The 56,536-nt window shown below is 65.8% G+C and carries 56 protein-coding genes and 1 riboswitch (1 of these 57 cut by a window edge); of the genes, 28 read left to right on the top strand and 28 right to left on the bottom strand.

From position 1 onward, the window contains the following. Positions 1–51: 51 nt before the first annotated feature. Complete coding sequence (locus JO236_RS14915) at positions 52–1,428, top strand: adenylate/guanylate cyclase domain-containing protein (protein WP_293331706.1); 1,377 nt, start codon at positions 52–54, stop codon at positions 1,426–1,428. Between the two features lie 4 nt (positions 1,429–1,432). Here the strand turns inward: JO236_RS14915 and JO236_RS14910 are convergent, their stop codons facing one another. The 3 genes from JO236_RS14910 to glpX form a co-directional block, all read right to left on the bottom strand. Continuing rightward, the gene (locus tag JO236_RS14910; RefSeq protein WP_293331544.1) at positions 1,433–2,416 is read right to left on the bottom strand and encodes a hypothetical protein; all 984 of its coding nucleotides are present in this window, start codon (positions 2,414–2,416) and stop codon (positions 1,433–1,435) included. Between the two features lie 114 nt (positions 2,417–2,530). After that, on the bottom strand, positions 2,531–3,931 hold the full coding sequence (locus tag JO236_RS14905; RefSeq protein ID WP_293331541.1) for a class II fumarate hydratase: 1,401 nt from the start codon (positions 3,929–3,931) through the stop codon (positions 2,531–2,533). Between the two features lie 37 nt (positions 3,932–3,968). Then, positions 3,969–5,054, bottom strand: coding sequence for a class II fructose-bisphosphatase (glpX, locus tag JO236_RS14900; protein WP_293331538.1), 1,086 nt, complete (start codon positions 5,052–5,054; stop codon positions 3,969–3,971). 55 nt (positions 5,055–5,109) lie between these two features. Between glpX and JO236_RS14895 the strand changes: the two genes are divergently transcribed. Together JO236_RS14895 and JO236_RS14890 are read left to right on the top strand one after the other, a co-directional pair. After that, entirely contained in the window at positions 5,110–5,805 is a 696-nt protein-coding gene (locus tag JO236_RS14895) for a DUF4245 domain-containing protein (protein ID WP_416362246.1), read from the top strand. Between the two features lie 14 nt (positions 5,806–5,819). Next, positions 5,820–6,617, top strand: coding sequence for a dienelactone hydrolase family protein (locus JO236_RS14890; RefSeq protein ID WP_293331535.1), 798 nt, complete (start codon positions 5,820–5,822; stop codon positions 6,615–6,617). 10 nt (positions 6,618–6,627) lie between these two features. On the opposite strand, the gene JO236_RS14885 is transcribed toward JO236_RS14890, so the two are convergent. The 4 genes from JO236_RS14885 to JO236_RS14870 all read right to left on the bottom strand — a co-directional run bounded on the left by JO236_RS14885 (position 6,628) and on the right by JO236_RS14870 (position 9,883). Continuing rightward, positions 6,628–7,731 (bottom strand): NAD-dependent epimerase/dehydratase family protein, encoded by a 1,104-nt coding sequence (locus JO236_RS14885; protein WP_293331532.1) that lies wholly within the window; start codon positions 7,729–7,731, stop codon positions 6,628–6,630. A gap of 64 nt (positions 7,732–7,795) precedes the next feature. After that, a complete protein-coding gene (locus JO236_RS14880; protein WP_293331529.1) occupies positions 7,796–8,035 on the bottom strand; it encodes an exodeoxyribonuclease VII small subunit in 240 nt (79 codons plus the stop codon). After that, a complete protein-coding gene (xseA, locus tag JO236_RS14875; protein WP_293331526.1) occupies positions 8,025–9,290 on the bottom strand; it encodes an exodeoxyribonuclease VII large subunit in 1,266 nt (421 codons plus the stop codon). The genes JO236_RS14880 and xseA overlap by 11 nt, the downstream gene beginning before the upstream one ends. Then, complete coding sequence (locus JO236_RS14870; protein ID WP_293331523.1) at positions 9,287–9,883, bottom strand: lipid droplet-associated protein; 597 nt, start codon at positions 9,881–9,883, stop codon at positions 9,287–9,289. The genes xseA and JO236_RS14870 overlap by 4 nt, the downstream gene beginning before the upstream one ends. 88 nt (positions 9,884–9,971) lie before the next feature. On the opposite strand from JO236_RS14870, the gene JO236_RS14865 reads away from it, so the two are divergent. Next, positions 9,972–10,979 carry a 4-hydroxy-3-methylbut-2-enyl diphosphate reductase gene (locus JO236_RS14865; protein WP_293331520.1) on the top strand — a complete coding sequence of 336 codons (1,008 nt, stop codon included), beginning with the start codon at positions 9,972–9,974 and terminating at the stop codon, positions 10,977–10,979. 6 nt (positions 10,980–10,985) lie between these two features. Here the strand turns inward: JO236_RS14865 and JO236_RS14860 are convergent, their stop codons facing one another. Next, positions 10,986–12,200 carry a DUF6542 domain-containing protein gene (locus tag JO236_RS14860; protein WP_293331517.1) on the bottom strand — a complete coding sequence of 405 codons (1,215 nt, stop codon included), beginning with the start codon at positions 12,198–12,200 and terminating at the stop codon, positions 10,986–10,988. A 91-nt stretch (positions 12,201–12,291) separates the two neighbouring features. Here JO236_RS14860 and ychF point away from each other — a divergent pair, with 91 nt between their 5' ends. The 4 genes from ychF (at position 12,292) to JO236_RS14840 (ending at position 15,669) form a co-directional block, all read left to right on the top strand. Then, positions 12,292–13,383: a redox-regulated ATPase YchF gene (gene ychF, locus JO236_RS14855; protein WP_293331514.1), complete on the top strand. Its 1,092-nt coding sequence runs from the start codon at positions 12,292–12,294 to the stop codon at positions 13,381–13,383. Between the two features lie 810 nt (positions 13,384–14,193). Further along, entirely contained in the window at positions 14,194–14,493 is a 300-nt protein-coding gene (locus tag JO236_RS14850; RefSeq protein WP_293331511.1) for a hypothetical protein, read from the top strand. Between the two features lie 319 nt (positions 14,494–14,812). Further along, the gene (locus tag JO236_RS14845; protein ID WP_293331508.1) at positions 14,813–15,211 is read left to right on the top strand and encodes a VOC family protein; all 399 of its coding nucleotides are present in this window, start codon (positions 14,813–14,815) and stop codon (positions 15,209–15,211) included. A 23-nt stretch (positions 15,212–15,234) separates the two neighbouring features. After that, positions 15,235–15,669, top strand: a complete 435-nt coding sequence (locus tag JO236_RS14840) for a limonene-1,2-epoxide hydrolase family protein (protein WP_293331505.1) — start codon at positions 15,235–15,237, stop codon at positions 15,667–15,669. 154 nt (positions 15,670–15,823) lie between these two features. Here JO236_RS14840 and JO236_RS14835 read toward each other — a convergent pair whose 3' ends face one another. Then, positions 15,824–16,237 (bottom strand): DUF732 domain-containing protein, encoded by a 414-nt coding sequence (locus tag JO236_RS14835; RefSeq protein WP_293331502.1) that lies wholly within the window; start codon positions 16,235–16,237, stop codon positions 15,824–15,826. A gap of 323 nt (positions 16,238–16,560) precedes the next feature. Beyond that, on the bottom strand, positions 16,561–17,055 hold the full coding sequence (locus JO236_RS14830; RefSeq protein ID WP_293331499.1) for a nitroreductase/quinone reductase family protein: 495 nt from the start codon (positions 17,053–17,055) through the stop codon (positions 16,561–16,563). 289 nt (positions 17,056–17,344) lie between these two features. Between JO236_RS14830 and JO236_RS14825 the strand changes: the two genes are divergently transcribed. Together JO236_RS14825 and JO236_RS14820 are read left to right on the top strand one after the other, a co-directional pair. Then, complete coding sequence (locus JO236_RS14825) at positions 17,345–17,863, top strand: peptidoglycan endopeptidase (RefSeq protein WP_416362245.1); 519 nt, start codon at positions 17,345–17,347, stop codon at positions 17,861–17,863. Positions 17,864–18,090: 227 nt separating this feature from the next. Further along, on the top strand, positions 18,091–18,414 hold the full coding sequence (locus JO236_RS14820) for a putative quinol monooxygenase (RefSeq protein WP_293331496.1): 324 nt from the start codon (positions 18,091–18,093) through the stop codon (positions 18,412–18,414). On the opposite strand, the gene JO236_RS14815 is transcribed toward JO236_RS14820, so the two are convergent. The 3 genes from JO236_RS14815 to JO236_RS14805 are packed head-to-tail and all read right to left on the bottom strand — an operon-like array spanning position 18,411 to position 20,275. After that, positions 18,411–19,091, bottom strand: coding sequence for a guanylate cyclase (locus tag JO236_RS14815; protein ID WP_293331493.1), 681 nt, complete (start codon positions 19,089–19,091; stop codon positions 18,411–18,413). The two genes, JO236_RS14820 and JO236_RS14815, sit on opposite strands and share 4 nt — an antisense overlap. A gap of 7 nt (positions 19,092–19,098) precedes the next feature. After that, positions 19,099–19,470, bottom strand: coding sequence for a carboxymuconolactone decarboxylase family protein (locus JO236_RS14810; RefSeq protein WP_293331490.1), 372 nt, complete (start codon positions 19,468–19,470; stop codon positions 19,099–19,101). After that, a complete protein-coding gene (locus JO236_RS14805) occupies positions 19,463–20,275 on the bottom strand; it encodes an SDR family oxidoreductase (protein ID WP_293331487.1) in 813 nt (270 codons plus the stop codon). The genes JO236_RS14810 and JO236_RS14805 overlap by 8 nt, the downstream gene beginning before the upstream one ends. 20 nt (positions 20,276–20,295) lie before the next feature. On the opposite strand from JO236_RS14805, the gene JO236_RS14800 reads away from it, so the two are divergent. Further along, positions 20,296–20,478: a hypothetical protein gene (locus JO236_RS14800; protein ID WP_293331484.1), complete on the top strand. Its 183-nt coding sequence runs from the start codon at positions 20,296–20,298 to the stop codon at positions 20,476–20,478. Here JO236_RS14800 and JO236_RS14795 read toward each other — a convergent pair. Further along, a complete protein-coding gene (locus JO236_RS14795; protein ID WP_293331700.1) occupies positions 20,424–21,272 on the bottom strand; it encodes an adenylate/guanylate cyclase domain-containing protein in 849 nt (282 codons plus the stop codon). The two genes, JO236_RS14800 and JO236_RS14795, sit on opposite strands and share 55 nt — an antisense overlap. A gap of 134 nt (positions 21,273–21,406) precedes the next feature. Between JO236_RS14795 and JO236_RS14790 the strand changes: the two genes are divergently transcribed. Together JO236_RS14790 and gnd are read left to right on the top strand one after the other, a co-directional pair. Then, entirely contained in the window at positions 21,407–22,816 is a 1,410-nt protein-coding gene (locus JO236_RS14790; RefSeq protein WP_293331482.1) for a glucose-6-phosphate dehydrogenase, read from the top strand. 15 nt (positions 22,817–22,831) lie between these two features. Beyond that, complete coding sequence (gnd, locus tag JO236_RS14785) at positions 22,832–23,854, top strand: phosphogluconate dehydrogenase (NAD(+)-dependent, decarboxylating) (RefSeq protein ID WP_293331480.1); 1,023 nt, start codon at positions 22,832–22,834, stop codon at positions 23,852–23,854. Positions 23,855–23,858: 4 nt separating this feature from the next. Here the strand turns inward: gnd and JO236_RS14780 are convergent, their stop codons facing one another. Beyond that, positions 23,859–24,734 (bottom strand): alpha/beta fold hydrolase, encoded by an 876-nt coding sequence (locus JO236_RS14780; RefSeq protein WP_293331478.1) that lies wholly within the window; start codon positions 24,732–24,734, stop codon positions 23,859–23,861. A 147-nt stretch (positions 24,735–24,881) separates the two neighbouring features. Between JO236_RS14780 and JO236_RS14775 the strand changes: the two genes are divergently transcribed. Both JO236_RS14775 and JO236_RS14770 read left to right on the top strand, forming a co-directional pair. Further along, entirely contained in the window at positions 24,882–25,787 is a 906-nt protein-coding gene (locus JO236_RS14775) for an alpha/beta fold hydrolase (RefSeq protein WP_293331475.1), read from the top strand. A 4-nt stretch (positions 25,788–25,791) separates the two neighbouring features. Next, entirely contained in the window at positions 25,792–27,033 is a 1,242-nt protein-coding gene (locus tag JO236_RS14770) for a wax ester/triacylglycerol synthase domain-containing protein (RefSeq protein ID WP_293331472.1), read from the top strand. A 1-nt stretch (position 27,034) separates the two neighbouring features. Here JO236_RS14770 and JO236_RS14765 read toward each other — a convergent pair whose 3' ends face one another. Beyond that, positions 27,035–27,634: a MarR family transcriptional regulator gene (locus JO236_RS14765; protein WP_293331469.1), complete on the bottom strand. Its 600-nt coding sequence runs from the start codon at positions 27,632–27,634 to the stop codon at positions 27,035–27,037. Next, positions 27,627–29,114 carry a pyruvate, phosphate dikinase gene (locus tag JO236_RS14760; protein ID WP_416362244.1) on the bottom strand — a complete coding sequence of 496 codons (1,488 nt, stop codon included), beginning with the start codon at positions 29,112–29,114 and terminating at the stop codon, positions 27,627–27,629. The genes JO236_RS14765 and JO236_RS14760 overlap by 8 nt, the downstream gene beginning before the upstream one ends. A 167-nt stretch (positions 29,115–29,281) precedes the next feature. Between JO236_RS14760 and JO236_RS14755 the strand changes: the two genes are divergently transcribed. Together JO236_RS14755 and JO236_RS14750 are read left to right on the top strand one after the other, a co-directional pair. Continuing rightward, positions 29,282–29,794 carry a DoxX family protein gene (locus JO236_RS14755; protein ID WP_293331466.1) on the top strand — a complete coding sequence of 171 codons (513 nt, stop codon included), beginning with the start codon at positions 29,282–29,284 and terminating at the stop codon, positions 29,792–29,794. A 252-nt stretch (positions 29,795–30,046) separates the two neighbouring features. Next, entirely contained in the window at positions 30,047–31,768 is a 1,722-nt protein-coding gene (locus JO236_RS14750) for a DUF3556 domain-containing protein (protein ID WP_293331463.1), read from the top strand. Between the two features lie 120 nt (positions 31,769–31,888). On the opposite strand, the gene metE is transcribed toward JO236_RS14750, so the two are convergent. The 7 genes from metE to JO236_RS14715 form a co-directional block, all read right to left on the bottom strand. Then, positions 31,889–34,171 carry a 5-methyltetrahydropteroyltriglutamate--homocysteine S-methyltransferase gene (gene metE, locus JO236_RS14745; RefSeq protein WP_293331460.1) on the bottom strand — a complete coding sequence of 761 codons (2,283 nt, stop codon included), beginning with the start codon at positions 34,169–34,171 and terminating at the stop codon, positions 31,889–31,891. Positions 34,172–34,312: 141 nt separating this feature from the next. Next, positions 34,313–34,517: riboswitch (cobalamin riboswitch) on the bottom strand. A gap of 122 nt (positions 34,518–34,639) precedes the next feature. After that, positions 34,640–35,479: an SDR family oxidoreductase gene (locus tag JO236_RS14740; protein WP_293331457.1), complete on the bottom strand. Its 840-nt coding sequence runs from the start codon at positions 35,477–35,479 to the stop codon at positions 34,640–34,642. Positions 35,480–35,567: 88 nt separating this feature from the next. Then, positions 35,568–36,839 (bottom strand): TetR/AcrR family transcriptional regulator, encoded by a 1,272-nt coding sequence (locus JO236_RS14735; RefSeq protein WP_293331454.1) that lies wholly within the window; start codon positions 36,837–36,839, stop codon positions 35,568–35,570. Positions 36,840–36,918: 79 nt separating this feature from the next. Beyond that, the gene (locus JO236_RS14730) at positions 36,919–37,566 is read right to left on the bottom strand and encodes a nitroreductase family protein (RefSeq protein ID WP_293331694.1); all 648 of its coding nucleotides are present in this window, start codon (positions 37,564–37,566) and stop codon (positions 36,919–36,921) included. A gap of 103 nt (positions 37,567–37,669) precedes the next feature. After that, positions 37,670–38,779, bottom strand: a complete 1,110-nt coding sequence (locus JO236_RS14725) for an acyl-CoA dehydrogenase family protein (protein ID WP_293331451.1) — start codon at positions 38,777–38,779, stop codon at positions 37,670–37,672. Beyond that, positions 38,776–39,939 (bottom strand): acyl-CoA dehydrogenase family protein, encoded by a 1,164-nt coding sequence (locus JO236_RS14720; RefSeq protein WP_293331448.1) that lies wholly within the window; start codon positions 39,937–39,939, stop codon positions 38,776–38,778. Before JO236_RS14720 ends, JO236_RS14725 begins: the two co-directional genes overlap by 4 nt. 77 nt (positions 39,940–40,016) lie before the next feature. Next, positions 40,017–40,997 carry an SDR family NAD(P)-dependent oxidoreductase gene (locus tag JO236_RS14715; RefSeq protein WP_293331445.1) on the bottom strand — a complete coding sequence of 327 codons (981 nt, stop codon included), beginning with the start codon at positions 40,995–40,997 and terminating at the stop codon, positions 40,017–40,019. A gap of 165 nt (positions 40,998–41,162) precedes the next feature. Between JO236_RS14715 and JO236_RS14710 the strand changes: the two genes are divergently transcribed. The 7 genes from JO236_RS14710 (at position 41,163) to JO236_RS14680 (ending at position 50,062) form a co-directional block, all read left to right on the top strand. Beyond that, positions 41,163–42,902, top strand: a complete 1,740-nt coding sequence (locus tag JO236_RS14710) for a nitric oxide reductase activation protein NorD (protein ID WP_293331691.1) — start codon at positions 41,163–41,165, stop codon at positions 42,900–42,902. 91 nt (positions 42,903–42,993) lie between these two features. Beyond that, entirely contained in the window at positions 42,994–43,836 is an 843-nt protein-coding gene (locus JO236_RS14705; protein WP_293331442.1) for a CbbQ/NirQ/NorQ/GpvN family protein, read from the top strand. Between the two features lie 77 nt (positions 43,837–43,913). Then, a complete protein-coding gene (locus tag JO236_RS14700) occupies positions 43,914–45,032 on the top strand; it encodes an ABC transporter substrate-binding protein (protein WP_293331439.1) in 1,119 nt (372 codons plus the stop codon). A gap of 3 nt (positions 45,033–45,035) precedes the next feature. Beyond that, positions 45,036–46,163, top strand: coding sequence for a spirocyclase AveC family protein (locus tag JO236_RS14695; protein WP_293331436.1), 1,128 nt, complete (start codon positions 45,036–45,038; stop codon positions 46,161–46,163). Then, complete coding sequence (locus JO236_RS14690) at positions 46,156–47,157, top strand: SDR family NAD(P)-dependent oxidoreductase (protein ID WP_293331433.1); 1,002 nt, start codon at positions 46,156–46,158, stop codon at positions 47,155–47,157. The genes JO236_RS14695 and JO236_RS14690 overlap by 8 nt, the downstream gene beginning before the upstream one ends. 10 nt (positions 47,158–47,167) lie before the next feature. Further along, positions 47,168–48,385, top strand: a complete 1,218-nt coding sequence (locus JO236_RS14685; RefSeq protein ID WP_293331430.1) for a cytochrome P450 — start codon at positions 47,168–47,170, stop codon at positions 48,383–48,385. Positions 48,386–48,577: 192 nt separating this feature from the next. Then, the gene (locus JO236_RS14680; RefSeq protein WP_293331428.1) at positions 48,578–50,062 is read left to right on the top strand and encodes an aldehyde dehydrogenase family protein; all 1,485 of its coding nucleotides are present in this window, start codon (positions 48,578–48,580) and stop codon (positions 50,060–50,062) included. Between the two features lie 80 nt (positions 50,063–50,142). Here JO236_RS14680 and JO236_RS14675 read toward each other — a convergent pair whose 3' ends face one another. Beyond that, a complete protein-coding gene (locus JO236_RS14675; protein WP_293331426.1) occupies positions 50,143–50,433 on the bottom strand; it encodes a hypothetical protein in 291 nt (96 codons plus the stop codon). A gap of 218 nt (positions 50,434–50,651) precedes the next feature. Between JO236_RS14675 and JO236_RS14670 the strand changes: the two genes are divergently transcribed. Together JO236_RS14670 and JO236_RS14665 are read left to right on the top strand one after the other, a co-directional pair. Beyond that, positions 50,652–51,800, top strand: a complete 1,149-nt coding sequence (locus tag JO236_RS14670) for a thiolase family protein (protein ID WP_293331423.1) — start codon at positions 50,652–50,654, stop codon at positions 51,798–51,800. Beyond that, entirely contained in the window at positions 51,797–52,600 is an 804-nt protein-coding gene (locus JO236_RS14665) for a crotonase/enoyl-CoA hydratase family protein (protein WP_293331420.1), read from the top strand. The genes JO236_RS14670 and JO236_RS14665 overlap by 4 nt, the downstream gene beginning before the upstream one ends. A 63-nt stretch (positions 52,601–52,663) precedes the next feature. Here the strand turns inward: JO236_RS14665 and JO236_RS14660 are convergent, their stop codons facing one another. The 3 genes from JO236_RS14660 to JO236_RS14650 are packed head-to-tail and all read right to left on the bottom strand — an operon-like array spanning position 52,664 to position 55,279. Further along, complete coding sequence (locus JO236_RS14660; protein WP_293331417.1) at positions 52,664–53,680, bottom strand: NAD(P)/FAD-dependent oxidoreductase; 1,017 nt, start codon at positions 53,678–53,680, stop codon at positions 52,664–52,666. Further along, on the bottom strand, positions 53,677–54,195 hold the full coding sequence (locus JO236_RS14655) for an isoprenylcysteine carboxyl methyltransferase family protein (protein ID WP_293331414.1): 519 nt from the start codon (positions 54,193–54,195) through the stop codon (positions 53,677–53,679). The genes JO236_RS14660 and JO236_RS14655 overlap by 4 nt, the downstream gene beginning before the upstream one ends. Positions 54,196–54,202: 7 nt before the next feature. Beyond that, positions 54,203–55,279, bottom strand: coding sequence for a type III polyketide synthase (locus JO236_RS14650; RefSeq protein ID WP_293331411.1), 1,077 nt, complete (start codon positions 55,277–55,279; stop codon positions 54,203–54,205). A 59-nt stretch (positions 55,280–55,338) separates the two neighbouring features. Here JO236_RS14650 and JO236_RS14645 point away from each other — a divergent pair, with 59 nt between their 5' ends. Beyond that, positions 55,339–56,478 (top strand): NAD(P)H-binding protein, encoded by a 1,140-nt coding sequence (locus JO236_RS14645; RefSeq protein ID WP_293331408.1) that lies wholly within the window; start codon positions 55,339–55,341, stop codon positions 56,476–56,478. Further along, positions 56,475–56,536, top strand: the 5' portion of a protein-coding gene (locus tag JO236_RS14640; RefSeq protein ID WP_293331405.1) for a CPBP family intramembrane glutamic endopeptidase. Its footprint extends 661 nt past the window's final position; 62 of the gene's 723 nt are visible here — the first part of the coding sequence; the start codon lies at positions 56,475–56,477; its stop codon lies off the right edge, out of view. The genes JO236_RS14645 and JO236_RS14640 overlap by 4 nt, the downstream gene beginning before the upstream one ends.

The raw sequence follows: 56,536 nt of genomic DNA, 5'->3' as shown, positions 1-56,536 counted from the left end.
ACCGACCTTGCCGTGGCCTATATCCTGGCGGTCATCGACGTGGCCGCGATTATGATCCCGCTGCGGGGTAACACGTCCATCGACTTTGCCGAGAAGAACACCGCAGTGGTGACGCTGCTCGTTGTGCTTGGCATTTGCGGGGTTGCGTTAGCGGGTGTAGTGAGCATCGCCCCCACGTTGCGCTGGTTTCTCGCCGGAGACGAACCGACGACTGAACAACGGGACGCGGCGATCAAGCTGAGTGCCCGGCAGTCGGCAATCCTGCTGGCCGCATGGGGCCTGAGCGGCGGAATCCTGATCCTGCTCGATCGGTCTGGCGGGGCTTCGCTGCTGCTGCCCATGTTGCTCGGCGTGCTGCTCGGCGGACCGGCCGCCGCCGGCACCGGCCTGTTGATCGCGCAGCACAGCCTGCGCCCCCTCATGATCGCCGCCACCCAGGGCGCCAAGCCGCGCCTGGCGGCGCCCGGGGTATTCGCGCGTCTGGTCCTCATGTGGTTCCTGTGCAGCGCGGTGCCCATCGCCGTGATCGCGACCTTTGTCGTCCTGCGGTCCTACGGCTGGCTCATCCAGAGGTCGGCATCGCTGGATGCGCCCGTACTGGTGGTGTCGCTGGCGGCGCTGATTCTCGGGTTGCCCACGATGATTCTGACGTCGCGATCCATCGCGGATCCGGTCGGCGAGGTCGTCGACGCGATGGCCGAGGTCGAACACGGCGACCTGGAAACCTACGTCGGCGCCTATGAACGCTCCCAAATCGGGCGCCTGCAAACGGGATTCAACCGGATGGTCGCCGGGCTCGCCGAACGTGACCGGCTGCGCGATCTGTTCGGCCGTTACGTCGGGGCGGATGTGGCCCGTCGCGCCATCGAAGAGGGTGCCGAGCTGTCCGGCGATGTGGTCGAGGCCGCCGTCTTGTACATCGACCTGGTGGGTTCCACACAACTTGCGGAAAGCCGTCCGCCACAAGAGGTTGCCGAGATCCTCAACGATTTCTTCCGGATAGTCGTCGGGGCCGTCGACGAGCAGCAGGGACTGATCAACAAATTCCAGGGCGACGCGGCGCTGGCCATCTTCGGTGCCCCGTTGCGCATGGACCAACCGGCGTCGGCGGCGTTGGCGACGGCCCGCGCCCTGGCTGCCGCGCTACGCCAGCTACCCGTGGTCGACTTCGGCATCGGCGTCTCCGCCGGACGGGTCTTCGCGGGCAACATCGGCGCCGAAAACCGTTACGAATACACGGTTATCGGCGATGCCGTCAACGAAGCGGCGCGCCTGGCCGACGTCGCCAAGACCTCGGATCGGCGGATCTTGTGTTCGGCGGCAGCCATCGAGCGCGCCGGCGAGGCCGAGCGTGACCGGTGGGCGGAATGCTATTCGACCGTGTTGCGCGGTCGCTCGGAAGCAACGCGGGTGTCGACGCCGTCCTAGCTGACTACTTGGCGACCTTCAGGGCCGCGATGACCTGGTTGATGATGCCCGCCGAGGCGGTGTCACCAATGGGCGTAGCACCCATGAAGATCGTGACGGGCTTGGTGTCGACCGCGATGATTACCACCGTGTCGCCTTTCACGCCTTTGGTGGTGTCTGCGATCGAGACATCGGCGTCAACGCGGGCGGCCTTGATCCCGTCGACCGTGATCGACGATGTCTTGACGGGCCCCAGGGTGGGCTGCGCGTTCGAGTAGCCCGGCCCGGCGGCCACGCACGCCATCAACTTCGACGCCTGCGCCCCGACATCCATGCTGGGTACGAAATTGGTGATGGCGACCTCGGCCTGCATCATCCACTGGGTGCCCGACCCCACCTCTTGGGCTACACCCGCCGCGTCGATGAGGTTCGGCGATTGGTCGTCGGAGATGACCTGCCATCCGGGCGCCGCGCTGCTCGGGAACGACAGCTTGCCCGCGCTGATCGAGGTGCCGGTCGGCTTCTCACCGCCAGAGACATTGGGGGTGCAGTCGGTCGCGGTCTGCGCGCCACTCGGCTGTGGTGACGCCGCGCTGGTGGCGGTCGAGGTGGCGGCGGGGTTTGACTTGTTGCCGCTGGTAAGGCCGATTGCCAGGAACACCACGAGCCCGATGACGCCGAGCAGCGCGATGCCGCCCACGATCAGCCAGGGCAGCTTCGAGCCCGAGCCCTTCGGGCCGCCCGGCGGCGGCCCACCCGGGTAGGGTCCGGGCTGCCACCCGGGCGGCGCCTGCTGGCCCGGCTGAGGATATTGCTGGGGCGGATAGGCGCCCGCGGCATAGGGATCCGCCGGGCTCTGCGGGTTGGTGTACGGACCGCCCGGCGGGTACTGGTAGGGGCCGCCTTGCGGCTGCCCACCCTGCGGCTGCCCGCCCCAATAGGGGTCCTGGCCGTACGGATTCGATCCGTAGGGATTCTGACCATAGGGGCCCCCGGGAGGAACCGTCATTGCTCAACCACGCTCTCTGTCAAAGACCTCATGCACCGCGTCCCCCAAAGGTAGCCGCGCAACGCAGTATGACGGTCGGACCTGGACTTGGACCACTTGCCCTTTGCCTGGCCGTCACGTGGGCCTGACGCGAGCCATTGCCAACACGTCGAGGCGACGGTCCAGTTCTTCTTCGGACAGCTTGTCGCCGATCAACCCGCGGTCGATCACGGTCTGGCGGATCGTCTTGCGTTCCTTGAGGGCCTGCTTGGCCACCGCCGCGGCCTCCTCGTAGCCGATGGCCGAGTTCAACGGTGTCACGATGGACGGCGACGACTCCGCCAGCTCGCGCAGATGCTCGACGTTGGCCTTCAGCCCGACGATGCAACGCTCCGCGAACAGCTTCGACACGTTTGTCAGCAGCTTGAACGACTCCAGGATGTTGCGGGCCATCATCGGGATGTAGACGTTCAGCTCGAAGGCGCCGCTCGCGCCGCCCCAGGCCACCGCGGCGTCGTTGCCGATCACCTGCGCGGCCACCTGCGTAACGGCTTCGGGCAGAACGGGGTTCACCTTGCCCGGCATGATCGAGCTGCCGGGCTGCAGGTCCGGAAGCTGGATCTCGGCCAGCCCGGTCAGCGGGCCGGAGCCCATCCAGCGGATGTCGTTGGCAATCTTGGTCAGCGACACCGCGATGGTGCGCAACGCGCCCGATGCCTCGACCAACCCGTCACGGGCCGCCTGGGCTTCGAAAGAATTTGTGGCCGTGCGTAATTCGTTCAGTCCGGTCTCTGCGACCAGCGTCTCGACCACCTTGGTCCCGAAGCCGTCGGGCGCGTTGAGGCCGGTGCCGACGGCGGTGCCGCCGATGGCCAGTTCACCCAACCGTGGCAGCGTCGCCCGCACCCGCTCGATACCGGCCTCGATCTGGCGGGCGTACCCACTGAATTCCTGGCCCAGCGTGACGGGCACGGCGTCCATCAGGTGCGTACGGCCCGACTTCACCACGGTGCGCCACTCGTCGGCCTTGGCGGCCAGCGCACCGTGCAGTTCCTCTAGCGCCGGGATGAGATGGCGCACCGCGGCCTCGGTGGCCGCGATGTGGGTGGCGGTGGGGAAGGTGTCGTTGGACGACTGCGACATGTTGACGTCGTCGTTGGGGTGCACTTTTACCCCGTTGGCGGCCGCGATGCTGGCAATCACCTCATTGGTGTTCATGTTGGAACTGGTGCCCGAACCGGTCTGGAAGACGTCGATGGGAAACTGGTCGTCGTGCTTGCCGTCGGCAATCTCGGCGGCCGCGGCGATGATCGCATCGGCCTTCTCCGGCGCCAGCAAGCCCAGGTCCTTGTTGACGTGCGCGCAGGCCCCCTTCAGCAGGCCCAACGCGCGGATCTGGGTGCGCTCCAGGCCACGGCCAGAGATCGGGAAGTTCTCCACCGCACGCTGGGTTTGCGCGCGCCACAACGCTTTTGCCGGCACCCGGACCTCGCCCATGGTGTCGTGCTCGATGCGGTATTCGGCGCTGTCGGCCATGAATCGGGTTCCTCTTCGCTAGGTGTGTACGGCCTGCTCAAGGCAGGGGATAAGCCGCGGTGCTGTCACCGGTGAAGTCGATGGCGGAGTACTCGTTGAGCTTTGAAAGCCGGTGGTAGGCCTCGATCATCCGCACGGTGCCCGACTTCGACCGCATCACGATCGACTGCGTGGTGCAGCCACCGGGTTGGTACCGCACGCCCTTGAGCAGGTCGCCATCGGTGACCCCGGTGGCGCAGAAGAAGACGTTCTCGCCGGAGACCAGGTCCTCCGTCGTCAGAATCTGGTCGAGGTCGTAGCCCGCGTCCAACGCCTTGCGGCGCTCAGCCTCGTCCTTGGGAGCCAGCTGCGCCTGAATCGCGCCGCCCATGCACCGGATGGCCGCGGCGGCGATGATCCCCTCGGGAGTGCCGCCGATGCCGGCCAGCATGTCGGTGCCCGACTGCGGTCGGCAGGCCGAGATCGCGCCCGCGACGTCGCCGTCGGTGATCAGCCGGATCCGGGCCCCGGTGGTCCGGACATCTTCGATCAATTGAGCGTGCCGCGGCCGGTCCAGGATGCACACCGTCATGTCCCGTACCGACAGCTCCTTGACCCTGGCGACGGCCCGGACGTTGTCCGCGATCGGCGCGGTGATATCCAGCACGTGCGCGGCGTCGGGCCCGACGGCGATCTTGTTCATGTAGAACACCGCCGACGGATCGAACATGGCGCCGCGATCCGCCACCGCCAGCACCGAGATGGCGTTGGGCATGCCCTTGCTCATCAGCGTGGTGCCGTCGATCGGGTCGACGGCGAAGTCGCAATCCGGGCCGTCGCCGTTACCGACTTCCTCGCCGTTGTAGAGCATCGGCGCTTCGTCTTTCTCACCCTCGCCGATGACCACGACGCCGCGCATCGAGACCGAGTTCACCAATTCGCGTATCGCGTCGACCGCGGCGCCGTCCCCGCCCTCCTTGTCGCCGCGGCCTACCCAGCGGCCCGCCGCCATGGCGCCGGCCTCGGTAACCCGCACCAGTTCCAGGGCAAGGTTGCGGTCCGGGGCTTCTCCGCGCGGCCGGGCCTGCCTCGATTCGTGCCGCGCGACGGCGGTCGGGCACGAACCGGATCCCTCAGCTGTCATGGTTGCCGATTCTCCCAGAAGCAGTTCAATGGTGTAGAGCTGGGATACTGGCGGGGTGACCACCGAGCCGCAGCCGAAACGGGGGCCAGTTGCGGGCCCTGTTACGGGGGCTGTTGCGGGACCTGTTGCTAAGCCGCCCAAACCGCGCTTGCTGCAGGACGGCCGAGACATGTTCTGGTCCCTGGCGCCGCTGGTCCTTGGCTGCATCGTGCTGGCGGGCATGGTCGGGATGTGTTCGTTAGCGCCGGGGGGGACGACTAGGGGCACCATCCCGTCCTACGACGCCGCGGCGGCCCTGCGTGCGGACGCCGCGACACTGGGATTTCCGATCCGGCTACCCCAGCTGCCCGTTGGCTGGAAACCCAACTCCGGCAGCCGGGGCGGCATCGAAAACGGACGAACCGATGCCTCGACCGGCCAGCGACTCAATGCGGCCACCTCGACCGTCGGATACATCACCCCGACGGGGATGTATGTGAGCCTGACACAGAGCAATGCTGACGAGGACAAGCTGGTTGGTTCGATCCATCCCGGCATGTATCCGACCGGCACGGTCGACGTTTCCGGCTTCAACTGGATCGTCTATCAGGGTGCTGACCAAAACGGTGCCGCCGCCGAGCCGGTATGGACTACCAGGTTGCCCAGTCCGGTCGGCCCCACGCAGATCGCGGTTACCGGTGCCGGCAGCACCGACCAGTTCCGTACCCTGGCGACGGCGACGCAATCGCAGTCGCCATTACCAAGTCGATAGAAGGGACGTAGCGCGTGACTGCACCCGAGGCAGACCTTTCCGGTTGGTCGGCGGCACCGTTCACCGGTGCCGGCTACACCCACGACGTGTATCGCAAGGGCACAGGTCCGGGCGTGGTGTTGATCCCCGAGTTACCCGGGATCCATCCCGGTGTGTTGGCCCTGGGAAATCATCTGGTGGACAACGGTTTCACGGTGGCCATACCGTCGTTGTTCGGTGAGCCGGGCAGGACCGTGACGGCCGGCTATGCGGCGTCGACGATTGCGCGGGCCTGTGTGGCAAAGGAATTCGCGGCGTTTGCGACCAACAAGCAGCGGCCGGTGTCGCTGTTCCTGCGCGCATTGGCTCGGGACCTCAACGCGTCGACGCCGGGCAAGGGCGTCGGCGTGATCGGCCAATGCTTCACCGGCGGCTTCGCGCTGGCCGCCGCGGTCGACGACAGCGTGCTGGCGCCGGTACTGAGCCAGCCTTCGGTGCCGTTCCCGGTGACACCTGCGCAGCGTCGCGATCCCGGGCTGAGTGAGTCCGAGCTGGCAACGGTCGCCGACCGGTGCGCCAACGACGGGCTGTGCGCTATCGGTTTACGGTTCAGCGAGGACAAGACGTCGCCCGGCGCACGGTTCAGCACGCTCAAACAGCGACTGGGTGACGCGTTCGAGGTGATCGAGATCGACTCCGGCCCAGGCAACCAGCACGGCTTCGGCAAAATGGCGCACTCCGTGCTTACCAACGAGCTCCGCGAGGTCGACGGCCAGCCGGCCTACGAGGCCCGCAAACGGGTGGTCGAGTTCCTCACCGAGCGGCTGGCCTAGCCAGCCCGACCTATCGGCTGGCCTTCGCTTTCGAAGCCTTCGCTTTCGAGGCCTCCGCTTTCATCTGGTTGAACAGGTCGACGTAGTAGGGCAGGCATTCTTTCATCGCCTGCTCGGTGTCGAACAGTGGCTCGTAACCGAGGTCGCGTCGGGCCTTGGCAACCGAGAAATAGTTGTCCAGGTAGACCCGTTCTACCGCGTTAGGTTCGAGCAATGGTGCGGGGAAGCCGAAGCGGAAGTGCAGCCGCTGCCAGCCCGTCATCGCCCAGTGCACCGCGGGACCGGAAATCCTTATCCGCGGCCACTTTTCCCCACACGCTTCCACCACCGGCCGCGCGAACTCGAACATATTGATGGGCTCGGCGTCGTTGATGAAGTAGGCCTGACCGGGTGCGGTGCCGCCGGGCACCAGATGCTCGGCGGCCAGGATGAAGCCGTGAATCAGGTTGTGCACGTAAGAGTTATCCAGCCGCGCCGACTTGCGTCCGATCAGCACCTTGACGTGGCCCTTGATGACGCTCTCAAACAACTTGCGGAACATCGTCTGGTCGCCGTTTCCCCAGATGCCACTGGGCCGGATCGAGCAGGTAAGCATGCCGTCAACACCGTTCTGCGACAACACATATCGTTCGGCGGCGACTTTGGTCTCGGTGTACAGGTCATGGAAGCGGTCGGTGTAGGGTAGGGACTCGTCACCGTTGGCGATGTTCTTGCCGCCCATTACCACGCTGTTGGATGCCGTGTAGACGAACCGCTTGACGCCGGCCTTCTGCCCGGCCTGCACCAGATTCTCGGTGCCGCCGACGTTGACAGAAAAACTGCGCTGTCGGTATTCCTCGGTCGCCGACGCGCCGCCCATCAACTCGATGATCGCCGCGGTGTGGAAGACGGTGTCGATGTTGTCCACCGCGGCGGCGCAGACCCCTGCGTCGGTGATGTCACCCTGCAGCACTTCCAGTTGCGGGTGCTGCGGCAGGGGCGACGGCGCGCGGTCGAAAGACCGCACCCGGTGTCCGCGATCGAGCAAGGTGGTCACCAGATTGGCGCCGACGAAGCCGGATCCGCCGGTGACCAGAACGCTGCCGAGTTCGGTTGTCAGTGCCGCATCGCCCATGGGCGAAGCATACTGAAACGTGTTCCAGTCTGACAAAGAATTTGCTTATCGGGACCTGCCTGGGTCAATTTTCGTCGGCGTGGCCAGAGGCCAGGGCATCGGTCACCCGCTGGCGCGCGCCAGCTAAGTGTTCCTCACATCTTTTGGCGAGTTGTTCGCCCCTTTCCCAGAGCCTCAGCGACGCATCCAAATTCAGTCCGCCCTGTTCGAGAAGTCGTACGACTTCGATCAGCTCGTCTCGGCAGGCTTCATAGCCCAGCTTACTAATAGGTGTAATGAATCCGTTCTCGTCTTTATCGCTCATCGTGGTCTTTTTCATCCATCACTGCGCCCCCACTCACCGCGCTCACGGCGCCGTCGCCCACACGTACCCGAAGCCTGGTGCCCGCCGGAGCGTCGCGCACCGATCTGAGCACCTCCGGAGGTCCACCCGAGGCCGGGGCCGCCTGCACCACCGCGTAGCCGCGGGCGAGCGTCGCGGCCGGACCCAGTGTCGCCAGCCGCGCGGCCAGGTGACCCACCCGTTCGGTCTCTGCGGCGACCAGCCGGGTGATGTCACGACGAACCGCTGATCGCGCACGGTGGATCTCGTCGGCGCGCGCGGTCAGCGCCGTCAGCGGATCGGCGAGCACCGGACGGCTGCGCAACTGGGCCAACGCGCGCTGCTCGCGTGAGACCCAATTGCGCAGGGCCTGCGCGCTGCGGCCACGCAACTCGTCGATCAGTCGCTGCTCGGCGGCGGTATCCGGGACCGCTTTCTTGGCCGCGTCGGTGGGCGTGGCAGCACGCAGATCGGCGACCAGGTCGCACAGCGGATTGTCGGGTTCGTGGCCGACGGCGCTAATCACCGGCGTGCGGCACGCCGAGATCGCCCGACACAGCGTCTCGTCGGAAAACGGCAACAGGTCCTCGACGCTGCCGCCGCCGCGGGCCAGCACGATCACGTCGACGTCAGAGTCCCGGTCCAGTTCGTCCAGCGCCTCCACGATTTGCGCAACGGCGTTAGGGCCCTGCACGGCGGTGTTGCGGATGGCGAAACGCACCGCGGGCCAACGTGCGGCGGCCACGGTTGTCACGTCGTGTTCGGCATGACTCGCCCGTCCGGTGATCAGCCCAATAGTGCTGGGCAGGAACGGAATCGGCCGCTTGCGCCGCGGGTCGAACAGCCCCTCGGCGTCCAGCAGCCGACGCAGCCGGTCGATGCGCGCCAACAGCTCGCCGACGCCGACGGCGCGAATCTCGCTGAGCCGCAACGAAAATGTGCCCCGCCCAGTGTAAAAAGAGGGCTTGCCGCAGACGACGACCTGAGTGCCCTCGGCCAATTTCACCGGCGCTGACAACACCAGGTCGCGCGAACAGGTCACGGTCAGTGACATGTCGGCGGCAGGGTCGCGCAACACCATGAAGACCGTGCTGGCGTGGGGCCGCATGGTGACCTGAGCCAGTTGTCCCTCGACCCATACCGTGCCCAGCTTGTCGATCCAGCCCGCGACCCGGATGGCCACCGCGCGCACCGGGAACGGATTCTCGGCGGAATTGCCTTCCGGACCCCGGTTCACTTCGCGGATGCGCGGGTGATCCTGTTGGCGAGCAGCGTCTGGAACGGAGCGCGGGCCTTGGTGGCTTGCTCGTAGGCCAGCAGGGCCTCCAGTTCCGTAACGTCCAGTGATTGCAACCGGGCGCGCAGCTGCGCCAGCGTCAGCGCCGGGTAGTCGAGTTCGGCCGCCACCTCGGGCGCCGGAACCGTCTTTTCGGCGGCGGTCTTCTTCGACTTGCTGGGCGCCGGCGTGGCCGCGCGGGCGGGTGTGGGGGCCTCGGGTACCGAATAGAGCGCGAAGCGTCCCTCGGCCCGGCGATCGGCTTCGATGCCGTCCGCGTCGGGCGGCAGCCCTTCGACACTTTGGGACAGATCCTCGTCGAACGTCGCCCATTCCGGCTGCTCGTCCTTGGATGGAAATATCGATTCCAGCGTGGTGTCGCCCTTGATCACCAGGTCGGCCAGGTTTTGTTGGAAGCGCATCACCAGGTGCGCCGCCTGACTGGCAAGCGTCATCGGGTACATCAGAATCGTCTTCGGCAGCTTCATCGTCTCCTCGACGGCGACTGTCGCCGCGCCGACAAGTAGCCGAACCCCGTACGGTGCAGTAGCCATGGGTCCAAGACTGCCTCAAGCGGCGGCTAAGTCCAAGTGGACCCCGTGAGCTGGCAGTCGCGAGTCGGCAGAACGTACCCTGGGTGACATGCCGCCGACGATCGATATGGGGATTCCCGGTGCTTCGAAATCGGTTGCCGACGACCCAACCCGCAAGCGAGTCCTGCTCGCGGAGCCGCGGGGCTACTGCGCGGGGGTGGACCGGGCCATCGAGACCGTCGAACGTGCGCTGGAGAAGCACGGTGCTCCCGTCTACGTTCGGCACGAGATCGTGCACAACCGGCACGTGGTGGACACCCTGGTCAAGGCCGGTGCGGTGTTCGTCGAGGAGACCGACGAGGTCCCCGAGGGGGCCATCGTGGTGTTCTCGGCGCACGGGGTCGCGCCGACGGTGTACGCGGCCGCGGCCGAACGCAATCTGCGGACCATCGACGCCACCTGCCCGCTGGTCACCAAGGTGCACAACGAGGCCAGACGCTTCGCCCGGGACGACTACGACATTCTGCTGATCGGTCATCAGGGACACGAAGAGGTGATCGGCACGGCCGGCGAGGCGCCCGATCACGTGCAGCTGGTCGACGGGGTCGAGGCCGTGGAGCACGTGACGGTTCGCGACGAGGACAAGGTGGTCTGGCTGTCGCAGACCACGCTGTCCGTCGACGAGACCATGGAGATCGTCGACCGGCTACGGCAGCGCTTCCCGAAACTGCAGGATCCGCCCAGCGACGACATCTGCTACGCCACGCAGAATCGGCAGGTCGCCGTCAAGGCGATGGCACCCGAGTGCGAGCTGGTGATCGTGGTCGGTTCGCGCAACTCGTCGAACTCGGTGCGGTTGGTCGAAGTGGCTTTGGGCGGCGGTTCCCGGGCCGCTCATCTGGTCGATTGGGCTGACGACATCGACCCCGTGTGGCTGAAGGACGTCACCACGGTTGGGGTCACCTCTGGCGCGTCGGTTCCGGAGGTTCTGGTGCGGGGCGTGCTGGAGCGATTGTCGGAGTTCGGCTACGACGTGGTCCAACCGGTGACGACGGCCCAAGAGACGTTGGTGTTCGCCCTGCCACGCGAGATCCGCTCGCTTCTCAAAAACGGCTAGGCCTGATCAGGCGTCGTATTCCCAGGATCCGGCCGGGGGACGGGGCGCACGTGATCGGCGCCGGCGGTCCGCCTCGGGCGGCTCGCGTAGCTGGTCCCGGGAGGTTTCGCCGCGGTAGCGGACTTGCGAGATCGGGTGGTGCGTCCGGTTGGAGCCGTTCGATCCGGTCGGCGTAGCACGGCGGCGTGGCTGCTCCGAGGAGCCATACGGGTCATAGGAGTCATAGGAGTCATAGCCCTCGTAGGGGCCGGAGTGTCTGGACGGGGGCTCCGGCGGGCGCTCGTACCGGTCATACGGGTCGAAGCGGCTGGTGCGAGGCGTGGGCCGCTCGTACGGATTACGGCGGGCCTGCGGGTCTCGACGTGGCTCCCGCTGCGCACGCAGGTCCTGATCGGCCGGCGGCCTCGGGCGCCGGCGTGGTCGCGGGGACGGGGACGGGTCGCCGGCTCCGGCCTCGTAGCCCCGGGGCTGGGCTCTGCGAGCCGGGCGTCGCGGACGCTCGAGCCCTTGTTCCTGCACGTCGTCCGGCGACGGACGGGCATGCCGGGAACGGGTCCGGCTGGCGCGCTCGGTTGATCGGCTGCTGCGTGTCGCCCTGCCCGTTCTCGCGCTGCTTCGACGCGCGTGATTGACGGCGGGCGCCCGCTGGGGGTCTGCGGTCGCGGCGTCGTCCGACTCGAGGTCGGGATCGGCGCTGAAAAGCGATCTCAGTTTCGTCGCGATCGTTCTGATGGCCGACGGCCGCTCGACGGCGGCGGCGGTGTCCTCGGTGCCGGCGGTCGCCACCGAGCGGTGCGACATCCCGAAATACCACCGGATCAGGCCGATCAGCAGCACCCCACCGGCGGTTCCCAGCATCAGCGGGAAGCGTTCGATGAGCGGGTAGCCGCAGTTGATCAGCAGGTCCTTGAGGTTGCCGACCTTGCGATCGTGGAACATCCAGTAGGCGGCCGGAACCGTGCCGAAAAGCAGCAGCGGCGGCTGGATGACGGCAGTGAAGACTCCGGACTGTCGGACGGCCAGCATTGCGGCCACACAACCGGCGATATAGCAGCCGGCAAAGACGTGCGAGAGGTCCTTGTGGCCGGCGTCGATCACCCAACCGACCATCGTCGCTGTGGCGGCGATAAGCACCGCGCCCCACCAGGGCACGCCCGCGATGCTGGGGACGATCGAGCGGTGATCCGCCGCCACCGCCGACCTCGCGCGCTGTGCTGACACAAGTAGACCGTACCGGCTGCGGGCCCAAAGGCCCGTATTACCTAGCCAGCGACCGCGGCGCGTTGACGGCGACCCCTAGACTTGGGTCCCTGTGAGCCTGAGCCTGGGAATCGTGGGTCTGCCCAACGTGGGCAAGTCGACCCTGTTCAACGCGCTGACCCGGAACAACGTGGTGGCGGCCAACTACCCATTCGCCACGATCGAACCCAACGAGGGCGTCGTTTCCCTTCCGGACCCGCGATTGGCCAAACTGGCCGAGATGTTTCACTCCGAGCGCATCGTCGCGGCGCCGGTGACCTTTGTCGACATCGCGGGCTTGGTCAAGGGGGCCTCGGAGGGCGCCGGGCTGGGCAACAAATTCCTGGCACACATCCGTGAATGCGACGCGATCTGTCAGGTGGTGCGGGTTTTCGCCGACGCCGACGTGACCCACGTCTCCGGCCAGGTAGATCCGCAGTCCGATATCGAGGTCGTCGAAACCGAGTTGCTCCTGGCCGACCTGCAGACCCTGGAACGCGCGTTGCCGAGGCTGGAGAAGGAAGCCCGCAACAGCAAGGAGCGCAGGCCCATCTACGACGCGGCGATCAGCGCCCAGGAGGTGCTCGATGGCGGCAAGACATTGTTCGCTGCCGCTGTGGACAGCAGCGTGCTGCGCGAGCTGAACCTGTTGACCACCAAGCCATTTCTGTATGTCTTCAACGCCGACGAGGGCGTGCTGACCGACGCCGCGCGGGTGGCCGAGTTGCGTGAACTGGTCAGGCCCGCCGATGCCGTCTTCCTCGATGCGGCAATCGAGTCCGAGCTGGTAGAGCTGGATGACGAATCGGCCGCGGAGCTTTTGGAATCGATCGGGCAGACGGAACGAGGACTAGATGCGTTGGCGCGCGCGGGTTTTCACACCCTGAAGCTGCAGACCTTCCTGACCGCGGGGCCCAAGGAGGCCCGAGCCTGGACCATTCATCAGGGCGACACCGCGCCCAAGGCCGCCGGGGTGATCCACACCGACTTCGAGAAGGGCTTCATCAAAGCCGAGATCGTGTCGTACGACGATCTGATCTCCGCCGGATCGATGGCTGCCGCCAAGGCCGCGGGCAAGGTGCGCATTGAGGGCAAGGACTACGTCATGGCCGACGGCGACGTCGTCGAATTCCGGTTTCAAGCAACGTCTGGGAGCAAAGGTTAGGCGATGCCGAAGAGCGTCGATCCCGCCCGCCCGCAGGAAGCGCTGGACCGGCGGGTGGGCATGGCGATGGCGCGCTGACACTTGAGCATCCTGGGACGCTGGATCGATGAGTGGGACCTCGTGAGTTTGGGAGGGCTGAAGGTCAAGATCGCGGAGTTCCGACTAAGGACGTCTGACGCAAAGTTGCCAACCGGTGAGGCAGTTAGTCAGCTCCAGTCGTGCTGTCGATCGTGAGTCAAGTGTGCGGTTGTACGAATTGGCTAGTAGCTCAGAAAGAAAACCGTCCCCCGCCCGAGCTGGGCGAGGGACGGGACGGCCACAGGTCGTCGAAATCTAGTCCTCGATTTCCTCTTCGTCATACCTGAACACTTGTGGTTCTCCTTTCCACATGCTCCTAGTCTAACGGGCAACGCAAACACGATGTTCCCTCATACGATGTGCGAAACCGTAGCAGGAGGTGGTTAAGAACATATGCCGACATGGCTACAAGGTTTTCTTGGCGGTGTTGGTGCGTCCCTGCTAGCTTCGGGGATCTTCCTGGGCATTTCGGCTCGCCTCCGACCGCGTATCGCGATATCTGAGTTCATCGCCAAGCGTCGGAACCCGGAGGATGGCAAAACCGAGTACCTCGTCAAGTTCGTCAACCTGTCGCGCAGGGCGTGTGTAGACCTGCAGCTCCACGCATACATCGCTACCGATTCGGAACTTCCTGCCAACGCGACGGGGACCGAAACGGCCCCTAACCGAACCATGAAGGTTATCGAGCTCGCCAAACGAGGGCCGTTTGTTCACGGACGCCGGAAGGATCGAGTGGACGCACCACATGCCCAACGGGTCCGGATTAAGACTGAGCACATCGACGAGTGGCAGCGCTCCGGCCAGCGGAAATACATCATGGTGCGGATTGTCGCCAAAGACGGCGTATCGGGCTTCCCGGCAGTGTTTGAACGCAGGTATGTCCTTGCGAATTGCATCCAGGAGGGAACCTTCATCACCGGCGACAGCCTTGACATTGCGCGATGGGAAGACCCTGCCGTCGATCCCTCGAATCTCGAGACGCCGCGAAGCGGCCAAGCGCTCCCGTCGCCTGACGCTGGTACCAGCGGGTGACAGACGGTAAGCGACGTGGTCGAGTTCCGGCTCAACATCTTAGTCGACCGAAGGTGAATGATATTAGCTGGCAACAATTCTCGTGAACGCTGACAACGTCGCCCGGGCGGAGCGATTCCGCCCGCGTGTGTTCGGCAATACTGGCCGACTCTGCAGTATGGAACGACGTCATCCGCCTCGACAGGCCTCGTGCGCACATCCTCGATGATGGTTGGGCCCCAGTCGACGTGCTCTCATTGTCGGTGGTGGTGCTTAGTCTGTGTTGCGCAAGACGCTGCCCGTCCGGGGGGAGCACCGCGACAGCCCATAGGGAGGCTTCATGAAGTTCCTATCGACCCGCCTCATCACGGCTGACGTCAATCGGCTCGCTGCTTTCTACGAGATGGTCACAGAGACCCCCGCGGTATGGGGCAATCAACTGTTCGCCGAGATACCGACGCCAGTCGGCACGCTGGCCCTCGGCAGCGACAAGACCGTGCCCCTGTTCGGAGAAGGATCGGCCGAGCCGGCCGCCAACCGGAGCGCGATTGTGGAATTCCTCGTCGACGACGTGGACGCCGAATTCGAGCGGCTCCGCGGGCGTCTCGCTGAAGTCGTGACCAAGCCGACAACCATGCCTTGGGGTAACCGCGCGCTTTTGTTCCGCGATCCAGATGGAAACCTCGTCAACCTGTTCACCCCTGTTACGGACGATGCCCGTGCCAAGTTCGGAGTCTGACTATTCGGACGCAGAGTCCGATCGTGAACGGTCCGGTCAAAGCGCGGGTACGTCATGGCGGCTCGACGTATCTTGAGCAGCGGACGGTCATTGATGCGTATGGAGGCGCGGTGCAGCCCGAGGACGTAGTTCGTGCGGAATTGAATGCGTGGCATGGTCTCGATGTCGACGAGATCGTGAGCCACTTCCATCCCGATGCCGTCTGGGACAACGTCGCGCTGGGTGTGCACCGGGGGCACGACGAGATTCGCCAGGCTGTCGACGGCTATGTCCGGCGCATGGAATCCGCCGAGCTGGAGCTTTTGAACATCGCGGTAAATGGCAACGTCGTGTTGACGGAGCGCGTCGATCACTTCGTATACGACGGAAGCAAAGTCGCCGCACGCTGTATGGGCGCTTTCGAGGTGACCGGCGACAAAATCACCGCCTGGCGCGACTACTTTGACGTCCCGCGCTAGGCTCCGGGCTGGTCTGCTGCAGGCGACGTCGTGGTCTGACCGGTGCCCCGTGGTTTGAGTGGTCATGCTCGAACGCCGGGCCCACCTCGCGCTGGAATTGTGCACAGCACTCGTGGACGAAACGGTCAAACCGCCGTGACGCTGGTCGGGATGGCTACTGCGGGTTCATTTTTCGCAGCGACGCCGTTTGAACTGATGGCGTTGGGGTGGGCGATGGAGCCGTGCTGGGGGTAGAAGGAACTTGGCTGGGGACCGTTGGGGCAGTGAGGGAGCCGTATTGGGGACAGTAGGCTTGGATCGCAGCTCCGGTGAAGTAGGCAGCATTGAGCGGTGGCCAGTTGGTGGCGTTGGTGACCTTGGCAACCAGATCCGCGTTGCTGGTGTTGGGGTTCTTGTTGAGGGTGGCGCAGACGACGGTTTTCGCGACCTCGATCGCTCTCTCCGGTGGGCCGTAACTCATTCCTGAGGTATTCAGGTTGGTTATGAACGCGTCGTCGGTGGAGTCCGCATGGGCCGGCACGGCCAATGCTACGGAAAGAACCATCAACGCTATGGCTCTCGCTACCATGACATCCACCTTCTAGTTGAATTTGACGCCGTCCGGTGACCTGGGTGGGCCCAAGGGCGTTCCACCGTATTTTAACTAGCACCGGCCGCGCGGCTACTGCCGTCGCTGGTCGTGGACGCCGCCGACGCCGGCCCGCGCCAGGCGGCGCTAGTTCGAAGGCCTCCGTGTACCGGTCTGGCGGGTCTGCTCGAACCGCTTCGGCACCGAGCCGAACGGCCAAATGGGTTACGGCATAGTCACTTCAACGTGGGACGACGACGAAGATTGCGCTCGCGTCGGCCGCAGCGATCATCGCAAAGGCGCTGCAGCACTGAAGCTTTGGACTACCGGGGCCTGAGTCGAAAGATGGGAATCTGGCGGCCGACCGGCGCTGTCTTGGCCTGGTAGTCGCCGTAACCCGGGTACACCCGCTGTGCGAGAGCCCACAGGCGGGCGTACTCATCGGGATCGGTGACCTCGCTTCCCACGAAACTCTCGCCGCCGAAATCGCACTCGGGATGCGCCCTGAGGTTGTAATACCACTGCGGGTGTTTTTGTCCGCCGTAGTTAGAGGCCATCACGATGGGATCGGAGCCATCGTGGAAGTAGGTGAGCTGAGTCACCCGCGGCTGACCCGACTTCGCGCCCGTGGTCGTCAGTGGCGCGTTGATGATCAGTCCCATGTTCGCGCGTCCGCCGGATATTCGGTGCAGCCACGGGTCCACGCGGGGCGCAAGGTGGCGGGCGAGGAACTGTCCGGCGCGGGAACGCCCGAAGCGCGCGTTGGCTTTGTACACACGACCGCGTTTGCGGTAAGGATCCACGTAGCGCAGCGCCATGCGCGAAACCCTACCGTTGTTCAGGTCGACCGCTCAACGACGGCAGCAACATCGACAACATTTGCCGAAAAGTGCGGATGGTCCGCAATCGCGCAGTTCGACGGCTAGATAAATACCTATAAGCAATTCTTTGTGATTTGCTGATACGTGTAGAGACAGTTCTGTTTCGACACCGTCGTAGTTATGCGACATTGTTTCTGTACATATGGCCTGCGCAATTCATCAATTGCTAAGTGATGAGTACCACAAATTTTGGTTTTCTAAATAAGCCATTGCTAGCGTCCTGCTCATGTTTACTATTGCGACGTTGTTGGCGCTTGTTAATCAGGTTTCAGGGACGCCCTATGTTGTTGGCGGAGATTCTCCCGCCGGCACGGACTGTTCAGGCCTGGCTTCGTGGGTGTCGAATGCAGCCACCGACCGGCCGGTGTTCGGCAGCCGGTTCAACACCGGGAACGAGGAAGCCGCCTTGTTGCAGCGCGGCTTCGAATACGGGACCGCTCCCAATGCCCTGGTGATCGGGTGGAATGGTCGCCACACCGCGGTCACGTTGCCCGACGGCACGTCCGTGTCCAGCGGTGAAGGCGGTGGAGTCCACGTCGGCGGCGCCGGTGCCTACCAGCCACAATTCACGCACCACATGTTCCTGCCAATGCCGGCCGAGGACGGCGGAGTCCTTCCCCCTGCGCCCGACGCCCCGCCCGCGCCCGACGCGCTGCCCCCGCCGCCACCGCCACCACCTGTGGTCCTGGTCGACGCTCCGGCCCCGGCGCCTGATATGCCCGCTCCCGAAACTGCGAATACGTAACAATTCGATTCAAGTTGTGATCTGGCCAACAAATCGGCCGGCGAATGGCGCTTTTATAACGGGCGCCATACCACCGGCCGATTTGTGGTTTATATCACCGCGAAAATTGGTTCACGCCGACAACGCGGCTAACCTCAACGCCGAGCACGTTCGGCGCCCGGCCGCGGATCTGACCGGAAACGCCGCTTCGGCCCCGGTGCGCCCAGAACTCGGGCGATGATGTCCCCATGATCTTCATCGTCGTCAAGTTCGAAACCAAGCCCGACTGGACGCAACGCTGGCCCGGTTTGGTCGCGTCGTTCACCGCCGCCACTCGCGCCGAACCGGGCAACCTGTGGTTCGAATGGTCGCGCAGTCTCGACAACCCGGCAGAGTATGTGTTGGTCGAAGCATTCCGGGACGGCGACGCGGGTGGTGAGCACGTCAACAGCGAGCACTTCAAACAGGCCATGCGCGAACTGCCCGAGGCGCTGACGTCCACGCCCAAGATCATCAGCCAGACGATCGACGCAACGGAGTGGTCGGAAATGGGCGAAATGTCGGTGGATTAGCCTACGGCAACGGCAATTTCGTCGCCCAGCCGATAACCCGGCGCCAGTGGCAACACATCACCGCTCCAGAACTTGCCCGGGTCGAACCAGTTTGTGTCCTTGTCGGTGACGAGCAGTCCCATTTCCTCATAGGTGATTGCCACTGTCTCGGCGCAGTAGGCCGTGGCCAGGCTCATCTTGCGTTCTTCCCGATGCCGCCGGGTCTGTTCGCGAACTTTTCTGTCCACGACGGGAATGCCCCGCACCCAGTCGTTGAGGGTCGGCAGGCGGCCGCGTAACCAGCGACCGGTCAGCCGTGCGCTGGCGGGGAACGCGGTGCCGTCCATCCGCGCGATGACACGCAGCAACGCGTTCTCCTGCTCGCGGGTGGCGTACGGCGTCAACTGACGCAGCCAGCACTTCTGGTGGTAGCGCTGGGTCCACTGCAGCACGGCTTCCCGCAGGTCGTTGAGTTGTACGCCGCGGTGGTTGGTCCCGGTCCACATGTCGGCGAGCTTGTCACCCAGTTCGGCGTGCCAGATCAACGGTGGCAAGTCGTCGATGGCCACCGTCATGCCGACGTGGTTCACCGGGGCGTTCGTCAACGTCTGGATGGCACGGTCGGGCCGCGAACCGCCGCGAAACAACCACAGATCGCCCGTCCGCGTCTCGTTCAGCGCCTCGTCGAGGGTAAGCATCGTAGGGCTACGAACCGGCCAGAACTTCGCGCGCGACATTGCTCGCGGTGGTCGCCGCGGGATAGCCGGCGTAGCCGGTCATGTGGTAGATCACCTCTTCGATCTCTTCGATGGTCAGCCCGTTGCGCAGCGCGATCGGGAAGTGAACCTTCAGTTCCTCCGTGGCCCGCAGGGCGATGAGCGCGCCGAGGGTGACCAGACTGCGGGAGCGGCGATCCAGCCCCGGCCGGGTCCACAGCGCACCGAAAACATGCTCGAGGCTCAGTTCGCCGAGTTCCCCGGCGAACCCTCCACCGCGCAGGCTGGTGACGTCACCCGGGATCAGGCCCGGAAGCATCTCCTTGAGCACCTCGAGACCCCTGGTGCGTGTATCAGCCATTCTGTGCGCCTTTCTGTGTCGGTTGAAGCCGAGGTTCGCGGGAGATCTGATAGTCGATGTAGGCGTCCCAGTCCGCGACGCGGCGGCCCAACTCCTCGACGACGTGCGGGTGGGTGGGCACGAAGAATCGGTTGCGCAGGATCGCATCTGCCACCAGTGCGCCCACGGCCGCGGGGTCGAGCAGTTCGAACTGCTCGCCGGGAATCCGTATCGCTGCCCCCTCGCCGAATCTCGGGACGGCAGCGGCGATGTTGGTCAGCACCGGCCCCGGACATAACAAGGTGACACCGATGTTCCTGGGCCGCAGGTAAATTGCCAGGCCCTCGCTGATCTGCACGATGGCGGCCTTAGTGGCGGCATAGGGCAACCGGTCGTAGGAATAGGTGAAAAGCCCGGCGAAGGATGCGGTGTTGACCAGATGCCCGCTGCCCTGATCGAGCAGCAGGGGCAGAAACGCGGCATTGCTGCGCACGACCGACATCAAATTGATGTCGAGGATGCGTTGCCATTCGGCAATCGGAATGTCCTGCGGCAGGCCGTTTGTCAGAACGCCGACGTTGTTGACCACGATATCGATTCGGCCGAAGCGGCCCAGTGCTGCATCCCGAATATCTTCGAAGCCAACGGGATCCGCGACGTCGGCGTAGTGCGGCAGGACGCGATCGGTCGCGGCGCCGAGACCGTCGGTGTTGACGTCCACGGCAACTACTCGGGCACCCCGGCCCACAAGTGCGTGGGCTATGGCGCGACCTATGCCGCTGGCCGCTCCGGTGACGACGGCGACCTTGTCGCGAAGGGTGTCCATGCGGTAATAGCCTGTCAACCATGCGCAGCATTTGGAAGTGGATCGGGCTGGCGGGTGTCGCCGGCGTCGTCGCCGGCGGCGCGCTGGTAGTGCGCGACCAACGGAAGCGCCGCGCCTACACCGCCGACGAGATCCGCGCCCGGCTGCATCAGCGGCTGGACGAATCCGATGCCGCGTTGGCGCCCACCGAGAACAACCGATAGGTGCCCGAAAAGCCTTTCAACTCCGCGTCACGGCCATCGTCGAAGTCGATGTCCTGACAATCCGAGCAGTCGCGCAACGCGTCCCGCACCGACTCGCTGACCAGGATCTCGCCACCGGCGGCTTGCGCGGCGACCCGCGCAGCCATGGCGACGTTGCGCCCGAACAGGTCGTCGCCGCGGCGCACCGAACGGCCCATGTGAATGCCGATCCGTACCCGAATTTCCTCGTGCCGCTTGCGTTTTGCGTCCTTGTGCAAAGCGTCCTGAACGTCGATGCCGCATCGCACGGCCTGTTCGGCGCGGGAGAACGCGATCATAAATCCGTCGCCCTGACTTTTCACCACGTGTCCCCCGCGCTTCTGCGCCAGGCCGTGCACCAGCTTGTCGTGCGCGGCGATCAGCTTGACCCACGCGCGGTCGCCGATCCGCTCGTTGAGGGCGGTCGACTCCTCGATGTCGGAAAACAGAATCACGACCCGGCCGTCGGGAGTGACCCTGGCCAGATCGGGCCGCTCCACCTCGGCCCAGTCGGCAAGGTCCTCGATCGAGCTGCGCACGGCCGCGCCCAAGCCCTCCTTGCGCACGATGTTGGCGGTGTTCCAGACCGTCTTGACGGCCTCGCGACCACCTGACAGCAGCCAACTACGGGTATCGACGCGGTGCCGCAACTCGTCGGCATCCTGGCGCGCTCCGATGAGCAGTCGCCACAACAGAAACAGCGCGCCGGCTTCGACCGCGGCGACGGCCGCCAGCGCGTAGACAGCGATATGCAGCATGTCACCCACGTCACGCATCCTGCCAAACACCCGCAGAACCTTCGATGCCTCCCGGTTGTCGGGCCCACCCGGCAGTGTTTAGGGTTGAGTGCGAACGCCCCGGGTAGTGCATCTCAAGTGAGCCGATCAGCTGACTTTTGGGAGGTTCGGTCTTGGCCGACGACGGCGGTAGTTCGTCAAACCTGCTGGTGATCTTCGGGATCACCGGTGATCTGGCCCGCAAGATGACATTCCGCGCGCTGTACCGGCTGGAGCGCCGCGGCCAGCTGGACTGCCCGATTCTCGGCGTGGCCAGCGACGACATCGCCATCGACGAGTTGATCAAGCGCGCCCGCGAAGCGATCGGCGACGCGGGCGAGTCGATCGACGACGCGGTATTCGACCGGCTAGCCAGCCGGCTGTCCTACCAGCGGGGTGATGTCACCGACGGGCAGCTCTACGCCTCGCTCGCCGACTCGATCGGCTCGGACTACCGGCCGCTGTACTACCTGGAGATGCCGCCGTCGTTGTTCGCGCCGATCGTGGAGAACCTCGCGAAGGTCGAGCTGCTCGAGCGGGCCCGCGTTGCGGTGGAAAAGCCGTTCGGGCACGACCTGGACTCCGCGACGGAGCTCAACGCCCGGCTGCGCGCGGTCCTCGACGAGGACCAAATCCTGCGGGTGGACCACTTCCTCGGCAAGCAGCCGGTACTCGAGCTGGAATATCTGCGGTTCGCCAATCTTGGTCTCGCCCAGGTATGGGACCGGCACAGCATCTCCGAGATCCACATCACCATGGCGGAGAACTTCGGCGTCGAGGACCGCGGCAAGTTCTACGACGCCGTGGGCACTTTGCGCGATGTGGTGCAGAACCACCTGTTACAGGTGCTTGCCCTGGTGGCGATGGAGCCCCCGGTCGGCCCGAACGCCGATGACCTGAACGACAAGAAGGCCGAGGTGTTCCGGTCGATGCCGGCGCTGAACTCCGACCGTTGTGTGCGCGGCCAGTACCGGGGCTACACCGACGTCGCCGGAGTGGCGAAGAACTCGCAGACCGAGACCTTTATCGCCGTGCGGATGGAGATCGACAACTGGCGTTGGGCCGGTGTGCCGATCTTCCTGCGCGCGGGAAAAGCGTTGCCGGAGAGGGTCACTGAGGTCCGGCTCTTTCTACGGAAAGTTCCCGCACTGGCTTTCCTGCCCCACCGCCGGCCCGCGGAGCCAAACCAGATCGTGCTGCGCATCGATCCCGATCCCGGGCTGCGTCTGCAGCTGTCCGCTCAAGTCGGCGACGAGTGGCAGGCCGTCCACCTGGACTCCGCGTTCGCCGAGGATCTCGGCGAGCCGATCCAGCCCTACGAACGACTCCTGCACGCCGGGCTGGTGGGTGATCGCCAATTGTTCGCCCGCGAAGACAGCATCGAAGAGACCTGGCGGATCGTGCAGCCGCTGCTGGACGACCCGGGCGAAGTCCATCCATACGACCCAGGCTCGTGGGGACCCGAGCCCGCGCAGTCACTGCTGCGGGGTCACCGCAGTTGGCAAGAACCTTGGCTCCCTGGCAAAAAGACCGCAACTAAATAAGGAGACTTCGAAAGCATGCAACTTGGGATGATCGGCCTCGGCCGGATGGGCGCGAACATCGCACGCCGGGTGTGCAGCGCCGGCCACGAATGTGTGGCTTATGACCACGACTCCGATGCGGTCAAGGCGATGGCGGGAGAGGAAAACACCACCGGGGCCTCGTCGCTGGCCGAACTGCGGGACAAGATGGCCGCTCCGCGCGTCGTCTGGGTCATGGTGCCCGCCGGTGACATCACCAGCGGGGTGATCGCGGAACTGGCGCAGACGCTGGAATCCGGCGACATCGTGATCGACGGTGGCAATTCCTACTACCGCGACGACGTGCAGCACGCAAAGCTGTTGTCCGAGAAAGGTATTCACCTACTCGACTGCGGCACCAGCGGCGGGGTATGGGGAAAGGACCGCGGCTACTGCCTGATGATCGGCGGCGACGACTACGCCTTCGAGCACGCGGAGCCGATCTTCGCCACCATCGCGCCGGGCGTGGATGCCGCGGCACGGACGCCCGGCCGGGACGGCGAGGTTGTCGACGCCGAAAAGGGTTACCTGCATTGCGGTCCGACGGGGGCCGGGCACTTCGTCAAGATGGTGCACAACGGCATCGAGTACGGCATGATGGCCTCGCTCGCCGAGGGCCTGAACATTCTGCGCAACGCCGATATCGGCACTCGGGTGGAAAAGGGTGACGCCGAAACCGCGCCACTGTCGAATCCCGAGTACTACCGGTACAACTTCGACATCCCTGACATCGCCGAGGTATGGCGCCGCGGCAGCGTCATCGGTTCCTGGCTGTTGGACCTGACCGCCAGCGCCCTACACCAATCGCCGAACCTGAAGGAGTTCTCCGGACGGGTCTCGGACTCGGGGGAGGGCCGCTGGACCGCCATCGCCGCGATCGACGAGGGAGTTCCCGCTCCGGTGTTGACGACGGCGCTACAGTCCCGCTTCGCTTCGCGCAGCCTCGACGACTTCGCCAACCAGGCGCTGTCGGCGATGCGCAAGCAGTTCGGTGGCCACGCGGAGAAACCGGCCAACTGACCGGTCAGGCGGGCGGGGCGGTCCGCCTGACGAAGTCGACGACGACCTCGCTGAACGCGTCGTTGTCGTCGCCGGCCGCGGTGTGGCCGGCATTGGACAGTTCCACGAACTCCGCGCGCGGCACCGTGGCCAGGAAATGGCGAACCCCTTCGGGGCTGACCACGTCGGAGAGCTTGCCGCGGATCAGCAGAATCGGGATATGCAGGTCCATGGCGGCTTCCTCGAACATCTCCGTGCGCAACTCGGGGTCGTCACCCGGTGCCGTCATGAATGCCGGATCCCAATGCCAGTACCAGCGCCCGTCGCGCAGCCGCAGGTTCTTCCTCAGTCCTTCGGGGCTGCGCGGCTTCTCACGATGCGGCAGGTATGCGGCGACGGCATCGGCCGCCTCTTCCAGCGAACCGAAACCCTTGATGTTGGTCAGCATGAAGTCCCGGATCCGGGCGCTGCCAGTCTTCTCGTAGCGTGGCACCACGTCGACCAGGACGAGGCCGATCACCTTGTCGGCGCCGGCGCTGTGGGCGACGAGGATGCCGGTCAGGCCGCCCATGCTGGCTCCGATAACCACCACCGGGCGACCGATCGCGTCCAGCACGCGCAGCATGTCGGCGGTCAGCGTTTCAACGGCGTAGTCGGCGCCGGGCGCACGGTCACTGTCACCGTGTCCCCGGCTGTCGATCGCGACGACGTGATAGCCCTCGTCCGCCAGGATCTGGCCGGTGTTCTTCCATGAGAAGCGGTTCTGGCCGCCCCCGTGCAGCATCAGGATCGTCGGTCGGTCCGTCGCTTCGGCACCCCGATTCCATTCGTCGGCGATCAGGTTGATCCCGTCGACGCCGGAAAACTCGACCGTCTCGGGGTTGCTGCTCATGGCGCTCACGCGTCCTGACGTTACTCAGCCCGCGCGGGGAGCGGCGCATCGGGAACAACTCCGGGATGCGTCTTTCGGGTCGGCGGTCCAGGCTCGGTTGCACGCAAGACCCGAGGACAGGAGCTCGACGGGTCCGCACGCGTTAGGTTGGTGGGCATGGCCGAGCCCCGCTGGATTGACGTGCCTGGCCCGGCCGTGGACCTGAAGGCTCTAACCTGGGGACAACCCGGCGCACCCATTGCTCTGTGCCTGCACGGCTTCCCCGACACCGCCTACGGCTGGCGCAAGTTCGCGCCCCGGTTGGTCGAGTCCGGCTGGCGCGTCGTCGCCCCTTTCATGCGCGGGTACGCGCCCTCGGCGATCCCGTCCGACGGCAGTTTCCACGTCGGCGCGCTGATGGATGACGCGCTGCGGGTGCGTTCCGCCGCGGGCGGCACCGAGCGCGACGTGGTGATCGGTCACGACTGGGGCGCGATAGCCGCCACGGGCCTGGCCGCGATGCCCGACAGCCCGTTCGTGAAGGCGGTGATCATGTCGGTGCCGGTGTCCGCGGCGTTTCGGCCGCTGAGCCAGGTGGCCGACCGGGGCCGACTGCTCCGCGAGGGCGCCCGCCAGGCGCTGCGCAGCTGGTACCTGATGTACTTCCAATTACCTTGGCTCCCTGAGCGTTCCGCTTCCTGGATAGTGCCGCTGCTGTGGCGGCGCTGGTCGCCGGGCTATCACGCCGAAGAGGATCTGCGCCACGTCGACGCCGCGATTGGCGCACCGCAGAGTTGGCGGGCGGCGCTGGCCCCCTACCGCGCCACGCTCCGCGGCACCCGGGCGTCCGCGGAATATGCCGAACTGGAACGGATGTGGACCGAACCGCCCTTGCTGCCGAGCATGTACCTGCACGGTCTCGACGATGGTTGCATGACACCGGCTTTCACGCCGTGGGTGGAAAGGGTGCTGCCCCCAGGCAGCGAGGCGACCGTCGTCGACCACGCCGGACATTTCCTCCAGCTCGAACAACCGGACGAGGTCGCCAAGTTGGTGCTGGAATTCATCGGCCCAGCGGGCTGAGACCGTGCCGGCACAGCGGATGGCGGCCGTCGACGCGCAGTTCTATTGGATGTCAGCCAAAATCCCCAACGACCAGTTCCTGCTGTATGCGTTCGACGGCGAGCCCGCGGACATGGATGGCGCCATCGAGCAGGTCCGGCGGCGGGCGGACGCTTGTGCCGAACTGAGGATGCGGCCGCGTGACGGCAGCGTCCTGACATACCCGCAGTGGGTCCCAACGCGCGTCGATCCCGCGCAGGTGTTCCGCCACGACCTGGCCGATCCGAGCTGGGACGGCTGCCTGGCGGCGCTGGCCGCGCTCGCCGACACCCAGTTGGACATTCGCCGAACACCTTGGCGGCTACATATATTCGCACCCGTTCGTGGCATTCCGGGGGCCAGCGGTCGCGGCGCTGTTGTCGTCCTGCAGGTCCCACACGCTCTGGGCGACGGTGCTCGCGCTTCGGCGATGGCGGCGTGGCTTTTGGGTCGCGCGAACCCGGTACCGCAGGTGGTGGCGCAACGGCCCGGTTTACTGCCCTGGCGTGCCGTCGAAGCGGCGCGCATGCACCGCCGACTGGTTCGCGACACCCGCGCCGGCCTGCTGGCATCCGGGGTCGGGTTGCGGCCGCTGTTGTCCACGAACGCCCGCCCGGACGGCCTTCGCTCGGTACGCACGTTGGTCCGGCGGCGTCGGCAACTGTCCGGTCCTACGGTCACCGTCAGGGTGCTGGCAGCGATTTCCACGGCGCTGACTGGCCTTCTCGGTGACGACGCCGAGTCGTTGGGTGCCGAGGTGCCGATGGCCAAACCCGGTGTACCACAGGCGCATAACCACTTCGGAAACGTCGTTGTCGGGCTGTATCCGGCGCTGGGCCCGGATGCGCGGATGCGCCGGATCGCCGCCGACCTGGCCAATGGCCGCCGCCGTTTCGCGCATCCGGCCACGCGGGCGGCCGACCGCGCCTTCGCCGCGGTGCCCGCGACGTTGCTGCGCTGGGGCGTCGCCCAGGCCGACCCCGACGCGCGCCCCGCTCAGGTGGCCGGAAACACGGTCGTGTCCAGCGTCCACCGCGGCCCCGCCGACCTGAGCTTCGGCGCCGCCCCGGTGGTGCTGACGGCCGGATACCCGGCCCTGTCCCCCGTGATGGGCCTGACCCACGGCGTGCATGGCATCGGCGATACGATCGCGATCAGTGTGCACTCGGCGGCCACGGCCGTGCCCGACGTCGACGCCTACCTCGAGCTTCTGGACGCTGCGCTGTAAGTCATTGGGCGTCACCGAGTTTCGCTGCTTGCTCGCGGGACAAGCCGACCGCCCCGATCAGCTCCTCGTGCAGCTCAAACCACACCGTGTGATACGAGTCGATGAGCGGCCTCGTCAGCCAGGCGACTTCGCCGGTCTTTACCCTCTCGAGCGCCGACTGCAACTTCGTCTGGTACGCACCCAGGCGTGGTAGCTCCGTCGCTGCGGTCTCGATGATCGGCCGCAACCGGTGGTGCGTCTCGTCGAGTCGGGCCAACACCGCGGCGTCGTAGTCGGGATCCTCGTGGGTGTTGGGTGCGCCGTCCTTGAGCTGCCAGTCGGTGACCAACGCCTTGAAATCGGCGTTGACCGAACGGAATTCGTCGTACGCGGCGCCCAGCACGGCCGGGTTGAGACCGGCGCGTTCTTCGGTCAGCAATTCGCTAAGCCTGCTGCGACCGGCGGGGCTCAGCCGCAGCGTCGCGCCGTCGACCAGCAGACCCGACGCGATTAGTCGCTCGACGGTATCCGTGACGCCGTCTTCATTCAGCGTGGCGGCCAGGTCTGCGGGGCTCACCCGGCCTTTGAGCCGGACGGCCTGCAGCACCGTCAATTCACTCACGGGCCCGCAGCGCCTTCAACATGGTGATCAGTGGCGTGCCGCCAGTGTCGTGCGCTCGGACTGGACTGATCTTTCGCGCGATGTCGGCCAGCTCGCGCAGCTCCGGCGTGTCGTCTTCGGACCATGCCGACAGCGTCAGATCCCCTTCTCGCACTTCGCCTTCGTAACCGTCGACGGTGATCTGCTTGCCGGCCAGCGAGGCCGCGATCCCGGGCCCGCAGCCCACCACGGCCACGCGGCCGAGCTCGCGGCTGACCACGGCCGCGTGGCTGGCCGCGCCGCCAACCTCGGTCACGATGCCCTGCGCGGCGAGCATGCCCGACACGTCCTCCGGTTTGGTGTGGTCGCGCACCAGGATGACCCGCTCGCCCCGGTCGACGGCCTCGAGCGCCTCGTCCACGTCGGTGTATGCCCGGCCGGATGCCACGCCCGGACATGCGGGCAGCCCCTTCGCCAAAAGTGTTGCTGCGAAACGTGTTTCCGGTTGCAGCGCCGGCAACAGCAACGTCTCCACATCGTTCGGGCTGACCCGGCGCAGCGTCTCGGCGTCGTCGATGAGGCCCTCGTGGCGCAGTTGTAACGCCAGGCGAACGGCCGCCTGCGCCGACCGTTCGGCCGCCCGGGTCTGCAGCAGCCACAACTTGCCGTCCTCGACGGTGAACTCGATCTCCTGGATGTCGGACTCGAGCCGTTCCAGCCTGCGCGCGGCGGCCATGAGCTCGTCGTAGACGGCCGGTTGCTCGTCACGCAGCGCGGTGATCGGTTCGACGTCGACGAGACCCGAGACCACATCGTCGCCTTGGCCGCCGGGCAGCCATTCGCCGAACGGTTCGTTGACGCCGGTGATCGGATTGCGCGACGACAACACTCCCGTGCCGGAATTCTTCGCCTGGTTGCCGAAGACCATGGCCTGCACTATCACCGCGGTCCCGCCCTGGTCGCCGAGCCCGTAATGGGCGCGATAGGCGACGGCGCGGGGGGAGTTCCACGAGGCGAAGACGGCCTCGATGCCCGCGCGCAACTGCGCGTACGGGTCGTCGGGTATAGCTGCCTGGTCGCCGACGACGATGCGCCGATACATCCGGGTGAATCGCCCTCGGGTGTCGCGGGCGAACTCCGCGGTGTTCAGCGTGGCGAGGGCCTGTTCGACGGCGTCGCTCATGCCAACATCCAGGACCGTGTCCATCATGCCGGGCATCGACAGGGTGGCCCCTGAGCGGATGCTGACCAGCAACGGGCGCGGGCCCCTTCCGAACGTGCGTGAGGTCTCGGCTTCCAGCCAACCCATCCGATCCAGGACCTCGTCCCAGATCGCGTCGATCGTCTGCTTGGCCTCGGCCAGGTACCTGACACCCACTTTGGTGGTAAGGCAGAACGCGGGGGGCACCGGCAGTTTGTGCCGACGCATCGCGTCGATGCCGTGGCCCTTGTTGCCCAAGATCTCGCGAGGCAGGCTTGCGTCCCCGTCCAACAACACCACGAGGGCACCGTCTGGGGTGTCTTGCGGGACATTGAAGCCTCGTGCGATGCGAGTCGTGGTGCACCCCCTCGTGCTCTTCGAGCTTGTACTAGTCGGGCCGGAACGCCCGCTATGTTCGCACACAGGTGACCGCGATGATCCAAACCCGATGATCTAGGTTTGCACTTATGACTCCGTATGACGTCGGGTTGCTGATCTTGCGCCTGGTACTCGGTCTGACCCTGGCAGCGCACGGCTTGAATAAGTTCTTCGGCGGCGGCCGGATACCGGGCACCGCCCGCTGGTTCGAGAGCATCGGGATGAAGCCCGGAAAGTTTCACGCCACCGTGGCCGCCTGTACCGAGACGGCAGCCGGGCTGGGACTGGCGGCCGGTCTGCTCACACCCATCCCCGCGGCAGGCTTCGTCTCGCTGATGATCGTCGCGGCCTGGACCGTGCACCGGGCCAACGGCTTCTTCATCGTTAAGGAGGGTTGGGAGTACAACCTAGTGCTCGCGACCAGCGCCGTCGTCGTCGCCACGCTTGGCCCGGGCAAGCTCAGCCTGGACCGGCTGATCTTCGGGGACAACTTTTGGCTCCGCGGCTGGCAAGGTTTGGCCCTCTCATTAGGGCTTGGTCTCGCCGGAGCCATCGGCCAGTTGGTGATCTTCTACCGCCCGCCGGTCAAGCAGGCTGGCTAGCGGCGCGAAATCGCGGCGCACGCACCGCGCGCCTCTTCGGCCACGCAATGGCAAATACGTAAGAACAGCCATCTGCCGATGACGCTGGTGCTGAATTGCGTTCGGCTGCCGCGAAATCCAGTCCCAAGCCCGATCCGGGTCGCCGTTCTGTCAGACCAGGCAACCGTATCCAGTCGACGTCGTGCTGCGCCACGTCGCGCGCCTTCGATGGTCGCGTGCAAACGCGTAGAACACGTTCTAGTCTGTCAAACCATGGGATTTCTGCAGCCCGTGCTGCCGCAGATCGACGTGGCCGAGTGGAGCAACGGCACCCGCAGCGAGAAGATCCGGCCGATGGCCCGGCACTGGGCCGAAGTGGGCTTTGGAACGCCGGTGGTAATGCACCTGTTCTACGTCGTCAAAATTCTGCTCTACATCCTGGGGGCGTGGCTATTCGCGCTGACCACCAAGGGCATCAACGGCTTCGCCGGCGTCGCGTCGTGGTGGTCGGAACCGATCGTCTTCGAAAAGGTCGTGCTCTACACGATGCTGTTCGAGGTGATCGGCCTGGGCTGCGGCTTCGGACCATTGAACAACCGCTTCTTCCCGCCGATGGGCTCGATTCTGTACTGGATGCGGTTCGGCACGATTCGGCTGCCCCCGTGGCCGAATCGCCTCGGCTGGACGCAAGGCACCAAGCGCACCCCCATTGATGTCGGGCTGTATGCGCTGCTGCTGGTACTGACTTTGGGGGCGTTGATCTCTGATGGCGTCGGCCCGATTCCTGAACTCGGCACCACGGTCGGGTTGCTGCCGAAATGGGAGATCGTGCTGGTCCTCGTGACGCTGGGCATTCTGGGGCTGCGGGACAAGGTGATCTTCCTGGCCGCGCGCGGCGAGGTCTACGCGACGCTGGCGGTGACCTTCCTGTTCAGCGGCGTCGACGTCATCGTCGCTTCGAAGTTGGTGTTCCTGGTGATCTGGATCGGCGCGGCGACGTCGAAGCTCAACCGGCACTTCCCATTCGTCATCTCGACGATGATGTCCAACAGCCCATTGGTCCGACCCCGGTTCATCAAGCGGTTGTTTTTCGAGAAGTTTCCCGACGACCTGCGGCCCGGACGTTTGTCGCGGATGTTCGCCCACATCTCGACCCTCATCGAGGGGTGTGTGCCCATCGTGCTGTTCGTCGCCCACGGGGGAATGGTGACGACGGTGGCGGCCACGGTCATGGTCATCTTCCACCTGGGGATCCTGACCGCGATTCCCATGGGTGTGCCGCTGGAGTGGAACGTGTTCATGATCTTCGGGGTGTTGTCGCTCTTCGTCGCCCACGCCCGCCTCGGACTGACGAGCCTGCACAACCCAATACCGGTGGCGATCCTGATTGCCCTTAGCGCGGGAATTGTGGTTGCCGGCAACATGTTTCCGCGCAAGATCTCTTTTCTGCCGGGCATGCGCTATTACGCCGGCAACTGGGACACCACGTTGTGGTGTGTGAAGCCCTCCGCGAACGAGAAGATCAATCGGGGCATCGTCGCGATCGCCAGCATGCCGCAGGCGCAGCTGGAGCGTTACTACGGCAAGGAACGCGCGCAAATCCCGTTGTACCTCGGATATGCCTTCCGCGCCATGAACACTCACGGCCGGGCGTTGTTCACGCTGGCGCATCGGGCCATGGCCGGCCAGAACGAGGACGACTACGTCATCACCGACGGTGAGCGCATCTGCAGCACGGCTATCGGCTGGAATTTCGGCGACGGCCACATGCACAACGAGCAGTTGATCGCCGCGATGCAGCAGCGGTGCAAGTTCGCGCCCGGCGAGGTGCGTGTCGTGCTGCTTGACGCCCAACCGATCCACCAGCAGACCCAGCAGTACCGCCTGGTGGACGCGGCGACCGGGGAATTCGAGCGCGGCTACGTCCGAGTCGCCGACATGGTGACCCGGCAGCCCTGGGCCGACGACGTGCCGGTCCAGGTGCTGCCGGAGTAGTTGTCGCCCGACACTGGAAAGTTGGCCGGATACCGTCGCCGAGCGTATCGCCACTGAGAAAACAAGCGCGAAAAATCGCAATGGCGTTACGCCGAAGAGCGACACCTCGGCAAAGGACCCCTACGCCCCGGCCCGTACCTCCTGCGCCGCGGCCACCATGTTCTGCAGCGACGCGTTCACCTCGTCGGCGTTGCGGGTCTTCAGGCCGCAGTCGGGGTTGACCCACAACCGTTGCGCCGGAACCGCTTTCAGCGCGGCACGCAGCGACGCCGCCATCTCCTCGGTGCTCGGCACCCGCGGCGAGTGGATGTCGTAGACGCCCGGTCCCACGCTGTTGGCGAAGCCGATCGCGTTGAGGTCGTCCAGCACCTCCATGTGCGAGCGCGCCGCCTCGATGGACGTCACGTCGGCGTCCAGGTCCGCGATGGCGCCGATCACCTCGCCGAATTCTGAGTAGCACAGGTGGGTGTGGATCTGCGTCGAGTCCGCTACGCCGGAGGTGGCCAGCCGGAAAGATCCTACGGCCCAACGCAAGTAGTCGTCCTGATCGGCGCGACGCAGCGGCAGCAGCTCGCGCAGCGCCGGTTCGTCGACCTGGATCACCGCGATGCCGGCGGACTGCAGGTCCACTGTCTCGTCGCGAATGGCCAGCGCCACCTGGTTGGCGGTGTCGGCCAGAGGCTGGTCATCACGGACGAACGACCACGCGAGGATGGTCACCGGCCCGGTCAACATGCCCTTCACCGGCTTGTCCGTCAGCGACTGCGCGTAGGTGATCCACTCGACCGTCATCGGGTGGGTCCGAACGACGTCGCCGTAGAGGACCGGCGGACGCACGCAGCGGCTGCCGTACGACTGCACCCAGCCGTTCTGCGTGGCGAAGAACCCCTCCAGCTGTTCGGCGAAGTACTGCACCATGTCATTGCGCTCCGGCTCGCCGTGCACCAACACGTCCAGGCCGAGTTGCTCCTGCAGCTTGATGACGTCGGCGATCTCCTGCTTCATTCGGCGGTTGTATTCCGCCTCGTCGATCTCACCGGACCGCAGCGCGGCCCGCGCCTTGCGGATCGCCGTCGTCTGCGGGTAGGAGCCGATGGTCGTGGTCGGCAGCGGCGGCAGGTGCAGCCGCGCGTCCTGGCTGGCGCGGCGCTGAGCCGCATCGCCGCGGTGCGCCCCGGAGGCGACGATCGAGTCGATGCGGGCGCGAACCTGCCCGTTGTGCAACCGCGGGTCCTTCTTGCGGGAGACGACGGCGGCGTTGGAGGCGGCGATCTCGTCGGCGACCGCCTCGCGGCCCTCGTGCAGCGCGCGCGCCAGCGTCACCACCTCGGCGACCTTCTCCTGCCCGAACGCCAGCCAGCTGCGCAGGGCGTCGTCCAGGTCGGTCTCCGGCTCCAGCGAGTACGGCACGTGCAAGGTGGAACACGACGTGGAAACGGCAACGTTGGCGGCCGAGCCCAGCAGACTCGCCAGCTTGCCCAGCGCCGCCTCCAGATCGGTACGCCAGATGTTGCGCCCGTCGACGATGCCGGCCACCAGGGTCTTACCGGCGAGCTCGGGAACGGCTGCGACTGCCGTGTCGGCGCCATAGACCAAGTCGACGCCAATCGCCTCGACGGGCGTGCGGGCCAGGCCGGCCAGGGCAGCGCCCGGGTCACCGAAGTACGTGGCGACATAGATGGCCGGCCGGTTGCTCGCCGAGCCCAACGCGTTGTAGACCGCCTCGGCCAGCGCGGGCGCGTCGGGGGAGATGTCGGTGACCAGGGCCGGCTCGTCGAACTGGACCCACTGCGCGCCGTTGTCGGCGAGCAGCGACAGCAGTTCGGTATACAGCGGCAGCAGCTCCTGCAACCGCTCGATCGGCGCGCCGCCGCCGTTCACGCCTTTGCTCAGCAGCAGGAAGGTTACCGGCCCGATGACTACCGGGCGTGCGGGAACCCCTTGTCCGAGCGCCTCTTTCAGCTCGGAGAGCACCTTGTCAGGGTTCAGCGTGAACTTGGTCGCCGGCTCGATTTCCGGGACCAGGTAGTGGTAATTGGTGTCGAACCACTTGGTCATCTCCAGCGGTGCGACGTCGTCGTTGCCCCGCGCGGCGGCGAAGTAGCGGTCCAGGTCGTCGGACACTTTGACAGCACGAGCGGGCAGCGCGCCGAGCAGAACCGCCGCGTCGAGCATTTGGTCGTAGTAGGAGAAGGTGTTCACCGGCACGGAATCCAGGCCGGCCGCGGCCAGGCCCGCCCACGTGTCGTGGCGCAATGTCGCGGCGACGGACTCCAGCTCCGTTCGGCTGGTACGTCCGGCCCAATAGCCTTCGGTTGCACGCTTGAGTTCGCGGCGCGGCCCGATCCTGGGCGAGCCGGTAACGGTAGCGGTAAACGGTTGATGATTAGCGAGCGAGGTCACGAGCTAGGTCCTTCAATCGTCGTGGTGATCACCGCCGGCGGGACACGTAGCCGATCCGATTTGCGGTGTGCACTTGCGGTGCACAATCCCAAACGGGTTCGGCCAAACGCCCATTCCACGAGGCGATGAGCCGCCGGACGCGGCGCGCCCGGCACAGCTGGCAGGTCTTCGGACTCGCAGGCGTGCATCGGGTGATGCTCCTAATGGCCGTCGCTTCCCAGTCCCGGTTTCCTCGAGACCAGTGCTTTTGACGGCGGTCGTTCCTGCTTACCGCTGCGGGACAGTCCCGGATTCTCACCGGGTTCCCTCTCGCGAAGCAGAGCTAACCTGCCTCGCTCGGTGCCGGCGCCGCATACTGCGGCGTCAGCAGACCAGTTGCGTGATGCAGTTTACTCTGCGGTTCTGGCGCGCAGAGCGCGACGTCCGAGCGCGAAATCGATCGCGATCGGCCCGGGGGTGGGACCGGCCCTAAAGCTGGACGCGCCCCATGATCAGATCGATGATCGGCTTGCCCGGCGGGTATGCGCCGGTGAGCGATGCCATCGTGTGCCCGTAGTCCACCAGCAGCGTGATGCCGCTGATGCCGAAGGCGGCGGCGCTGTTGAGGAACGCCATCACGTCGCCCATTTGCTCCGGGGTGTGGACTTTGGAGCCGGTCTCGTCGCGGTAGTCCTGGGCGAAGGTGAGCCAGAGGTCGGCGTTCGCCTGGGCCAGCGGAGTGTCGGTTGGGCCGGGGCAGATGGCGTTGATGCGGATCCCCTTCTTGAGCAAGGGATAGCCCTGTGTCGCCACATAGGTGTTGACGACCTTCTTGCTGAAGCCGTAGTGAATGATGCCTTGCGACTCGTGGGCCTTGACCCAGGCGTCGGCGGCCTCGAAGTCGGGCGTGGCCAGGAACTCGGTCAGCAGCTCCAGATCGTTCTCCCACCCCATGCCGGCAACCGAGGAGATGAAGCAAATCGCCGAGCCGGACGGCAGCTGGTTGTTTTCGATCAATCGGTCGATGAGGTATCGGTGACCGATGAAGTTGATCTTCATCAGGTCCGGTCCGTCGGCGATGCCGGCGGCCGAGAACACGGCATGCACCGGGCCGCCGAGCTGCTCGATCGCGGCGTCGATCGACGCCGGGTCCCGCAGGTCCACCTGGATGGATTTGGCGACGTCGTAATTCACCGGCGCGTAGTCCAGCACGATGACTTCGGCGCCCAGCTCGCCGGCTGATTTGGCCGCCGCCGCACCCATTCCGGTAGCGCCACCGACAACGAGCGCGCGCTTGCCGTCATACCGCAGCCGATCGATAACAGTCATTGAGTTCCCTCTGCTAAGCCATTACGAATGGCCCTACTGTATGTAGAACAGTTATTAGGTTCAACACCGGGGCCCCGGCCGGAGATTCCTAATTGCCGCGAACCGCAACGCCGCGCAGGACCGTGTCGCGGGCGTGCAGTAGCGACGCACGTATCCCGATGAGGCGAAGAATGTTCTCGGGTATCCACTGCATGCCAATGACGCACCGCGCCAGCATCGCGGTCGACGGGCTGTCGATCCGAATCTCTCCCGACCGGACGCCCTCGGAGAGCAGTGATTTCATCTGTCGCAACCGCGTGGCATAAAGCCAACCGGGGTTGGGCGTGTCGGGGGGAGACTGTCGCATCCAGGCAAGCTGAATCCGGAACTCGTCGGAGAACTGGTCCAGCGCGTTGACGTTGACCCAACTCAGCGCGTCAAGTTTCTCGACGGGTGTCGAGTCCGTACGCAGGACGTCGACCCAGCCCGCCTCTACCTTTTGGCCGAACGACCGCATGATCGAGGCGAGCAGTTCGTCCTTGGACCCGATCACCCGATAGACGGTGCCGGTGCCAAGCCCTGCCGCGGACGCGATGTCGCGGATCGTGGTGACCTCATACCCTTTGCGGCCGAACTCTGTTCGCGCCACCGCCCGCAGATGGGCGGCTTTGTCGCCGGGATCGGCGTCGCTGTCGTCGGCCCAGGTTTCGATGACGTTGTAGGCGGCGGCGAAGGCCTTGGAACGATCCAGTGCCGGATCGGCGGGCGGCCTCGCGGCCAAGCCTTGCAGGATGATTCGACACAACAGGCCAGCCACCTGGTCGGCCGAGGCCTTGTCGCGCATGACATGCAACCCCACCTGCAGCATGGACTGGCAGATGCGGTCGGCCAAAGTCGGCAAATCGATGTCGGGCTTGATGTAGCCGCTCCACCTGGCGGCGCGCAGCGTCTGCAGCATCGCCTCCTGGATCGCTGTGGGCTGCTGCTGGGTGAGCTTCATCAGCTCCGGATCCGCGCTGGGCCCCTCGTAGAACGACATCTGCAGTGCGGCGGGATGCTGCACGGCACAGTTGGCGATCGCGGAGCCCAGCTCGGTGATCTTCGCGGCGATGGGCCGTGGGTCGGGTTCGTCCAACCGCGCCTGCGCGTTTCGCCCGATGCGGTCAAGATCGTCCTGATAGCGGTGAATCAGCTCGACGAGGATCGCTTCTTTGGACTCGAAGTGGTGATAGAGGCTGCCTGGGAGAATGCCTGCCGCGTCGGCGATCTCTTGCAGCGAGGTCCGCAATCCCGAAGACGCGATCAGGGACGCCGCGGTCTGCAGGATCTCGGTTCGGCGAGTCCCGGAATCGGCTGTGCTCCATACATCGGCTTTGGCCATTGCTAGCGGTGCGACTCGCCTTCTGGGATGAACCAAATCTTTGTTAGAGGTTATCAGAACACCCAGCTCACGGCTGCGTCTAAAGCGGCGGGCCGTCCCAGCGGTCGAGTGCGATCACCTCGTCGAGGGGACGCCGCGGGGCGGGCCGGAAGGTGTGCCCGGGGCGCAGGCGGCCCACCGGGAGTAGGCAGCCCTGGACATAGCCCTCCGGGATCTCGAGTAGCTGACGAACATCGTCTTCACGGTGCAGGTGCAGGGTGGTGATGCATGTCCCGTAGCCCCGGGTATGCAGCGCCAGCTGAAAGTTCCACACCGGCGGGAAGAGCGAACCATATAGCGTGGCCCGGTGAAATGACTCGTCGCCGTCGATGCGTGGCAGATACGGCTGGTAGCAAGGGATTACCAGCAGGGGTACTTTCGCCATGTTCTCCACCAGCCACTCGGTGGACGACAACAGTCGGCTTTCCGGGGTGCCCGCCGGCATCAAGTCCGACAGCAGCTGCCCGCCGACCCGCAACAGATAGGCCTCGCGGTACAGCTCGGCGAGCCTGTTTCGGAGCCCGGGGTTGGTGACCACAAGCCACTTCCAGGACTGCGCGTTGGAGCCGTTGGCGGCCTGCAGGCCGATCCGCAGGCAATCGCGGATGTCGGCGGGGTCGATGGGCGTGTTCAGGTCGAGCGACATGCGCGCCGAGCGGGTGGCAGTGAGTAGGTAGTCGGTATCCATGATCAGGCGTTGACCCTCCGCCGCACGCATACGTCGAGGATTCCGCCGGCCGCCGGCCGTCCGGTGCGTTGGGGCTCTGCGACGACCTGATCGGTGAAGTCGATCATGGAAGGCCTCCAAGCGATTTCGTGAGACTGGCGCCGATTTCTTCGAGATAGCGGTCGGGCCCGCCCAGGAATTGGCTCCAGCTCAGCAGCCGCTTGAGGTAGAGGTGCGCATCATGTTCCCAGGTGTACCCGATGCCGCCGAACACCTGGATCGCGGTGTCGCCCACGCTGGCCAGTTGCCCACTGAATGCCTTGGCCCGAACCGCGGACAGGTGGCGCTCCGCGGCGTCGGCGTTGTCGGCCGCCCAGAGCGCGTGGATCACTCCGCTGCGGGCCAGCTCGACTGTTTCGAACATGTCGACGCACAGGTGTTGGACCGCCTGAAACGAGCCGATGGGTTGGCCGAACTGCTGCCTGACTTTGGCGTATTCGATGGCCATCTGCATGACCGTGCGGGCGGCGCCCAGCGCGTCCGCGGCCGCGGCGATGAGTGCGTCGTCGACGACCGCGGTGACCACGTCCGCCGCCGGGGCGGCCAACCGCCGCGCGGCCGCGTCGTCCAACGTGACCCGAAAGTGCTTGCGGGTGGCGTCGATTCCGTCCTCGCGCGTCACGGTGACGCCGGCGGAGGCGGCGTCGACCTCGAAAAGCCCGGTACCGCCCCGGTCTTCGGCCAGCACCAGCAGCACGCGAGCCGCGGCGGCATCGGGAACCGCGCCGATGTCACCGCACAGCCGCACCCCGTCGTCGTGCTCGATGGCCGCCGTCGTGTCAGCGTTGCCGAGTCCCACCACGGTGGCGATCGTGGTGCCGTCGGCGATTCCGGTGAGCAGCTTCACCCTGCCCTCGAAGTCCTGGCCCTGCCGCGTCAGCGCTCGGGTGGCCGTGACCGCACTGGACAACCACGGCCCGGGGTGCAGTGCCGCGCCGAGCTCTTGGGCGACGATGCCCGCTTCGACCATCGTCATTCCGGCTCCGCCGCATTCCTCCGGCACCAGCAGTCCGGTTGTCCCGAGATCGGCCAGGCCCTGCCAGACCGTGTCGGTGGTGCCGCGCGGATCGTCGAGCAACTCGCGGGCGTGACCGGAGACCGGGGCCTTCTCCGCGAGAAAGCGCCGCACGGTGTCGCGGAGCGCGACCTGTTCTTCGGTGAGCTCGAGGTTCATTTGCGCGGCAACCCCAACACCCGCTGCGCGGTGATGTTCTTGTTGACCTGCGTCGTGCCGCCGGCGATGGTCAGCGAGCGCGAAGACAGCCGATAGTCGGCCCAGCGCCGCGGCCCGCGCGTGCCCAACACGTCGAACGCCAGCGCGGCCAGGTCCTGTCCGATCTGGCCCCACTCGGTCTTGGCCAGGCTTGCCGTCCCGAACACGGCGATATCCGGACCGCCGTGCAGTGTGGCCGAAATCGACCGCTGGCAAAGGACTTCCAGGTATTTGATGCGCACCGCGAGCTGGCCGAGGCGCTGGAGGGTGGCCGCGTTGCGCAGGGCCGACCGCCCGGGCACGGACGCCTCGGCGAAATCGGCGACCAACTCTTTCAGCCGCACTTGCAACTCGGCGTAGAGGCGCGCGGCCCCGGCGCGCTCGTGGCTGAGCGTGGTGGTAGCGACCTGCCAGCCGGCATTGAGCGGACCCAGCAGGGCATCGGCCGGCACCCGCGCGTCGTGGAAGAACACCTCGGCGAAATCGGCGTCGCCGTTGAGGGTGACCAGTGGGCGGACCTCGACGCCGGGCAGTTTCATATCGACGATCAGGCAGGAGATGCCCTGGTGTTTCGGGGCATCGGGATCGGTGCGCACGTACAGCTGACACCAGTCGGCCCGGTGCCCGAGTGAAGTCCAGATCTTTTGCCCGTTGATGACGAAGCTGTCGCCGTCACGCGCCGCACGGGTGCGCAGCGAAGCCAGATCGGATCCCGCTTCCGGCTCCGACATTCCCTGGCACCAGATGTCATCCGCGCGCAGCATGCGGGGCAGCAGCGTCGTCTTCTGCGCTTCGGTGCCGTACTGCATGATGGCGGGCGCGATGTTGTTCATGCCGATTACGTTGAGCGGCAATGGTACTCGGGCTCGAGTGGTTTCTTCGGTATAGACCAGCTGCTCGAGCAAGGTCGCTCCGCGACCGCCGTATTCGCGGGGCCAGGAGACCGCCGCCCAGCCGGCATCGGCCATGGTGCGATTCCACGCCCGAAGCCTCTCGAACACGGCATCGTCGCGGCCCTGGTTGCGTCGCGCGGCGATGACGTCATCGGTCAGGTTCGCAGACAGCCACGCGCGCAGGTCGTTGCGGAACTCTTCGACTTCAGCGGGGTAAGAAAAATCCACGTTTCCTCGTGCGTGAGTGATGGCCGACCAGCCGGACTTTACGGTTGAGCAGATATTTGGTCAACAAACCGGCTGCTTCAGCCCTTGTTGCTGTGGTGTTCGGGGAACGCGACATCAGCGTTGCCTGGCATCGCGCTGACTCCGCGTCGCTCACACACTTCCAGCACCTCGTCGACGATCGACGTGGGCACGAAGAATGTGTCGGTGGCGGAGATCTGCTCGAGGTGGGCCTGGATGTCTTCCGCAGTGGGTTCGCTTTCGGCGGGTGCCAGCCAACCCTCGCTGAGGCCGACGAACACACGCGCGTAGCGCCCGGCGGCTGCCGAATAGTTGCGGTGAGTGAACGTGCAGGCGCTGCTTGCGAGGAAGGTGACCAGCGGCACGACGAGTTCGGGCCGGATGGCCCGCATGAAGCCGGACTGGGCAAGAAACCTCTCGTCGCCCACGGTCTCTGTGACCATTCTCGAGAAGCCAATGGGCATAACGGAATTGGCTAATATTCCATGGGCTTCGCCTTCGATCGCGATCACGTTCGTCAACCCCACCAGGCCGGCCTTCGCCGCGGCGTAATGCGCTTCCATCGGCTGGCCGAAGATTCCGGCGGAGGACGAGATGAACACAAACCTTCCGCCCCCGTTCTTCTTCATCACGCGGAACGCGGGTTGTGACAGATAAAAGCCACCGTCGAGATGTACGCGCAGCATTCGCGTCCACTCGTCGAGTGAGAGGTCTTCGAATGGCACACTGCCGAAAATTCCGGCGTTACTGATGACCGCGTCGAGGCGCCCGAATGCGCCGACGGCAGCATCGACAATCGCCTGCCCGCCGTCAGGGTTGTCGACCGAATCGTAGGATGCGATAGCCGTGCCACCCGTCTTTATGATCTCGTCGACCACCTCGTCGGCGACGTTGGAGTCCGCGCCGTCGCCGCGCATCGATCCGCCCACGTCGTTGACCACCACCGCGGCGCCCCGCCGGGCCAGATCCAGCGCATAGAGTCGTCCCAGTCCGCGACCCGCGCCGGTGACCACCGCGGCCCGGTCATTAAAATCAATCATGTTGCGCTCCTGGCTAATTCGCGACGATCCCGTGCAGACACCCCGCCGGGGCCGCCTTCGGCAGTGACTACAGCCGACGGGCTGATCTGATTGACTGCACTGGAAGCGGACTCTATTCTGGAACAGATATTTGGTCAACGCCTGCACCATGGTTCGGAGGTCGAGCTGGCACACGACGCTCGTGCCGAGCGGTTACAGGCCCTCGGCATGTTCGCCTCGGCGCTTGCGGGTCGGCCCGTGGCGGTTGACCAAGTGCAACAGGGTGAACCGCCGTGGACTAACGGCCAAACGGTTTACGTCGATGCTTCCGCGCAGGCCCGGCAACGCGAGACCCTCCGGGCGATAGCCGTGCAGGCCTCGCTGATCGCGGGCGGCAGCCTGGATCCCGACGTCATGCGCGCTCTGGTCCGCCACCCCCGGTTGGCCAGACGCTATCTCGCGATCGAGGGCCACCGCGCGGTGGTCGGCAACGCCGCCCTGTTACCAAGTGTGTTGGCGTCGGTGGGCAACCGCGACATCGCACGTCGCAGCGACTCACCCGCCGCGTCGCTCAGCATCGCCGGCGGACGCGCGGCGATCGACGACCCGGTGCCGGGATTTGGTGTGATCCGTGCGGCGAAGGTCCTGGCCGCGGGTGCAAAAGCGGCCGCCCACCAGGACCGGGCGAACCCCGGCCATGTCCCGCGAGACCCGGCTCGGCAGGAACTTGAGGAACTCGACGACGGCGCGATCGACGATTCCGATGATCCGGATCTGTTCACCAGCCCGGTCGGCGGGGGTGGCGTCATCGGCAAGTGGCTGAAGAAGATGCTGTCTGCCGCGCGCAAGACCGGCGCCGGCGGCGGACCACCCGGCGCGGATACTCCGACGCATCGGACCAATGCGGCGAACCGCGGCCTGCACGCGGTGTCGTCGTTGGCCTCGGTGTCGAGCGAGGACGGCGCTGACGTCAGAGGCCGCAATGCCGTCGCCGACGGTGTGAGTTATCCGGAATGGGACGTCACGCACAAGAGCTACCGGCCCGCGTGGTGCACCGTGCGGGAGGTCGAGCCGCAGGTCAAGGCGTCAGCGACCGCGGCGATCGACGACGCCATGGGCGTGCGGCGTCCGCTGGCACGACTCGGCATGGGTCTGCACCGCCGCCGTCGTCAATCCCAAGGTGACGACATCGACATCGACGCGGCGGTCCAGGCCCGCGTCGAGGTGCTGGCCGGGTCGGTTCCCGACGAGGCGGTGTACCTCGACAGCCTGCGGCGCCGGCGCGATCTTTCGGTGCTGCTGCTGCTCGACGTGTCGGGGTCGGCGGCGGAGCCCGGAACGCTGGGGCGTACGGTGCACGAACAACAGCGTGCGGCCGTTGCCAACCTGACTGTCGCGCTGCATGATCTGGGCGACCGCGTCGCGCTCTACGCCTACTACTCGCAGGGCCGCGGCGCAGTCAACCTGGTGCCCGTCAAGCGGTTCGACGACCACCTGGACTCCCGAGTCATGAAGCGGCTCAACAGCCTCGACCCCGGCGCGTACTCCCGACTCGGCGCGGCCATCCGCCACGGCTCGGCGGTGGTGGAGGCACGCGGAGGTACGTCGCGGCGGCTGCTGGTGGTGTTGTCCGACGGACTGGCATACGACCATGGCTACGAGCGGGCTTACGGCGCCGCGGACGCGCGCCGTGCCCTGATCGAGGCCCGTCGCCGTGGCACCGGCTGCGTATGCCTGACTATCGGCGCGGGAACGGACGCGCAATCGCTGCGCCGGGTCTTCGGTAGCACCGCGCATGCGACGATCGCGCGCCCAGACCAGCTCGCCGGGGTGATCGGACCACTGTTTCGGTCCGCGCTGCGCTCGGCAGAGGTGCGCCGCCAAACTTCCGCGAGCGTGCGTGTTAGTACAGCGACACGCCGCTAGTCACGTACATCTGCGCACACTCGCGGGGAAGCTTGAAACAAACATCTGTTCCGGCTAGGCTGCACTCAACGCGGGCGGCAGAAGGAAAGTTATGGCCAACGAGTCCGGACTCGTGCAACGCAACGGCACGACCCCGGAGGCAGACAGCGTGCGGCCCTATTACCAGGTGATCGGCGGTGAAGAGGCCCTCTTCAAGGCCGCCTACCGGCAGGGTTTAGCGCTCGTCTTGAAGGGGCCGACGGGCTGCGGCAAGACTCGCTTCGTCGAGGCGATGGCCTACGATCTGGGCCGGCCGCTGATCACCGTCGCCTGCCATGATGACCTCACCACCGCGGACCTCGTCGGTCGGTATCTGTTGCAAGGGGACGAGACGGTGTGGGTGGACGGCCCGCTTACCCGGGCGGTGCGCGAGGGCGCGATCTGTTACCTGGACGAAGTGGTGGAGGCCCGGCAGGACACCACCGTGGTCCTGCATCCGCTGTCGGACCATCGGCGGCAGCTGCCCATCGAGCGTCTTGGTGTCACGCTGGACGCAGCCCCTGGATTCGGCCTTGTGGTGTCCTACAACCCCGGTTACCAAAGCGTGCTCAAGGACCTCAAAGACTCGACCCGCCAGCGGATGGTCACCGTCGAATTCGGCTTTCCCGCAGCCGATGTCGAGGAGAGCATCGTCGCACACGAGGCCGGTGTGGACGGCGCCACCGCGGCCGAGTTGGTGCGCCTCGGGCAGGCCATCCGTCGCCTGGAAACCGGCGGGCTGCGTGAGGTCGCGTCGACCCGCGTGCTGATCGCGGCGGGCAGGCTGATCGCAGAGGGGCTGCCCATGCGGGTGGCGGCCCGGGCGGCCATCGCCGGACCGCTCACCGACGACGTGGCAGTGGGTCGGGGTCTGACCGAGATGATCGAGGTCTACCTGGGCGGGTCTGATGATTGACGCTGCATAACGGCCCCGCTAGGGTATCGGAACAAATATTAGGTATAGGCGCGCGTTGGAGTCACCCGGGAGGCCAGATGTCCTACGAAAGCAGCGCAGAGCCGATCAAAGTCGGCTACCTGATGGACTTCAGGCTCCCGCCGGGTTTCCCCGACGAGATGCTGGCGGACTTCACGCAGTGCTTTGATCTGGTATTCCAGGAGGCCGTAGAACTCGGGTTGCTGGACCGCCCGGTACAGATGGTCTACCGCGAAGTGGAGGGTCTGCCCAAGGGATCGGTCAAGGCGGTGATCGATGCATTCGGTGAGCTCGTCGAGGAAGGCTGTCTGGTGGTTTTCGGACCCCACATCACCGACAACTGCGTGCCCACGCGGGAAGCGATCGAAGAGCGATACAAGGTCCCGGCGATCAGCGTCACCGGAACCGATGACTGGTTGGGCGAATGGACATTCTCCTTCCCGCAGGGATCGATGACCGACGAGCCGATATTCATCGCGGACCTCGTCGCCAAACGCGGGCTCCGGCAAATCGGGGTCCTCGTCGAGCAGAATCTGATCGGTGAAAGCTATCTGAAAAATCTGCGAAACGCTTGTCGGCGCAAGGGTATTCGCATCGTTGCGGAAGCAGCGATCGCCCAGACCGCACAGGACATCAACGAAGCCGTGCGGACCCTGCATGATGCGAAGGCCGAAGCGATCGTGCATCTGGGCTTCGGCTTCGGGATCGTCTTCATCAATCCCGCGCTGCAGGCCGTCGATTGGGACCCGCCGAGGTTCACCACCACGGCATTCCAGAACGCCTGGGTGAACCCGATCATGTGGAACGCGTTCATGGGATGGACCGGGGTCGACCAGTACGACGAGGAGAACCGCATCGGCCAGGATTTCCTCGATCGGTACGCCAAAAAGTACGACGGCAGGCGTCCCGAATATTGCGTACCGGTGGTCAATCATGACGTTGCCGCGACGCTGGTGCGGGCATTCACCGATGCGCACCCGCTCAGCCCGCGTGGGGTCAAAGAGGCGCTGGAGCGAGTAAAGATGATGCCCGCCGCCGCGGGTGCGCCCGGCACCCGGGTGTCATTCGGAAAGTGGACGCGGCGGGCTTGGATGGGTGCCGGCTATCTGGTGGCGCGCAACCTCGATGCCGACGGCGTCAACTCGCACTTGGTCGATCGCTTCGGAGACGAGGGCTGACTCGTGACAACGGAGCAGCCAGCACCGGTGCAGGCGGACGAGGAGCCCACCCGGGCGCGTGGCCGGGGCGGCTGGATTGCCGGCGCCGCGCTGGCCGCCTTCGCGTTGTTCTTCATCGCGAACTGCCGCGTGGCCCTCGACCCGCGCGTCGCCAACCCGGATGTGCACGGCCGACCGCGACCGGTGAAGTTCACGTTCGGGCTGGACTACATCACATTCCTGGACAACGCCACCGTGGTGGCGCTGATCGTGCTGCTGCTGGTGTTCATCAGGGGCTGGCGGCGCAATCCGGGCAGCCCGGTGATGTTGATGTTCCTGTGCACCACGCTGATCGTGTGGCAGGACCCGATCATGAACTGGTCGCCGTTCGCGGTCTACAACCCCGATCTCATTCACTGGCCGGAGTCCTGGCCGCTGGTATCGCTGTCGCCGACCGTCGAGCCGTTCGTGGTGTTCGGCTACGTGATGTTCTATTTCGGGCCTTACTTCCCGGCGGTCTGGATCCTGCGGAAGCTACAGGCCAAATACGGGCCTACGTCGTTCGCGTCACGCCGCCCGCTGGTCAGCCTGGGCCTTCTCGCCCTGGTGATCGGCTTTGTTTTCGATGCGTTCCTGGAGAACATCCTCATCCACTGGGGCATGTACATCTACTCGCAGGTCATTCCGTGGGGCTCGGTGTTCACCGGCACGACCTTCCAGTTCCCGCTGATCTGGGAGTCGTTCTCGGTGTGCTTTGTGATGGTGCCGGCAGCGATCCTTTGTTACCGCGACGACACCGGTAAGTCGGTGGCCGAAAAGCTCGCCGCCAAGGCGAAGCTGTTCCCGACGCGACCGGTACTGGGCACGTTCCTGGTGATGTTCGCCATCATCAACGTGTCCTACTTTGCCTACGGCGCCTGGTTCTGGGCCATCAAGGTCAGCCATGCCGCGACTTCGGTGGCCTGCCCGTGGCCCTATCCAGAGGCGAAAGTCTATGACCCACAGGGCTTTTACGAGAGGGCGGGCGCGCAAGGTCCGTATTCGGTCGGTATCTGGTCAACCTGGGCAAGCGGGGAGCCCAACGGGCGGCCGCGCGTCGAACCGCCGCCACCCGGTCACGGTGCCTGTGCCTCCGCGAACAAGAATGGGTGAGCCTCGCAGCGTCGTCATCACCGGCGCTTCCCGTGGCCTTGGCTTCGCCTCGGCCGTTCGGCTCTACCGCGAGGGCTGGCGCGTGGTCGCGGCGATGCGCACACCCGATCTCGGGATTACGCTGCTGCGCAAGGCGACAGGGGCGCGCGAGGATGACGATCGACTGATCGGAGTGCAGCTCGACCTGTTGGACAGCGCGTCGGTCGCCGCGGCGGCCAAGGCGATCGAAGAGGCCGTCGGCGCGCCTTACGCCCTGGTGCACAACGCCGGTGTCTCTGCCGCCGGAATGGTGGAAGAGACCGAACTGGCGCTGTGGCAGCGGATATTCACTACCAGCGTCCTGGGTCCCGTCGCGCTGACCCAGGCTCTGCTGCCGTCGATGCGTGCGGCGGGCGAGGGGCGAATCGTCTTGGTATCCAGCGCGGCCGGGGTGCGCGGCCAGCCGGGCACCGCGCCCTATTCGGCGGCCAAGGGGGCGTTGGAGCGGTGGGGTGAGTCGATGGCGTGCGAGCTCGCACCGTTCGGCCTCGGTGTCACCGTCCTGGTGGCCGGCACGTACGACACCGCCATCATCACCGACGCGGGCACCACCGACGATCGCAACTTCGACGGCCCCTACGCCCGGCTGCACCACTCCATGAACACCCGCGGGCGGTTCGCGGTCAGCTTCGCCCGGCCACCCGAGCGGTTCACCGACGGACTGCTCAAGGCGCTGGAGGACCGTAGTCCGTTCCGTCGGCGCGGTGTCGGACCTGATGCCTCAATGCTGTTGGTTGCCAACAGGATCTTGCCGGCATCCGGCATGCACCACGTGTCCCGGATGGCGCTCGGCATACCCAGACAGGGATCGATGCGCGGTGGGGCATGGCCCTTGACGGTCGACCAAAGGCTCATGGTTTTCGCGGCGCGCGTTCTTCCCGCGCCGGTGTTGCAGCGCTTGGGCGCGCTGGCGGCGAGGCGTCGCAAGGGAACTGATGGAACTGAAGTGGACTGAAGGGGTAAGTATGGAACAGCTTTTTGACGACCTCGAGGACTTCGGCTCCTTCGACGACGCGATATCCGGTGATGTGCGAGACCCGTACACCGAACTGGCGCGGCTGCGCCGTGAGGAACCGGTACAGCGGCTCGAGACCTCGGGGGCGCTTCCGCACGAGGAGTCGTTGCCGATGTTCATCGTGTATCGGCACGAAGATGTCCAACAGATGCTGCGCGACAACGAGACGTTTTCGTCGTCGGCCGTGATCGCGGCGTTCGGCCCGGTTCTGGGTGAAGGGGTGATGCTCGGCATGGACGAGCCGGTCCACGGGAGGCTGCGGTCGTTGATATCGAAGGCGTTCACGCAGAAGTCGTTGGCGCGGTGGGAGAACGAGCTGGTCGGCCGCGTGGCGAATGGGCTGATCGACAAGTTCGCACCCAACGGCAAGGCAGATCTGGTGAAGGAGTTCACCTTCGACTATCCGAGCCAGATCATTGCGCGCCTGTTGGGCTTGCCGGAGAAGGACTACCCGCAGTTCCAGCGGTGGTCGATTTCGCTGCTGAGCTGGCTGATGAATCCCGAACGGGGACTTGCGGCCTCGGCTGCCCTGTGTGACTACTTCGCGCCGATCCTGCAGGCCCGCCGCGCCGAGCCGAAGGACGATCTGATCAGCGCGCTCGGTGCGGCGGAAATCGACGGGCAGAAGCTCGCGGACGAGGAGATCTTCTCGTTCCTCCGGTTGTTGCTGCCGGCCGGCGTGGAGACGACCTACCGGTCGCTGGGAAGCCTGCTCTTCGGCCTGTTGTCGGATCCAGCGCAGTTGGAGGCGATCCGCGCGGACCGGTCGTTGCTGCCGCAGGCGATCGAAGAGGGCGTGCGGTGGGAACCGCCCTTGCTGACCATCACCCGGGTCGCCACCCGCGACACCGAACTCGGCGGGGTGCCGATACCGGCCGGTTCGACGGTGATGCCGATGCTGGGAGCCGCCAACCGGCAGGAAGACCGCTATCCCGATCCGGATACTTTCGACATCTTCCGGCAAGCCAGGGGCCACCTCGGCTGGGGGCACGGTGTGCACGTCTGCCTCGGCATGCACCTGGCGCGCCTTGAAATGCGCACTGCCATCAACCTTTTGCTTGACCGGCTGCCGAATCTTCGACTGGACCCGGACGGTGGTGACCCGCACATCCGCGGACAGGTTTTCCGGTCGCCGACGTCGCTACCCGTGCTGTTCGACCCGCAGTAGAGATGCGATCTTCATGGCTGCAGGGCAGCGGAAAGAGCGTGCGCCAGGTGTGCGGGCGCCGACACCCTGCAGGTTGTAGGTTGCCAATCGGCTAGTTTCCAGTAAGGCTCTCCGTAGGGTGAGCCGTCTGGGGATGGTTTCCCGCGTCCCGGCGCTCTGAGCAGCGCCTCGTCTAAAGAGAGCTGAACAAGTATGGCTGACACTGTAAAGGTCCGGTTTGAGCCCAAGATGATGATCGACGGCAAGCTCGTCGACGGCCAGGCCGGCACCTTCACCAACATCAACCCGGCGACGGAGGAGCCGCTGGGCGAAGTTGCGGACGCGTCGACGGAAGACATGCACCGAGCCATCGACGCCGCTCGGCGCGCCTTCGATGAAACGGACTGGTCAACCAACCACAAGCTGCGTCAGCGTTGCTTGCTGCAACTGCATGAGGCTATCGACGCCGAGCGGGAAGAGCTGCGCGAGGAGCTGATCCTCGAGGTCGGCGCGCCCCGGGCGATCACCTTCGGCCCGCAACTGGACGCTCCGCTGGAAGACGGGCTGCGGTATCCGGCCAAGCTGATCGACGAGTACCCGTGGGAAACCGACCTGGGCGACAAGGTCATCAGCCTTACCGGAACGCTGACCACCCGCAAGGTCTGGCGGGAACCGGTGGGCGTGGTCGGCGCGATTGTGCCGTGGAACTTCCCGTTCGAGGTCACCCTCAACAAGATCGGCCAGGCGTTGGGCACCGGTAACACCGTGGTGCTCAAGCCGGCACCGGATACGCCGTTCAACGCCACCCGGCTGGGCCGGCTGATCGCGGAAAAAACCGACATTCCACCCGGCGTGGTCAACGTCGTCACCGCGTCGGACCACCTGATTGGTGAGGAGCTCACGCTGTCACCCAAGGTCGACCTGATCTCGTTCACCGGGTCCACCGCCGTCGGCAAACGGATCATGGAAAAGGGCGCCCTGACCATGAAGCGGTTGTTCCTGGAGCTGGGCGGCAAGTCGGCCACCATTGTGCTCGAGGACGCGGACTTCGGCCTGGCCTGCGCGATCGGCATCGCGCCCTGCATGCACGCCGGGCAGGGTTGCGCCAACCCGACGCGGATGTTGCTCCCGCGGTCCCGCTACGACGAGGGCGTGGCGATCCTCAAGAGCATCTACGAGAACGTCACGTGCGGCGACCCGCAGGATGCCGGAACCCTTTGCGGCCCGGTGATTTCGGACAAGCAGCGCACGCGTGTGCAGTACTACATCGACAAGGGCGTCGAGGAGGGCGCCACCGCGCTGGTGGGCGGGCCCAACGCGCCCACCGGTTTCGACCGTGGATTCTTCGTCCGGCCTACGCTTTTCGTCGACGTCGACAACTCGATGACGATCGCCCAGGAGGAGATCTTCGGCCCGGTGCTGTCCGTCATCCCGTTCGACGACGAGGAGGAGGCGATCCGGATCGCGAACGACAGCGTGTACGGCTTGGCCGGCAACGTCATGTCGGGCTCGCTGGAGCATTCACTGGCCGTGGCGCGCCGGATCAAGGCCGGCTTCATGGGCGTCAACGGTGGCGCTCCGTACGGCGCCGACACGCCGTTCGGTGGATACAAGGACAGCGGCGTCGGCCGCCAGAATGGTGTCGCCGGTTTTGATCAGTACACCGAAATCAAATCGGTCGCCTATCCGGCCGTCTAGCCTCCTGCGCGCCGAGATTGCCGTGAGGGCTGTGATTGGGCCTCGGACGCGACCATAGCGGCAATCTCGGCGCAGAGGCACTAGCCCGGCGGGAGGGGCCGTTTCAAGGTGCAGACGATGCTCCATTCGTAGTAGTGGTCGCCGACCCTGTCGTAGTCCTTGAAGTGGCGGGCGACCTGAGTGCGTTGCACCGAGGAGCCGACGATCTCCCAGCCCTGTTCGCCGTAGGCCTTCGTGAGTCGGTTCGCCTCGTCTAACGCCGCCTGCAGGGCCTCATCGGTTTGGGCGATGAAAGTGGTCTCCCACCGCTGGGGGTGCCACTTGCCGTCTGACGCCAGCCACCAACCGGGCCCGGGGGAGGAGGTGCTCATACCCGGCACCCTACTTCCCCGAAACTAGCCGGAACGCGAATGAAACGTGACCGCAGTCGTACGTGCGGCCAACGAACTGGCGTCCTTAGCCTGGTCAGCCGCCGACAGGCCGGCCCAGGCGACCCCGCCCCCGTACCGCCCAACGCGTTGGTTGACAATCGACTCAAGTTACTTGAGACATCAGGTCTGAAGTCCAGCGTGTCAAAGGAGAGATTCCCATGGCTGAAGCGGTCATCGTCGAGGCAGTGCGATCGCCGATCGGCAAGCGCAACGGCGGGCTGTCCGGGGTGCACCCGGCCGAGTTGTCCGCACAGGTCCTTAACGGGCTCGTCGACAAGGCCGGTGTCGACCCCGAGGTCGTCGACGACGTCATCTGGGGTTGCGTCATGCAGGCCGGCGAACAGGCCCTCGACATCGGCCGCACCGCCCTGCTGACCGCGGGCTGGCCCGAGACCGTGCCCGGCGTGACCGTCGACCGGCAGTGCGGGTCGAGCCAGCAGTCCATCCACTTCGCCGCGGCCGGTGTGGTAGCGGGTCATTACGACGTCGTCGTCGCAGGAGGGGTGGAGTCCATGTCACGGACGCCCATGGGGGCATCGCTGGCCAACGGCGGGCGGCCCTACCCGGAGCGGTTCCTGGCGCGCTACGAAGGCCGGATTCCGAACCAGGGCCTGGGTGCCGAGATGATTGCCGAGCAGTGGGGACTTGACCGCCTGGCCCTCGACGAGTTTTCCCTCGGATCGCACGAAAAGGCTGCTGCAGCACAGGATTCCGGTGCTTTCGACGATCAGATCGTGGCTATCAAGGACCAGGACGGAAACGCAGTTCTGAAGGACGAAGGCATCCGCCGAGGAACCCCGATGGAGAAGATGGCCTCGCTCAAGCCGGCGTTCAAGGAAGACGGCGTGATCCATGCCGGCAATTCCTCGCAGATCTCCGATGGCTCGGCGGCGCTGTTGTTCATGTCCGCCGAGAAGGCAAAGTCGCTGGGGCTCAAGCCGATCGCTAAGGTGCATACCGCCACGCTGGCCGGCGCCGACCCGGTGATCATGCTGACCGCTCCCATCCCGGCGACTCAGAAGGTGCTGAAGCGCTCCGGGCTGTCCATCGACGAGATCGGGGCCTACGAGGTCAACGAGGCGTTCGCGCCGGTACCGTTGGCGTGGCTGCGCGACATCGGCGCGGACGAGAAGAAGCTGAACCCCAACGGTGGCGCGATCGCGCTGGGGCACCCGCTCGGCGGGTCCGGGGCGCGGCTGATGACGACGCTGCTGTACCACATGCGGGACAAGGGAATTCGCTACGGCTTGCAGACCATGTGTGAGGGTGGCGGGCAGGCCAACGCGACGATCCTGGAGCTGCTGTGACCCAGACCGCAGGCAGCGAGCCGGGTGCGCTCGTCGAGCGCCGCGGCAACGTCCTGGTTATCACGATCAACCGGCCCGAGGCGCGCAATGCGGTCAACGGCGCCGTTAGCATCGCCGTCGGTGATGCGATGGAAGAGGCGCAAAACGACCCCGACGTGCGGGCCGTGGTGATCACCGGCGCCGGCGACAAGTCGTTCTGCGCGGGCGCCGACCTCAAGGCGATCGCGCGCCGGGAGAACCTGTATCACCCCGACCACGCCGAGTGGGGTTTCGCCGGCTACGTGCACCATTTCATCGACAAGCCGACGATCGCGGCGGTCAACGGCACCGCGCTGGGCGGCGGCACCGAGTTGGCGCTGGCCAGCGACCTGGTGGTGGCCCACGAGCTGGCCCAGTTCGGGCTGCCCGAGGTCAAGCGTGGACTGATCGCCGCGGCCGGCGGTGTCTTCCGGATCATGGAGCAGTTGCCCCGCAAGGTGGCGATGGAATTGCTGTTGACCGGCGAGCCGCTCACCGCCTCCGACGCCTGGGAATGGGGCTTGATCAACCAGGTCGTCAGGCAAGGATCGGTGCTCGATGCCGCGCTGGCGCTGGCCGCCCGCGTCACTGTCAACGCACCGCTGTCGGTCCAGGCCAGCAAGCGCATCGCCTACGGGGCCGACGACGGTGTGATCACCGCTGACGAAGCGGGCTGGGACCGCACCATGCGCGAGATGCAAACCCTGATCCGATCCGAGGATGCCAGGGAAGGTCCACTGGCGTTCGCCGAGAAGCGCGAGCCGGTCTGGAAGGCACGTTAGAGCGCGAGCAGACGCAAAAGCACCCAAATTTGCCCATTTGGGGTGCTTTTGCGTCTGCTCGCGCTAGTGCGCCAACACGTTGACCGCGCGCCGGAACACCCCAGGCAGCAGCGCGCACGCCGGCACGATGGCGCGCCGGGCGGCGCGTGGGGCGCTGGCCAGCACCAGACCACGGGTGAGCAACCGGTAATTGCGGGTAACCCGGTACCACGCAGCCTCATACGACGACGGATCGTCGGCGACGATCGCGCGGACCACCTCGGCGGCCTGCTTGACGGCGAGGCTGATGCCCTCACCGGTCAGGGCGTCCTCGTAGCCGGCCGCATCGCCCACCAACAGCACCCGTCCCGCCACGCGCCGGGACACCACCTGGCGCAGTGGGCCGCAACCGCGCGCATGTCCTCGGCCGCCGCCTTCCAGATGCCTTGCTAGCCAAGGGAACCAGTCGAGCTCCGGCTGCCCGGGAGACAGGATCGCCACGCCCACCAGATCCGGCTCCACCGGCGTCACGTATGCCTCCCCCCAGCGGGACCAATGCACTTCGACGTACTCCGACCAGGCCGGCACCCGATAATGCCACCGCACGCCGTAACGCCGCGGGGTCCCCGCGGTCGCTTCGATACCGACGGCACGCCGGACCGGCGAATGCAGGCCATCGGCGGCAACCAACCATTTCGCCCGCACACCGGCGGCCCTCACACCGCTTGCGTCCTGCTCGACGTCGGTTACCTTCGTCCGGATCCATTCTGTGTCTTGCTCTTTGGCCCGCGCCGCCAGCGCGGCGTGCAGGGTGGTGCGTCGCACACCGCGGCCCGGTCCGGTGCGAAACCTGGCCTCGACCCGACGACGTTCGCTCACGTAGGCGATACCGCGAAACGGCATACCGGCCGGATCCACTCCGAGCGAGGTCAATTCGGCCAGGCCGCCGGGCATCAGCCCTTCACCACACGCCTTGTCGATCGGGTTTTCGCGCGGCTCGGCGACGATCACCGACAGCCCTTGCCGGCGAGCGTGTAACGCCGTGGCGAGGCCGGCGGGGCCGCCGCCGACGACCAAGACGTCGGTGTCGTAATCGGTCATGTGTGGTCCGTCAGCGTTGTGTAGCCCAGTGCGGAGTTTTCCACTCGCAGACGCACGCTCAGCAGGATCGCGTTGGCCACCGTGAAACCGGCCGCGGTCAGCCACGCGGTGTGTATCAGTGGCAGCGCCAGCCCTTCGGCAACCACGGCAACGTAGTTAGGGTGATGCAGCCAACGGTAGGGGCCCTTTTGGACGAGCGGCGCATGCGGCAACACGATGACCCGGGTGTTCCACCGTCGGCCCAGCGACGTGATGCACCACCACCGCAGTCCCTGGCTCAGCGCCGCCACGCCCAGCATCGGCCACCCGAGCCAGCCGATGAACGGCCGGTGCAGCGCCCATGTTTCGATGACGCACCCGAGCAGCAGAGCAGTGTGGATTGTCACCATCACCGCGTAGTGGCCACGGCCGAACTCCTTGCCGCCCTGGGAAAATGACCATTCTGCGTTGCGCTTGGACACCACCAGCTCCGCCAGGCGTTCGATTCCGACCGCCAGGATCAGCAGGTAATACACGGCGTGCCTACCATTCGAGCAGGACCAATTCCGAGCAGAAGGCCGGACCCATCGCAATCATCAGCCCGATCGAGCCGGCCGGCGGGGGAGCGGCGATGTTGGCCCGCAGCACATCCAGTACCGAGACCGAAGAAAGATTTCCGTTGTCACGCAACGAATTTCGTGTGTGGTCGAGGGCATCTACCGGCAGCTCCAAGATGTTCTCGACCGCCTCGATCACCCGCGGCCCGCCGGGATGGCAGACCCACGTCGTCACGTCGTGGGTGGTCAGCCCATGGTCGGCGAGGAAATTACGGACATCGTCGCCGAGGTATTTCTCGGTGACCGTCGCGACGTCGACCGACAGCACGATCCGGAAGCCGTCACTGCCAATCTTCCAGCCCATGACCTCTTCGGTGTCGGGGTAGATGCGGCTGCGGGTGGCCAGCACCTTGGGACCGGGCCGTCGGGCGGAGGCCCGGTTGGCGCCGTGCGTGATAACCGCCGCGGCGCCGTCGCCGAACAGGCTGGTCGCGACCAGGTTGGCCATCGAATTGTCTTGGCGCTGAATGGTCAGCGAGCACAGTTCGACCGCCAGCAGCGCTGCCACCTGGTCCGGATATGCGCGGAGGTAGTCGTGCATCCGCGCCACCCCGGCCGCGCCGGCCACACAGCCCAGGCCGAACAGAGGGACGCGTTTGACGTCCTGACGCAGCCCCACCCGCGCCGCCAGCCGCGCCTCGAGTGTCGGCACGGCGAGCCCGGTAACCGTTGTCGAAAATACGATGTCGACCTCCGACGGCCTGAGCTTTGCTTTGTCCAGTGCGGCGACGAACGCCTGCTCGGCCAAGTCTAGGGCGACCTCGATGTAGGCGTCGTTGGCCTCGGTGAACCCGGTCAGCCTCTGGTACCGCGACAGCGGGAGCGCGGTGTGGCGGGACTCCACTCCGCTGCTGAGGGCGAAGCGTCGAAACTCCGGGCCGGCGAAGTCTGTGAGCGCGCCGATTGCCTCGGCCTGGCTGTACCGATTCGGCGGGAATTTGACAGCAACCGCCGCGATGGACGGGTCTGCAACGGTTACCGTGGTGCCTGGTTTTGTCTTCATGGAGTTGGTCACGTCGCCGTGGTCGAGTCGGTTCAATCGGACCCAGGTAGGTTGGTTCTGTGCGGATTCTGGTGACCGGTGCGACGGGCTATGTGGGGTCGCGCCTGATCACGGCGCTTCTTGCGGATGGCCACCAGGTGCTGGCCGCGACCCGAAACCCGGCCCGGCTCAAGCAGTTCGGTTGGTTCGCCGAGGTCACGCCGGTGCGGCTGGACGCGGCCGATCCGTTGTCGGCGCGGGTCGCCCTTGCCGACGCGGGTCCGGTCGACGTGGCGTATTACCTGGTGCATGGGATCGGTCAACCCGGCTTCCGCGACGCCGACAACGCCGCGGCGGCCAACGTCGCGGCCGCTGCCCGGGACGCCGGCGTGCGACGCATCGTCTACCTGGGCGGCTTCGTTCCCGATGACAGCGAGCTGTCCGAACACCTGGCCAGTCGGGCCGAGGTGGCCGATGCCCTGACCGTCGAGGACGGCCCCGAACTGGTGTGGTTGGGAGCGGCGATGATCATCGGCGCCGGGTCGACATCGTTTGAGATGCTGCGTTACGTCGGCGACCGCTTTCCGCTGATACCGATACCGGGTTGGCTGGAAAACCCGATCGACCCGATCTCCATCCGTGACGTACTGCATTACCTGGTTGTCGCCGCCGACGCGGGCCAGGTGCCCGCCGGCGCGTACGACATCTGCGGCCCCGAGACCACCTCGTACCGGAGCCTGCTCGAGGCCTATGCCCGCGCCACCGGAAGGAGGCAGGCGGTGCTGCGGGTGCCCCGGATCGACACCGCGGTGGCCTCACGAGTCACCGCCGTCGCGTTGCCAGTGCCTCCGGGGCTGGCAGGAGACCTGGTCGAGTCCCTGGATCATCCGATGCGCGCGTCCGACGCCGGGCTGCGAGATCGGGTACCCGACCCCCCCGGCGGTCTGCTGTCCGTCGACGACGCCATCGCGGTGGCTTTGCAGGATCACCGCCCGCGGCCCGTCAACGCGCTGGCCGACCCGCACCACCTCGCAGACACCGATCCGGTCTGGGCCGGCGGTGACGCGTTGCGCATCCGACGGCTTGCTCGAGCGGTGACGCCACCCCTCGTCCGCCCGGCCCTGCGGCTGGTCAACATGGTCCCCGGGCCGCTGGCCGGTGTGGTGCGAACCGGCCTGGACGTTCTGCTCGCACTGATGCCGAAAATCCGCATCCCATGAGCCAACCCACCGCGCCCTATCGGACCACCGTGGTCGAAGAGTTGCGTCGCGCGATGAC

The sequence above is a fragment of the Mycobacterium sp. genome (assembly GCF_019247635.1).
In the GTDB taxonomy this organism is placed as follows: Bacteria; Actinomycetota; Actinomycetes; order Mycobacteriales; family Mycobacteriaceae; genus Mycobacterium.
The sequence above is the reverse complement of the archived record's forward strand: the minus strand, read 5'-3'. Positions and strand labels throughout refer to the sequence as shown.

Coding starts and splice junctions, on each gene's coding strand:
- JO236_RS14915 (WP_293331706.1), top strand. CDS start 52: ATGATCCCGCTGCGGGGTAACACGTCCATCGACTTTGCCGAGAAGAAC.
- JO236_RS14910 (WP_293331544.1), bottom strand. CDS start 2,416: ATGACGGTTCCTCCCGGGGGCCCCTATGGTCAGAATCCCTACGGATCG.
- JO236_RS14905 (WP_293331541.1), bottom strand. CDS start 3,931: ATGGCCGACAGCGCCGAATACCGCATCGAGCACGACACCATGGGCGAG.
- glpX (WP_293331538.1), bottom strand. CDS start 5,054: ATGACAGCTGAGGGATCCGGTTCGTGCCCGACCGCCGTCGCGCGGCAC.
- JO236_RS14885 (WP_293331532.1), bottom strand. CDS start 7,731: ATGGGCGATGCGGCACTGACAACCGAACTCGGCAGCGTTCTGGTCACC.
- JO236_RS14880 (WP_293331529.1), bottom strand. CDS start 8,035: ATGAGCGATAAAGACGAGAACGGATTCATTACACCTATTAGTAAGCTG.
- JO236_RS14870 (WP_293331523.1), bottom strand. CDS start 9,883: ATGGCTACTGCACCGTACGGGGTTCGGCTACTTGTCGGCGCGGCGACA.
- JO236_RS14865 (WP_293331520.1), top strand. CDS start 9,972: ATGCCGCCGACGATCGATATGGGGATTCCCGGTGCTTCGAAATCGGTT.
- JO236_RS14845 (WP_293331508.1), top strand. CDS start 14,813: ATGAAGTTCCTATCGACCCGCCTCATCACGGCTGACGTCAATCGGCTC.
- JO236_RS14835 (WP_293331502.1), bottom strand. CDS start 16,237: ATGGTAGCGAGAGCCATAGCGTTGATGGTTCTTTCCGTAGCATTGGCC.
- JO236_RS14830 (WP_293331499.1), bottom strand. CDS start 17,055: ATGGCGCTGCGCTACGTGGATCCTTACCGCAAACGCGGTCGTGTGTAC.
- JO236_RS14825 (WP_416362245.1), top strand. CDS start 17,345: ATGTTTACTATTGCGACGTTGTTGGCGCTTGTTAATCAGGTTTCAGGG.
- JO236_RS14820 (WP_293331496.1), top strand. CDS start 18,091: ATGATCTTCATCGTCGTCAAGTTCGAAACCAAGCCCGACTGGACGCAA.
- JO236_RS14815 (WP_293331493.1), bottom strand. CDS start 19,091: ATGCTTACCCTCGACGAGGCGCTGAACGAGACGCGGACGGGCGATCTG.
- JO236_RS14810 (WP_293331490.1), bottom strand. CDS start 19,470: ATGGCTGATACACGCACCAGGGGTCTCGAGGTGCTCAAGGAGATGCTT.
- JO236_RS14805 (WP_293331487.1), bottom strand. CDS start 20,275: ATGGACACCCTTCGCGACAAGGTCGCCGTCGTCACCGGAGCGGCCAGC.
- JO236_RS14800 (WP_293331484.1), top strand. CDS start 20,296: ATGCGCAGCATTTGGAAGTGGATCGGGCTGGCGGGTGTCGCCGGCGTC.
- JO236_RS14795 (WP_293331700.1), bottom strand. CDS start 21,272: ATGCGTGACGTGGGTGACATGCTGCATATCGCTGTCTACGCGCTGGCG.
- gnd (WP_293331480.1), top strand. CDS start 22,832: ATGCAACTTGGGATGATCGGCCTCGGCCGGATGGGCGCGAACATCGCA.
- JO236_RS14775 (WP_293331475.1), top strand. CDS start 24,882: ATGGCCGAGCCCCGCTGGATTGACGTGCCTGGCCCGGCCGTGGACCTG.
- JO236_RS14755 (WP_293331466.1), top strand. CDS start 29,282: ATGACTCCGTATGACGTCGGGTTGCTGATCTTGCGCCTGGTACTCGGT.
- JO236_RS14750 (WP_293331463.1), top strand. CDS start 30,047: ATGGGATTTCTGCAGCCCGTGCTGCCGCAGATCGACGTGGCCGAGTGG.
- JO236_RS14740 (WP_293331457.1), bottom strand. CDS start 35,479: ATGACTGTTATCGATCGGCTGCGGTATGACGGCAAGCGCGCGCTCGTT.
- JO236_RS14735 (WP_293331454.1), bottom strand. CDS start 36,839: ATGGCCAAAGCCGATGTATGGAGCACAGCCGATTCCGGGACTCGCCGA.
- JO236_RS14730 (WP_293331694.1), bottom strand. CDS start 37,566: ATGGATACCGACTACCTACTCACTGCCACCCGCTCGGCGCGCATGTCG.
- JO236_RS14725 (WP_293331451.1), bottom strand. CDS start 38,779: ATGAACCTCGAGCTCACCGAAGAACAGGTCGCGCTCCGCGACACCGTG.
- JO236_RS14715 (WP_293331445.1), bottom strand. CDS start 40,997: ATGATTGATTTTAATGACCGGGCCGCGGTGGTCACCGGCGCGGGTCGC.
- JO236_RS14705 (WP_293331442.1), top strand. CDS start 42,994: ATGGCCAACGAGTCCGGACTCGTGCAACGCAACGGCACGACCCCGGAG.
- JO236_RS14700 (WP_293331439.1), top strand. CDS start 43,914: ATGTCCTACGAAAGCAGCGCAGAGCCGATCAAAGTCGGCTACCTGATG.
- JO236_RS14690 (WP_293331433.1), top strand. CDS start 46,156: ATGGGTGAGCCTCGCAGCGTCGTCATCACCGGCGCTTCCCGTGGCCTT.
- JO236_RS14685 (WP_293331430.1), top strand. CDS start 47,168: ATGGAACAGCTTTTTGACGACCTCGAGGACTTCGGCTCCTTCGACGAC.
- JO236_RS14680 (WP_293331428.1), top strand. CDS start 48,578: ATGGCTGACACTGTAAAGGTCCGGTTTGAGCCCAAGATGATGATCGAC.
- JO236_RS14675 (WP_293331426.1), bottom strand. CDS start 50,433: ATGAGCACCTCCTCCCCCGGGCCCGGTTGGTGGCTGGCGTCAGACGGC.
- JO236_RS14670 (WP_293331423.1), top strand. CDS start 50,652: ATGGCTGAAGCGGTCATCGTCGAGGCAGTGCGATCGCCGATCGGCAAG.
- JO236_RS14660 (WP_293331417.1), bottom strand. CDS start 53,680: ATGACCGATTACGACACCGACGTCTTGGTCGTCGGCGGCGGCCCCGCC.
- JO236_RS14650 (WP_293331411.1), bottom strand. CDS start 55,279: ATGAAGACAAAACCAGGCACCACGGTAACCGTTGCAGACCCGTCCATC.